The following is a 57223-nucleotide window of genomic DNA, read 5'->3' as shown; positions in this document are numbered from 1 at the left end:
TTAATAATTGATTTAAATCTTTTTTCGTTTTTGTCGTTAATGACTTCATTTTATTAATATCAATCTTTTCTTTCTCCGCTCCTACAATTAACGGATACATACTTTGGCCAATTGTTTTATATTCAGTCGGATGTGATGCTTCTAACTCTTTTTCAATGACATCCCACTTCTCATTAATTTGTTTTCCGAGTTTATTAACTGTTTCTAATTTAGGATTTGCAGCTAATTGCTTGTCCAAGCTTTCAATTAATGTAACGACTTCTTTTACATTTGTTTTCACAGCGACGCTTTTCTTCGGATCTTTCGTTGTTTTTCCGTTATTGTTTGTACTTGTACTTTGATCTGTTGTTTTTCCGTTGTTGTTTGTACTTGTACTTTGATCTGTTGTTTTTCCGCTAGTAGTTTGATCATTCGTTTTTCCTGTCGTTTCTTTTTCTTTTGTTGTTTTGCCGTTACTTTCTGTTCCTGATGATTCCTTTGTATTTTTTGCATCCTTATCTGTTTTTTCATTCGAAGAAGTATTTGTGTCTTTTTCAGTATCTTTCGTTGTTTTTGACGCTTCATCTGCACTTGTCGTTTTCGATTGCTCTTCATTTTGTGCAGTTACCTGATCCTTCTTCGCTGCATCTTTATCTGTGGAGGTACTACAAGCTGCCATTGTAAGCATTGTACCAATTGCTACTGATGCGATAGCGACCTTTTTCATTTTCATAAAAATCCCCCTATGTTTACAATTTTATCCTTCTCTTTACGATTCTATTTCCCCTTAAAAAATCCCTTTTCATACGAATCACCATCTTTCCGACAGTAATCTTCATAATAATACGTACAAAAAACGATAAATTTATTTTAATATTCGAGTTTTTTCTACTACATTTTCCTCCTCTGTAGCAAAAGAAAAAGAGTATGTTGTCACATGAAGATTTACAATCTACAAATGACAACATACTCCCCTATCAATTTTTTATCTTTCTTGACATTTTATTTATACAAAAAACAAAATAATTACTAATTTTTTTATTTCTCAACACTTGTTAACATAATATTTTTATGAATAACCACCGTTTGAATGAATGACTTGCCCAGTAACCCACTTCGCTTCTTCACTTACTAAAAAAGCAATTAAGCGTGCCGCATCCACCGGTTCTCCAACTCTTCCTTGCGGGAATTTCCATACTAAATGATGCTGTAATTCCTCTGTAATCCATCCTGTATTCGTTGGTCCTGGATCAACAGCATTGACTGTAATCCCCTTCTCCATAGCAATTGGTGCAACTGACTTTGTAAATGCTTCTATTGCTCCTTTCGTTGCTACGTATGCTAGTTCATCTGGCATCGGGCCTAATGACTGCCCAGAAGTAAGATTTATAATACTTCCACTCGTTTTAAGTGAAAAATGTTTAATAAATAATGAACTTAATAGCATAGGAGCACGAACATTAACCGTATAATGTTTATCTAGCTGTTCTACATCTAACTCTTCAATTTTCGTAGGAGTAGAATACGCCGCATTATTAATAAGAATAGATGGATCCCCTAAACGTTCTGATACCATATACAATACACGATTAGGCGAATAAGACTGCGATAAGTTGATTTCTGCCATTTCACATCGAACGCCGTAACTTTCAATTTCCTTTTTCAACCAAAAGGGCTCTTGATCATTCATTCCCCATGGCATCGCTTTATCATACCGAGGCCAGTACGTGAAAAAAATGTCTATCCCATTTTGAGCAAGCACCTTGCATACAGCTGCACCAATTCCATTCAGACGAGTTGCCCCTGTTACAATTGCTATTTTCTTCACCTTTTCTCCTCCATCTATGGATAAATCCCCTGCACGAATACAGAGGATCTACCTTTTTAATTAATATTTGACAATATACGCTCAGCGCCTAATTTTAAAATTTTAATAAAGATATAATTTACAATCGTAAACATTACAAATAAAACGATAAACATAATCCAAAGTCCTACTTGAAGGAAGAAGTATAATACACTTACACCCGCTACAATAACTAAAGCTATTAAAATATTAGCTAAAAAATTCCACAAAGTTGTATATCGACTTTTAAATAATTTCTGTTCTGTATCCCAATGAATATCTGCAGTTTGTGCATCCCAGCGTGTACCGATTAAATTAATTAACAATAAACCGTTCGCACTTAGTAAGAACCAAAGTATCATGAAGACTGGCGAAATACCTGCTACAAATGCCATTGTAATACCGAATACTCCTAAAATGACTACATTAATTAACCAGGCCGTTATCGCTTTCGCAAAAAAGATATCCGAAGCCTTTACTGGTAAGTAACGATTCACAAACCAAGAGCTTCCATCTCGTGAGAATGACGTTGTTGCAATAACGTTACTCCCCATTAAAAATAAGGATGCACAAAGGCCAACACCAATTGCGAAACCTGCTGATTCTGGATTATCAATATACCCTGTAATCCATTTTAAATTTCCATCTTGTACAAACAAAACAAAGAACAGCATAATTGGCATAACGAAAGTTTGCACAATACAATTTAAGAAAAATTGTGGTGTACGGAATAACGTTTTAAATTCTTTTTTCACATATGCTTTTAAATGAGAACTTTGTACTGTTGATTTCTGTAAACCTTCTGCTGAAATTACCTCTTTCTTTGCTGTACTCGTTGAAAGTCCAATAACCCCTTTTAAATATGTACGCTCTGCAATGTAATAAAACAAACCGAAAAATGCGATAGAAATAAGAATGTATATTAGTACGTATAATATTCCCTTCCACGATGCATTTTCTACTAATCCCATTGCACCAAAATATGTAGTTGGAAAATAATTTGTCATTTGTATAAAAAGGGAGGATTGATTATTTGTAAGATAATTCGCAACTGAATCTCCAGCTCCAGATACTGCACTTTTATTTCTCCATTGCATAAATACATTGATTCCGACGATAAATAGTATACTTACGATTCCAATAAATATACTTCCTCGATCTTTATTTTTCGCTATATTCGTATACCTCATAATAATTGTCATAATTAACGAAGCTAAAACTAGCGGAATGATCGGGAAGAATAAGTAAATGACAATCATATAAATGTAATATGTAATGAAAGCACCACTCTTTAAACCGTAAGTAATAAAGATAGGCAATAAAATAAACGAGCTCATTACGTATTGTGTAATTAACACTGTAAAGAACTTTGCCGAAATAATTTGCGCTGGTTTTAACGGTAACGGTAGCAACATTTCAACATCATTACTATAGTAAAACACTGTTAAAATGTTCATAATACTCATCAAAAATACCCATATACTAGCAACTGCTAATCCCATCGCAATAACAATTCCTGGATCCTGTCCGAGGTGTATCATTCCTTCATATATTCCATGGGTCATCGAACCGAATATTAAAAAACCTACAAATAAAATGGCTGCAAATGAAAATAAATACGCCCATCTTTTCTTTTTATCTGTTATGAAATCTGCATAATTTAATTTCAATAATACTTTCGTTAACGTCCAAATTTTACTCATTGCCCGTCATCTCCAAGAACATTTTTTCAAGTGATTCATTGGATTCAAAATGATCTCTCATTTCATTTAAATTCCCTTTAAACTGAAGATTTCCCTTATTAATAATCGCGACGCGGTCACATATTTTTTCAGCTACTTCTAATACGTGTGTCGAGAAAAATACAATCTTCCCTTTATCAGCATGTTCTCTCATCATTTCTTTTAAAATATATGCAGATTTCGGATCAAGACCTGTTAACGGTTCATCTAAAATCCAAACATCTGGTTCATGTACGAGCACACCGATAATAACAATCTTTTGTCTCATACCGTGTGAATAACTTTGAATTTGATCAGATAAAGCATTGTACAGATCAAACTTCTTCGCTAATGACTCTATTCGTTCTTGTCTTACTTCCTTCGGTACTTCATACATATCAGCCATAAAGTTTAAATATTCAATCCCTTTTAATCGTAAAAACATATCCGGGCTATCTGGAACATAGCCAAATGTTTTCTTCGCTTCCATCGGATTTTTCATAATATCTTTACCGTTGATTGTAATGGTTCCTTTGTCCACCCCATGAATACCAGTAATCATCTTAATTGTCGTTGATTTACCCGCACCATTCGGTCCTAAAAACCCAAAAATTTCTCCGCTCGGTACAGATAAACTTAAATCTTTTACTGCATAGGTAGATCCATTATAACTTTTTGACACATTCAAAATTTCGATCATTACATCCAATCCTTTCCTTAATTACCAATTAACTATATTAACATTATAGCATACTTATATTTATAGATTTTTACATTTTTCAGTTTTTTTAACCTTTAAAATAAATATAAACTCCTAATCCAACAATTAAAACAACAGCTAGTATTATATAAATCATCGTAAGTCGTTTAATATTTCCTTTTGTCGCTTTACTATAATTCGCATCACCATTTCGCCCAATTAACACCGTTCCAATTACAGTAATAACTACAAGTAATATAACGATCATTATCCCAGTTAACATTTCGTCCTCCCCCTCCTTACATCCATTTTACGATATTTCCCTTTTTATTTTACAGAATATTTAACCTTTTTCATTATTATTATGAAATAAATCGCAAAACTATTATTACTATGAATTTCCATATGTGATATATTTATAACATATAGTGATTTATCCCGCATTAACTGGCAGTAAGACTCCCACCTCAAATTTCGGCTGGAGCAAAGAAGTTAGGTAGGAGTCGTGCTGCCCGTAAACGCCCGATTGGTGAAGGCTAATAATCAGTGGGGGATGAACACCCCCCACTGATTAAAGTTTCACTTTATTTCTAACATCGAAAGGAGAATCTATCATGAAAACGACTTGGATTAAATATTTAGGATTTCTCGGTTTCTTTGGGTTTTTCGGATTTTTTTATGAAAAAGGATTGTTTACTATGTTTTGTTTTTTCTCCTTTTTCACGACGTATAGAAAAGTTCATCACGATGAGCTTTTTGAACAAATCGTCAATAAATCTTGCCGCAACGCCTTTATCGTTACGTTATTAACTACCGCTATCATTATCTTTATTGAAATGTTATTTCCGAATCCTACACTACAAGAGATTGATATTGCTCTTATTTTCAGCACACTCATTCTTACATTCGGATTCTCTACCTTCTTTTACGATAAACCAGTTGATGAAATGGAAGATGCACCATGGCGTTCGTAACGAAGATAAAAGAATACCGTGCCAAAGTACATATGACGCAGGAAGATTTAGCGAAAAAGGTTGGTGTACGTCGTGAAACGATTAGCCATCTCGAAAAAGGAAAGTATAACCCTTCCTTACAGCTTGCTCACGATATAGCGAGGGCACTACATAGTACGATTGATGAGGTTTTTATTTTTGAGGATTAATAAAGGGCACCAAGTTTAATATATAATACTGAATCGTGAGCGGAAAACATATCAACAAAACCACAGCCTAGATGCATAGTGCTCTCCTTTCAAATTTGATAGGTTCTTCTCTTATCTAGTTTACTTTTTACACATTAAAAAAGAGCGAATCTACATTCGCTCTTTTCCACATATTTATGGCGTAAAGCTTATCATCCAACCTAACATAAATCCAAATACAGCAAACAGTAACATAAAAACAAATAAACTACATGCCCACAATGCATATTTTCGACTTTTGCTTTTTGTGAGCATGCCTACGACTGAACACATCAATCCAGCTCCAACTATTTCTCGAAAACCTTCGCCTATAAATATTTCTTGAATAAGCAATGTAATGTTCAAATACAATAACGCTAGAAAGGCAATAATTAATGAAATAATACCCATCCACGTTTCCTGTTTATAAATATGACTCTTTCTTTTTTTTAAGAATGCCAATTCCATAATCTCGCTTCACCTACTTTCAAGTTTCTAACTTTTTCATGGCTCATCAATTTTTCAACTTCTCCTTTAGGTCCAGTTACAACTGCCCCGTATGTTTTTATCCCATTTTTTTCAAGGAAAGAAATACGCTTTGACAACTCTAATACTTTCGCTCTAGATAGCTTCACTGCTAAATTTTCATGCTTCTGTAATGACTTTAAAACATCAATAAATTGTTCCTCATGAGGTGAGTCACTTAAAAAAGGACCACTTGGACTTGAAATCATATCTGCTGGAAAACCGATTGGGGCAACATACTGACCCTCATCATTCTTTTGCTTCTCCTCTAATCCTGTATTCACGGCATACCAAACAATATCAATAGTAGGAAACGTATCCGTTACCTCTTGTACACTTAATAATTCTCTAAAAGATACAAATGCTTCTACAACAGATTCTTGTGGAAGACCTTTTAATACCTGAGCTTCCTCGCTACTATTATAAGACACATTATAATTATTAGGATGAGATAATACCTCGTTATCTATATATGGGACTTCCGGAATTTTTTCATCTGTTGTATATTCACGGCTTACTTTCGTTGCTCTACTTAATAAATAATCTGTTTTCTCTTCTCCTATTCGAATATCTTTCTTTCCTACCCTTTTATACAAATCAAAATGCAATTGTAAACTAAGCGGTAACAATGTTTGCTCCATATCCCTTTCTTTCATAAATACATTAGGTTCTGTTACACTTAATGTTTGATTTACTACATTCCGTATCTCCATCGCGTTTGTAGGTGCCAATGTATAATATAAAAGTGTAGATATATATAAAATAGGTTGAATAAGTAATAAAAAAGTAAATACAATCAACACATTCGTAATTCGAGCTCTTTTTTTACCTATTTTCAACACTTGCTGCTGTTTTCCATCAGGAAGTGAATCTGGTCTTTGATGAAGAGCTTCTTGTAACAATTCTTTATAATCATCTTGTTCAGAATGAGGTTTATCATTTGTCATTTTGACTCTTTTCCTCCTTTAACAATTCTTTTAATCTCTTTCTCCCACGAAATATGTGACTTTTATAAGTATTTACCTTTAAATCTAATACAGTAGCACCCTCTTCGTACGTTAATTGATGTACGTCACATAATAAAATAGCTTGTGCCTCTACCACTGGTAAAGTATGAATAATCTGAATTAATTTTTCATAACTATTTTTTGCGACTACATACTCTTCTGTAGATTCCCCTGCTTGTATTGTCTCTAATTCCTCCGTTCCTACAAAAGATACTTTTTTCTCTTTCCTTACAAAATCAATAAACGTATGATATGCCACTTTAAAAAGCCATGATTTTACCTTTTGGTTTTCATAGTCTTCTAGGTAAAGATACGCCCGATAAAAAGTCTCCTGCATCAAGTCCTCCGCTACGTGATGGCTACGAGAAAGGGAAAATAAATACCGGTACACATCGTTTATATAAACCTTATATATTTCTTCAATTTCCATCCCCCTCCTCCTTTCATATATAACACGAATAAGCGTGTTATAAAGTTGCATTATTTTTCCTTTTTATATTTTTTATTTATTAAAAAAGAAATAACATTTATACATTTTAATAACTATTTACAATTATAAACAAAATATGAGATGTTATAACTGTAAATTCCTAAAAAAAGAAAAGCGACAAAATGCAATCTTCACACCAGAACCACATAAAAAATACCGGTATCCTTCCCATGAAGAATACCAGTACTTTTCATTTATCACCCATACAAAACCGCATGAAATACACCTAACAGTAAGTATTGATCCTCTATATAATCCTCATCATATACATCCATCTCGATATAATACATATCTTCCTCAAGACGAATATTCCAATCTGCGATTACATAGCCGTTTCGTAATAATTTTCCAAGCCCAATTGAAGTTTTGTGAACAACATATTCTTCTGTCTTATATGTAAAAGTAAATAAGAAATTTGCATCTAATAACTTTCCGTCACATACAAGTATTTCATGCTCTGCATCATTATTATCGATGTACGTTACTAAAATCCTTCTTTGACGCTGCCTACTTACATCCTTTGCAATGACGCGAATATTGTTCTTACTATCCTTTATTTCATAAATGATATTACTACCGACTTTCGGAATGAAGTCTAGCACTTTCATCAACGTATTTTTATAATAGCCCCGTACTGCGCCTACTCCTTCGCTTCCATTGTAAACCTCTATTGAAGTCGTATCCGCTTTACTATCACACAGTCGTTTATAAGAAAGCTGCATCATTCGCTCTCCTCTTAAGTACTGATCAAACGTCACAGGATATCCTATCGCGCGCAGTTCCTTATTTAGCTCATATAAATAGCGTTGAACGCTCTCTACTAATGTTGTAGTTGATATACGCTCTTGAAGTTCAAATTGCTGCCAACTGGAAAAAACTCTCCACTGATCTTCCTCTTCATATACGAATCCGAGAATTACTTCCTCACGGTCACTCGTTTCATAATTCAATTGTTCTTTCTGCCCATGTTGCACTTGTTCCATCCACTGTCCTAAATAAATGCCAAGCTCTGCAACCTTCATGCATGACTTCTGAAAAAATACGCTGTCACTCGCGCGAATTGTTAAATCCCCTTCAATAAAGCCATTTGCATAAGCGGCATACCGTGGCTCATCCTTCTGCGGGATAGCCTTGTCTAACTCAAATAAAAACATTAACATCCTTCACTCACCTCTAGTTGTTACACAGCTCATACATGACATCGCATCACTCTGAGAAACTATGTATATATGAATATTTAATTATCGAATTATAACACGTGAATGACCTTAGTATAGTAGCGCTATTTTTGCTTCGCGAACTCCCTCATAATAGAATAACTATCCTTTTATTTTTTTTCTTGACTTAGAGTTCACTCTAATTATTATAATCAACTCATAGTTCATTCACAATAAAATCAATTGGATAAAATTCAGGAGGGATCGGAAAAGCTAAAATCAAAAGTGGCTGACATTAACGCAGACCTGAATGTTGTCATTCGAACCTTTGATTTATCTGTTAATACAATTGTACATTAAGGTACTAATTAAATAAAAACCTACGATTTCCTGTACGTTAAGAAGTCAGTGATTCTTGCCTTATTTTACTTTCTTTTAATAGTCGTAAAGCTTCTATAATTTATTTAGTACATATAAAAAAGACGGAATCATAAAATCAGCAAATTAGAAAATAAAACAGGATGGGAGTCAGTTATTATGGAGCAATCAAATAAAGCGTTTAGCCAGGCATTAGTAAAATCGTTAAGAGGGGAACGAGGACATCTTCCCATCAAGAATGCTTTGTCGGATATAGACGTGGCGCTTGCGGGAAAACGCAGAGAGGAACTGCCTTATTCTATTTATCAATTAGTGAAACACATGACCTATTGGCAAGATTTTCTCTTATTATCCGCTCAGGGGAAGAAGCCTGCATTGCCTGCCCATGTAAAAGAGAGCTGGCCTGAAGAAGAATGCCCTGGCAGTGAGGAAGAGTGGCAACAGATTATTCAGTATTTTCTTCAAGGGATTGAACAGGCATGCACGATCGCCCAAACTGTTCAATTGGACAAAACATTGGAGGAATGGCCTGATGAAACCCCTGGCGGTGTTCTACGGAATATTGCATCTCATAACTCCTACCATTTAGGAGAAATTGTGCTGATTCGCAGATTATTTAGTGCTTGGCCACCGCCAACAGGCGGATATCCGGTCTAAACAAGGAAAGGGTCCCACCTCATGCCCATTAACTTAAGATTTTGAATTACACCCAAAACGAAATTTTTACCACTTTACAGTTATTTATGAGAATTAAATTCATTTTTTTCATTACTGGGGAACAAACATTTTTTAAACTTGATGGAGATAGGGTATAAAAATACAAATTTCATCTCCGAAAAAAATAAAAAAACGATTGCTTGGATCCTAAGAGGCAATCGTTTTTTTTAACTGTTTGTAATGACCAATTACAAACAACTAAATATATTATTTTGTGTTATTTCTGTTTTCTTTCAGTAAAATTATTTTGACTTGGTACCATCTTTTTTTGTTCCATATCATAGTATATGAACTTATATGAACGATTTTTCAAATATATCTACCGTAACTTAATATATATCAACTAATCGAAAAATCTTAATTCTATTAAAATGAAGCTACCTTTTCTTCCGCCACTTCCGCAATTTCTAAAATTTGTAGCAGGTTCTCCACTTCATAGGTCGGCTTAACGCCTGCCGTATTTTCTTTCAGACTCGGATTATACCAACACATATCAATACCGTAATCTTCTCCGCCTTTCATATCAGAAGTTAGCGAATCTCCAACCATTAGTACACTTGATTTATCCGTAATCCCAAACTTCTCAAAAGCATAATCAAAAATCTCACGCGCTGGTTTTTGATGGCCGACTTCTTCAGAAATAATAATATGATCAAAGAAGTTACATAAAGGGGAATTTCCAATTCTAGATTGTTGCACTTTTGTATATCCATTCGTAATGATACCTAACTTGCAATCTTGAAGGTTCTCACATAATTGCACTGCACCATCTATAAGATGGACTTCTTTTCCTAAGTTTTCAAGGTATACGTCACTAAAATGCTGCGCGTCTACTTCTATATTATGAAGAGCAAATAATTGTCTAAATCGATCTACCGCTAATTCACTTAGCGTAATCATTTTATTCTCTAAATCTCTCCATAATCCATTACTAATCTCTTTATAACTTGCAAGATAATCATTATATCCTGTAGGCATGCCAAATTGTACAAACGCGTTATGTAATGCGTTTCTTTCTGTTTCAGGGAAATCTAATAATGTATCGTCTACGTCGAATAGTATTACTTTGTATTTCATGATGTTCGCCTCAATTCCTATATTCTCATAGCTTAATTATAGCAACAATAATAAAAGGAGGCTAATCCAATCAGCCTCCCTCCTCATTATTTATCCCGCATTAACGGGCAGTCCGATTGGTGAAGGCTAATAATCAGTGGGGATGCCCCCCACTGATTAAAGTTTCACTTTATCTTCTAGCAATAACACTTTCATTTCCTCTAACGATTCTTTCGTAAAGCCGAGAGCTTTTTCAGCGTATACTTCAACTGATCCATATTGCTTTTTAACTTCATCAATCGCAGCTTGTAAATACTCAGCACGTGCTTCAAACATTGCACCTAATATTGCTCTACTTTCGTCGTTCTGTAATTTCGCACCTAAAAAGGCCATCATTTTTTCATTTAACTTTTCACGGAAACCGTTACTTAGTAAGTAGTCTTCCATTACTGTTTTTTCCGGTACACCTAGTAAAAGTAATAATAATGCAGAACCAAATCCTGTACGGTCTTTTCCAGCTGTACAGTGGTTTACTAACGGTAAGTTTTCCGGGTTTTGCGCCAGTTTTAAGAAGCTCACGAATGCTTCATTACCACTTACGAAATCTTGATTCATTTTCACAAGATACTCGCCTGGTTTCCCTAACATAGAAAGGTCACCAACTTGGAAAAATTCATTTATATTCAAGTCTTTCGCCAAGTCTTGCATAACTGGTAAGCACACTTGACGAGCACCTGTAACACTTGGGTTCGGCTTATGCTTCACTTCAAAATCTGTACGGTAATCACAAATTAACTTTAAACCCGACTTCTGTAAATACTCGATATCCCATTCTGTTAATCCTGCTAATTCTTCAGAACGATACAATTTACCCCATTTTACTTTACGGCCTTCAGTCGTTTCATATCCTCCCATATCACGGAAGTTAAACGCACCTTGTAATGGTAATCTACGCTCAGCTACTGTGACTGCTTGTCCATTACTTCCTACTAACCTAAAATATGGACGCTCATTTTCACTCGGGTTTTCAATTGTACATGCATCCCCACTTACTGTTACAAGTAATTCTCCATTTTCTTCAATATGATCTGGTGAAGTACTCCAATAAATACGAACTTCTTCTATATTATTTTCCCACTTTATATGTAACGTATTATCTTCATTTCGTTCTACAGTTGCTTGTAGCCAATTTCTTTGCTGCTTCATACTTTCACCAACGCTTTCTTCGTATAGTCTAATCCTTCTCTATTGTATTATAGGAAAGCTTACTTTGTCGTTTCGATTTTTCTTTTTATCTTACAAACATGCAAAAAGTTCTTTTACTTGTTCAAAATTTGTACATGGATTCCCGCTAAATGAGTTCGAGAGAGTAAGCCATCCATCCTTCTAAAACCTTCTCACATATCGCTCAGTAGAGCTCAGCTGCTGACATCCGTTCTTTTCAAAGACATCCTTCATCCACTCATTTTGTACATTTGTCTCACCAATATAATAAGATGCACCTATTTCTTTTAAGACAAACATTGCCCCTGTAAAGAACGCTGCTTCATACCCTTTATTTCGCATATTTGGAGCAACTGCGAAATACATAAGTTTTCCTTCTTCTAACGTACCTCTTTCAATATGCGGGATTACAATTCCTATTGGCTCTTCATCGATACTTGCTGTTAAACAATGTTCTTTCCATTGCCCACCTATTTCTTGTAGCATCGTATTTACAAATTGATCATAATCGATTTGTTCTCCCGTCACTTCATTCCACAGTGAATAAAAAGCGTCTTCGCCTATCTCTTCAATAAGCTTAAAATCAATATCACTTTCTATATCTTCCACTTCATATATATCCTTAAATACAATCATGTTTTCAGTAATATATTCAAATGAATACGTTTCGAAACATTTCTTATACACATCATAATTTGGGCTTTTTGAAGAAATCTCAAATTGCAATTCTTCTATTCCATCTTTTTCAGCTTCAGCAACGCAATATTGCATTATCTCTTCTAATTGCTCTTCTGTAAAAACCTCTGCATCATTTTCTTTTATCATTATAGAAGAAGCATTTTTTCTTATTTTAAAATGTTTTTCTAACTGTTCTATAGTCATCATATACTTCCCTCATCTATGTCATACTCGAATTTCTACTTGTTCTCCTTGCATGAGCAGGATTGTCCTTGAATATATAGAATACTAGAAAACATTGCATCTTTAAAGTGCGGAGGAGGTTCTCCATTGGATATTACAGCATTGCAACAACAGTTAGAGCTTATACAACAAAATGACTATACGCAACTGCAACATATAGATATTAATGAGTTAACGCTCAATATGCTTCAGTATATCGGAACAACTGATAGTTACGTTCGTTACCAACTTATATATAAATGTTTTGCACATTTCATTCATCATGAATTCCTTATGGACGATCAACTGAAATTACTTCTACAAACTTGTTTAAGTGATGAGTATTTATATTGTGACATTCACTCCCCACTTACAGATGGGGTTTTCACACGTTCTTATACTGTTTCATTACTTGCATTAATACTCCAATTTGCTAACTCGCACTACTTTTTTACAGAGGAGGATATCGAAGAAATAAAAAACAAACTCATTACATACACAAACTTAGAAATGGATTTTCGAGGCTATATTGAAAATAAAGGATGGGCTCATTGTCTTGCCCACGTATCTGATGCCTTTTCTGAAATTGTTCACAATTCCTATACGACCTTTGAATGGTACGAGGAATTAATTCATTGTTTATTAAATAAAATTTTCATCCCATCGGGTCTTTTTCATAATAATGAAGATGAACGAATTGTTACACCGTTACTATCTATGCTATATCATGACTTTCCGCAAGATGAGTTAATTTCAATTATTTATAAAAAAATAAAAAGGCTTCCTCAAATTAGAAAACGCCTTTCCCTTAATGAGTATTGTATTTTATGCGCAAACATTAAAATCTTTTTACGCACATTATTTTTTAGAACAAAAGATGATCATAACTTAGCATTTACAGCACGTAAAACAGAAAAAATGTTAAAAGAACTGCCTAATTATTATTAAATATAAGGAGAAGACATATGGGCTATATTGAAGACATGAGAAATCTAGTAGGAAATCATCCACTCATTTTAATCGGATCACACGCCATTATATTAAATGAGAAAAATGAAATATTACTGCAGCTCCGTACAGATTTTAATCGCTGGGGCATTATTGGTGGCGCCTTAGAATATAACGAAACGTTAGAAGACGCTTTACAACGAGAAGTATATGAAGAAACTGGACTTATCATTAAAAATCCAGAACTATTCCGTACATACTCAGGACCTGATTTCTTTCAAATCTATCCAAACGGCGATCAAGTACACGGTGTACTCGTTGTTTATATTTGCCGAGAATTCCACGGTCAGCTTATATGTGATCAAACTGAGTCAAAAGAATTACGCTTCTTTCCGCTTGATGAGTTACCTATTACTCTTCATCCAGTTATTTAACGTATTATTAGGGAGTTTCAGCACTCCAATTAAAAAACATTACATATTGTATATAGAAATAAAACAACCTCATTTCCCGTCATGATAACGCGAAATGAGGTTGTTATCGTTCAGCATAAATCCCTATTCCCCCAAAAATAACCAAATGATATTAACGTTCACTTTCTACAGCTGTATATCCCCTTACAAATAAGAGTGTTATATAAGAAGTAATGAATGAAAAAATAGTATACATGCCCACCCAAAAGAAAAATGATGGATCATACAATGTAACATTTAACATAAGAAAAATAAGAAATATTACCATTGGCATCACATAAAATGCACCTAATTTATATGTCCCAGCTATTGAAAAAATAAAAATAAGCAATGGATATATACAGAAAATAAAAATGAATTCACTCACTGTTATGTCCCCCTTTCTGAAGAAATAATAGGTTTCTCGTAAACATTTTGGGGAACAACAAAGTTTTATTTTTTATCAGTTATTAATAAATATAATGTTAGATTGTTATCTCAATCTGATTTCCTTCAGGATCACTTACTACACTTTCATAGTAACCATCCCCTGTAGTACGCGGGCCGTTTAACACAGGGTATCCTGCTTCTCTTAATGTATTAGTTAATTCGTTCACTTTTTCTTTACTACCTACAGAAAAAGCAATATGCGCATATCCTATTGTTTGTACTTGTGTTTTACCGTCTATCCCTACTTGTCTCATAAGTTCTAGACGCGCTCCACCTTCAAAAGTTATAAAATAAGATTCAAACTGCTTTTTCGAATTGTGATATAAGCTATTTTCTTCACCACCAAAGTACTGTTTATAGAAATCACGCATTCCTTCTAAATCATTTACCCAAATTGCTACATGTTCAATTTTCATAATCGACACCTTTTCTTTTACAGTATTCAACCAACAATTTGATATTTAATTTTCTTTGCTTGTTCTTGTTATCATCAGATCAAGTCCAAGACTTTTTAATCCATATAAATAATCTTCTTTCCAATCGCTCACTGTTATTTTCGGAATATGTTCTGCCGGAATGTACTTCGGACAAGTTTTTACAATTTGATCTATTACGAATTGATTCAATTCATCATCACAGAAGATAAAGGCATGAGGGTTAATAATAGCTATACATGTAGCTATTAAACGAGTAATAGCATCTATATTATATTTCTCTGGATTATTAGAATCTCTCACTTCATCTCCACTTCTCAAAGCTTGTAAGAAATTTTTATTATCATACTGCGGAACGAAAGATATCTCTCCTGAGAAAAAGGTACTTCCTCTTACCACATCTCCATTTATCATAATACCTGCACCTGGACCATTTTGACCTGAATACAAATATACTAGAGATGAATTATCATCATTTCCAGTGTTTTTATAATAGCCAAGGACTGCGGCATTCATATCGTTTTCTATTACTACAGGTATAGAAAACAGGTCCTCCAAGTGACTTTTCAAATTAAAATTCTGAAACTTTTCATAACCAGGTATATAAAAAATACGACCATTATCAACCGAACCGGGCACACCAATTGATATAGAGCTTATTTTCGGAAATGTAGCTATAAGACTTTCTATATGTTTAGATAATAGGTTTACGCCAGTATCAATTAATACACTTGAAGTACTTCCTTGTTCTTTTACTTCCCCTAAACAGTTAAAAATTGTATAGTTCGTCTCATTTTTTTCTAAAAATATCGCTAAACCTAACATATATTCCGGATTATACGCATATCGTTTTGCTCTTCTTCCACCACTTGAATCATCTAAACCGACTAGAGTGATTTCTCCGTCTTGTTTCATTTTTTCTATAAATTTACTCACAGTTGGAAAACTGATTTCTAATGTATTACTAAGTTCAACTTTCGTTGCACTACCTTGCTCTAGAAGAGCTGTACGAATGCCGCGAAGGATCGTCTCTTTAATCGATTTTTGAGTAACAAATTGTTCACTCAAATCGCTCACCACCTTAATCAACATACTTATTAAACACTTTTAATAAGTTGCGTTGACAATATATCATACATCATTTTCTAAAGCAATAGAGATGATACATTTCCGCTGGCATGCACCCCTTATTTAGCTCGATTTATTCTCTCTCGTAACAGACGATACAATTCCAGACAAGAGAACAAATAATAAAACAGCTAACAAGGCATTGCGTATCCCGAATGCTTCCCCCAGTATACCTAAGAATGGTGGTCCGACTAAAAATGCTGTATAACCGATTATAGAAACTGCAGCAACATTAGAAGTCGCATTTTCACGGTCATCTCCAGCAGCTGACAGACCAATTGGGAACCCTAGCGCTGCACCAATCCCCCACAGTACTACACCAAATGCTAGAAAATACGAATTACTCCCAAATATTACGATTGAAATTCCTAGAATCGCCATCATAATGGTGGCACGTACGACAGCGACACGACCGAATCGATCAAGGAAATAGCTGCTACACATACGAGTTAACGTCATTGCTAATACAAAAATTGTGTACATAATAGAACCTGCCACTATACTTTGCTCGTGTCCATCTACCATCACGATAGGTAGCCAATCATTTGCACTACCTTCTGCAAATGCCATTCCGAGTACAAAAAGACCAATTAAAAGCACCTTTTTTTCCATACGTAAGGTCGTATGCTTCTCTCTCCTTTTGTTCCACGATTTCTCCTTCTTTCCTGTTCCATGCGGAAGAAAACGATACACCATACATACAAGTAATCCAAACACGACCGAAATCGCAAGAAACTGATACAGAATCGGGATGTGAAGCGACGCTGCGACAGAACCACTGAGCGCGCCTACTAAAGTTCCTACACTAAAAAAGCCATGGAATTTCGGAAGAAGAGTTGTTCCTAATTTCTGCTCAATGGAAGAACCTTCTACATTCAATGCGACTTCCGCCAATCCGTAGCCTACTCCAAATACTAGTAAGCTACTAAAAGCCCCCATACTAGAAACAAAATAAATATTTATACCTAAACAAATCAATCCAACAATCATAAAAAACATACTGCCTATAATAACGTCTCTAGCTCCCTTACAGTCAATGAAGCGGCTTGCACTCAGTAAACCAATTATTGAACCGACAGATAGTCCGAATAAAATCCAGCCCATTTCTGCATTTGACACTGCTAACATATCTCGAGTAGCTGCTGTTCTTGAAATCCATGTAGCAAACGCGACACCTGGCAAAGCAAATAAGAGAAAAAGAGCATTTCGAGAGGCACGTAATGTCTTTGTATGATTGTCCGCACTATATTTCTCCATATGAAACACCTTTCACATTGTCTATACGATACGACACCAGTTTATTCATGCATCCGTGAAAAATGATTTCTATAAGTCTATCATTTTCATAACTTTGGCTGGATTACCACCAACTACTACATTATTAGGTACATCTTTTGTCACAACTGCCCCTGAAGCAATTACAGCGTTGTCTCCAATTGAAATACCAGGGTTAATAATAGCTCCCCCACCAACCCAAACATTGTTACCAATCTTTACAGGCTTTCCATATTCTTTTCCAGAATTCCGCTCTACCGGATGTAAAGGATGAGTGGCCGTATAAATATGGACACCAGGTGCAAACATACAATTATCACCGATTCGAACTTCACAAACGTCCAAAATAACACAATTGAAATTTGCGAAAAAGCTCTTTCCAATGTGGATATTGTAGCCGTAATCACAACGAAAATCAGGATTAATGTGGGTTTTTCCGTCAGCTGAAGAACCTAAAAGCTGCTCTAACAAGGTAAAGCGGCTTTCATCACCAGTCTCCATCGCCTCGTTATAAAGGCGTGTTAAACGTTTTGCCTCAATCCTATCAGCTACTAATTCTTCGTCATCCGCAATATACATTTCTCCCGCCAACATCTTTTCTTTCTCAGTTTTCATCTAATCATCTCCTTCGTTATCGAATGAATCAAACTTATTAAATTAGTTTAATAAGTGACTTTAATGTTACTTATTAAACATGTTTAATAAGTAACCCTATATTAACATATTTTTATTAATATGCAATTAATAAATTCAGTAAAAAATGCGAATCCCTCATTTTACATGCAGATAAAACGAATAAATAATTAAGATTCACATAGAAAAAAACAAGGGAGCGCTCAGCGTCCCCTCTCAAATCCAATCTGTTTTTTAATTTCCACCAAATTCACCTTCGCAATAGCCCGCGCCCTCTCAGCACCTTTTTCTAACGCTTCATATAGTAAATGTGGATCATTCATATAATTTCCGTATTTTCCCCTAGGTCCTGAGAGTTCACGATTTACAACGCGGAATAACTCTTTTTTCACATCGCCCCATCCGATTCCAGTCTCATACTTTTCGCGTAACGCCTGAATTTCGTCTTCCTTCGCAAATTCTTTATATATCATAAATAACGTTTCTAGTTCTTTCGGTTCATTCGGAAGTGAGGAATCTGTTTTTATTTTAAATATTAACTTTCTAAGTTTTTCTTGCTCTGCAAATAATGGGATAACATTTCCGTAACTTTTACTCATCTTTCTTCCATCAAGTCCCGGTAAAATTGCCCCTTCTTCTTGTATGACATACTCTGGAAGCGTAAATGTTATACCAAATGTATGATTAAAGTACGTCGCAATGTCACGAGCAATTTCAATATGCTGAATTTGATCTTTTCCGACAGGTACATGAGTAGCTTGAAATAATAATATATCAGCCGCCATTAAAGTCGGGTACGTATATAATCCCATATTCACACCTGCATCAATTTCTAATCCCGCTTCTTTATTTTGCTCTACCTTCGCTTTATATGCATGGGCACGATTCATAAGTCCTTTCGGAGTTAGACAAGCTAATATCCAAGCTAATTCTAGAATCTCTGGCACTTCTGTTTGTCGATAGAAAATAACATCTTCTCCAAGTCCGAGTGATAACCATGTAGCTGCTACCTCTTTCGTGTAACTACTGAACTTTGCTGGATCATGCACAGCATTTAACGCATGATAGTCTGCTATGAAATATAACGCTTTTCCTTCTTTGTTTTTTGACATTTGTAATGCAGGTTTAATCGCACCAATATAATTGCCTAAATGCGGGTAACCTGTTGGTTTAATTCCTGTTAACATAATTTTCTCGCTCATCCTAACTCCTCCTTTCTCAAAATAAAAAGAGCCCCTCATCCTAAAAAAAGGACGAGAGACTCCCGCGGTACCACCTTAATTAGCTATATTATAGCTCACTTCAACTTCTTAACGTGAAGTAACCGTCTTCGCCTACTCATTTAAGCTAGAAGCTCCAGAGCCCATTCCATATTCATCACTTACTGATTCCCACCAAATATCAGCTCTCTGAAAAGTTTTGAATATGTACTCTTCTCTTTCATTGCTTTTTAGTTTTTTTTACAGTTTATCACATTTCCTTTCCAATTAAACCCTAATTTTCTGTTTTATATAGCAGGAATTTCCACCTTAATTGTCTAATAATATATAGGTTTGCAGAAATACTCGAAACAACTTTGGAGGTTTTTTCATGGTAAAATATATATCCATTTTAGGTTCAACAGGATCCATTGGCACATCTGCATTAGATGTCGTTTCCGCTCATCCTGAACATTTTAAAATCGTCGGTTTAACCGCAAATTATAATATCGATCTTCTCGAAAAACAAATCGAATCTTTTCAGCCTCGTATTGTAAGCGTAGCGACAAAAGAATTAGCGGACACATTACGTTCTCGTATTTCAACAAATACAAAAATTACATATGGAACTGATGGTTTACTTGAAGTATCTACCCATCCTGATACAAATCTTGTATTAAGTTCAGTTGTCGGTGTTTCAGGTTTACTCCCAACAATTGAAGCATTAAAGGCGAAGAAAGATATCGCTATCGCTAACAAAGAAACTTTAGTTGCAGCTGGACATATCGTCACCGAACTAGCGAAACAAAACGGATGCCGCCTAATTCCAGTTGATAGTGAACATTCAGCCATTTTCCAATGTTTAAATGGGGAAAATAATAAGGAAATCGAAAAATTAATTGTTACAGCTTCTGGCGGCGCTTTTCGTGATAAAACACGTGAAGAAATGAAAATATTACAAGCGAAGGATGCTTTAAAACACCCAAACTGGTTAATGGGCGCAAAACTAACGATAGATTCTGCCACGTTAATGAATAAAGGGTTTGAAGTGATGGAAGCTAAGTGGCTATTCGATATTCCTTATGAAAAAATTGATGTTATGATTCATAAAGAAAGTATCATTCACTCTTTAGTGGAATTTATTGATGGATCAGTCATGGCACAGCTCGGTGCTCCTGATATGAGAATGCCGATTCAATATGCGTTTCACTACCCTACTCGACTACCTTCATCCTATGAAAAATTAAATTTATTAGAAATTGGTAGTTTGCATTTTGAAAAACCAAATTTAGAGAAGTTCCCCTGTCTACAATATGCATTTGAATGTGGAAAAATTGGCGGTACAACTCCAGCCGTATTAAATGCAGCGAACGAAATTGCAAATGCACTATTTCTTAAAAATGAAATTGCATTTTTCGATATCGAAAAAACAATTTACAATACAGTTAAAGCTCATCATAACGTAAAAGATCCTTCACTCGATGATATATTAGAAGCTGATCAATGGGCACGCCAATACACAAATCAATTGTTAATGAAAAAGAGCTAAAACAGGTTTCTCTGTTTTAGCTCTTTTTTCACGTATTCAACTTCACAAATCTATAACCGTGCGTAACTAAAACTTTTAATATCGCATACCCTGGAATTGCTAAAATAATCCCCATAATTCCAAATAAATTCCCCGCAGTTAAAATGATAAATATAATAGTAATCGGGTGAATATCTAACTTTTTCCCCATGACTTGCGGAGAAATAAATTTACCTTCTGCTAATTGTACAATCATCATAACGATAATTACTTTTAACACCATTGATGGCGAGTCGATAAATGCGATAATTAAAGCTGGTGTAATTGCAATGATTGGTCCTACGTACGGAACGATATTTACAATCATCGCTAAAATAGCAAGTAGTACCGCATATTTAATACCAATAATAAGATAACCGATTAATAGCATAATACCGATAAATAAACTAACAATAATTTGTCCTCTAATATACGAACTAATCGCATAATGCATATCATCTAGTATTCTCTTCGCAGCTGGTTGTCTTTGCTCAGATATAAACTTTAAAAAATGATTCGGTAATTGCTCACCATCTTTTAAAAGATAGAACAAAATAAATGGAACCATTACAAATGTTAAAACAACTTCAGTAATTGTACTTAAAAATCCAGTTACATTTCCTGTTACTGATGATAATGATTTTGTAAAGTTCATTGTAGAATCTTTTACAATATTAGCAAAATCAACATTTAAACTTTCCTGCATTCTACCAATTACATTACTTTCTCCAAATTTACGTGCTGCCCTTTCGATTTCATGCCCGAAATATGGCAAGTTATCTATTAAAGCATTTACTTGATCTTTAATAATTGGAATAACCGTGACCGCAAGAAAAACAAATAATCCAAGAACAATTATATATATCGAGGCAATTGACACAATTCTCGACACACCTTTTCTTTCTAAAAGAGAAACGAATGGATGCAATATATAAAATAGTACTCCCGCTAATAATACTGGGAAAAAGATTGTTTTTAAAAATACGACGAACGGTGTAAAGACGAATGATATTTTTGTAAGTAATAATATATTTACAAACAGCAACGCGAATCCAAGTAGTACAGCTAAATAATTTTGTTCTTTAAAAAACTTTTTCAACTTATCTCTTTTTCTTATATTTACTTTCTCCAAATGTACCACCTCTCTAATTAGGAAAAGCCCTAAAAGGGCTTTATAAAACAATCAGTAATAGCCTTTATTTTCTTGCAACTTTTACTACAAATGATACAATAAGAATTAACACAATTGCACCTAATAATGCTGGCACGACATGAATCCCACCAAATGATGGCCCAAAAGATCCAAATAATCTACTACCTAACCAAGCTCCTAGTAAACCAGCAATTATATTTCCAAACATACCAGCTGGAAAATTTTTACCCGTTATAGAACTAGCAATTATACCTATAATAGCACCAACTATTAATGTAATAATCCATCCCATTTTTAGTCCCTCATTTCTATTATAGTTTGTATTATCAAATACAAGAGTAGCTAAACTCTTATATAAGATTACGTATTTATCTACGCTAACCATATCCTACTATAGAAATATACCTACGAACATTTTATGTATGGAGATACATATATTATATGCAAAAAAGAAAAAAATTGTCAAACTTACCCACAAATCAATTATATTAATATATCATATTTAAAGGAGGCGTTATTATCTATGATTCATAAATTACTTCCCACTTCTTATGAAGTAGCAACATCCATTTTAAATGTTCAACTTCCAGCTTATAAAATTGAAGCAGACTTTTTAAACAGTACTGCAATACCTCGTTTATATGATACTGTAAACGATATTCAAAATTGTGATGAAACATTCTATGGATATTTCTCTGAAAATAAACTCGTCGGCTTTATTTCTTTTATACAAGAAGAAGAACTAATCGATATCCACAGATTAGTTGTATCGCCCAATTTTTTTCAAAAAGGAATCGCAACGAAACTGCTACTTTATATATTTAACATGTTCTCGTCTTCAATGACATACATTGTACAAACAGGTAAAGCCAATACTCCAGCTCTCGCATTATATAAAAAACACAGCTTCATTGAAGTAACAGATACAACACTACCTGATGGCATGATCCTTACGCAACTAAAAAGACAGAAAACACAAAATAGTTTGACTTAATTATTTATTTATGTTATTTTTTACTTTATACAACCTTTTGCTGAATCCAAATTTTGGAGCGGGGGAACCATTTTTGTAGCTATGCTACTTGGGGCGAATCTTTTTTAAGTAGGGAAACTCTCACTTCCCGAGTCCGACAGCTAACCTCGTAAGCGTAATGGGAGAGGAAGGTGCTTTTTGCCTATGTTACACACTTTGCCTCCTTAGTTATAAATATGGAATCGATATCAATCAGAAAACTATATTTATAGAAAAGGAGACTGGTACAATGTTACGTTTATCAGATCACGCAATAAAAATGATGGAGCAAAGACTTCGACTCGAACAACACCGCACATATCAAGCAAATAAAGTTGTAGATAACTTACATCACAAATACTTTTTTCAGCATATTTTTCAACCGAAGAGATAAATAAACCATGCATACAATATTTAATACAAAAAGATTTGCAATTATGAACTGCAAATCTTTTTGTATTAGCATTAAAAATAATCTTGCATCAATTTATTCATCCAATCTGGAACACTAACATTTTCCCTTGCATCAAAAGCAGAAATATATGGTTTTATATCTAAAATAGCCGTTTGATCATTAGCGTCTAATCCTTGCACAGTCATAACATTATTTTCAATGGACAATATTTCAACAGTAGTAATTCCAATGGGGTTTGGACGATACTTTGTCCGTTGCGCAAAACATCCCTTTTCATCTAAATCACTTAGTCCCCTTGGCTTTCTAGCCCACGACTCGTTATTTTCTTCCTGGAAATCATTCATATAAAAAATAACAATTGCATGAGAGTAATCCTCAAGGCCAGCTAATCCTCCAATATACTCTGGATATATATTAATGTTAGAAATAACACTTCCCCAATTACTGTACACTTTTTCATCTATAGAGTTTTGCACTTCACCAATTTTCACCATATTAATATGACTCATTTTTTCCCCTTCTTTATGCAGCATTATTTACTTCCTTACCTTAATAATGAACGTCGTCGGCACCATCCTAGCTTTATATAAAGAATAATACTTCGTAGAAGGCTCTGCTATTTCTCCATCAAATACGCTAGATGGTTCAGGTTCTTCTATTCTCTCAATTGTAAAACCAACTCTATTTAACTCATTTATGTATGTACTCATTTTTCGCTTATATAATGTCGCTTGTACATCTTCCCCTTTAAATGTTTCAAACGTAATAGGAGTTTCTTCATGATAAGAGGAATTTAAAACAATCTCCTCTGTTCCGTACAGTAAATTTGAATATATCGGATGCTCCCAGCTAAAAATAAAGCTTCCACCTGGCTTTAAATATGAGTAAATAAGTTCTAATGTTTTTCCTAAATTTGAAGTCCAACCTAATGCATAGATGGAATATACAATGTCAAAATACTCTTTCGGAATTTCCACTTCTTCTTCCATTGCTCCACATATTAACTTTGGATCCCAGCCTTTTAACGTTTCATGTGCCGTTTCAATTTGTGTACTTGAAAGATCAAGACCCCATAATTCCTCTGCCCCATGTTCCACCATATATTGCAATGAGTGCCCACTCCCACATCCAATATCAAGAACCTTTTTATTTCTGATTGAATCAAATAGATGAATTTCATCTTCAGACGCTGTATACGGGCCGTATTTTGGTAAACAATCAACTTGAAAGAAATATGGTGCAACTGTATCCCAACACTTTTTATTTAAAGCTAACATTTGTGTGCCTTCCATATCCTACATTCCCCCAACCGATTTTTTCTTCACATAAATAAATTACACATTATAACCCGATCTTCCTTTTCTCTTCGCTCGGTAATTTTTCACTTTTGCAATCGTACCGCACGCTCTTCCGCCTTCTTCCCCAGCATACATACCGCACCATCTTTTACTTCCATTACGCGAATGATCATAAAATACCCAGCGACAATCTGGGCATGCTTTTAACCTTCCCCACAAATTTTCTTGAATCGCCGTTAACACAATACTCAATACTTTTGTATACACATTCTCTTCTTGCACCGGTTCATATGTAACACTTTTCATATCTCCCTTTATATGTACATGAAATGGGTATTTTTCTAACCATTTTTGCAACGATCCTTCGCCTTCAATTGTTAACCGAATGTCTTCTCGAAAACTTTTTAATTCATCTATTGTATGAAATGAAAACTCTTCATGAAAATATTTTTTCATAAATTGCTTTATATCACCTTCTGTTTGTAGCAAATCAATTGGCTCTCTCGTATCATTTGGTATTCTCCATGTATTTAAAAATCCCCGAATATATTCTAATTCATTTGGTGCGTTTTGATTCAATTCCATCCACCTTTTTCTTAAAATTTACTTTTTTCTAACTTTATGTATAATTATAATATAAAATCGTTAACCACCAATTAATTTTACTGGTTACAAAATTAGGAGGAGTTCTATGAAAATTTTCTCAATACCGATACGTTTCATGCTTATTGCTTCATTTTTCATGTCTTTTGGTTATTTTGCGGTATATGCCTTTTTAGCTATTTATCTATTAAATTTTCTCCACTTTTCAGCGATGCAAGTAGGAACAGTTTTAACAGTTATGACAATCACATCTCGAATTATCCCTTTATTCTCAGGGCTAATCGCGGATAAAACAGGTTATATCATTATGATGATAGCCGGATTATTTTTAAGAGGAATCGGATTTATAGCCTTAGGAATATGCTCTGATTTCTATACAATTTCTATTTCTTCCGCACTTATCGGTTTTGGGACTGCATTTTATGAACCTGCTGCTCGCGCCATATTCGGCTCACAACCAGCTCATATGAGAAAAAATTTATTTACATATTTAAACCTTAGTTTTAATTGCGGTGCAATAATCGGACCAATTGCAGGAGGGTTCTTACTCTTACTCGATCCAATCTATGCTTTTTCTCTAACAGGATCTCTTATGCTGTTATTCTCTCTTATCTTTTACTTGCTTAAAAATCACTTCCAAGTCTCTACTGAAAACACGTCTATTACATTAGGAATACAGGCAATCTTACAAAATAAAACCTTTCTTTTATTTTCATTTATTATGATTTTCTTCTACATTATGTTTACTCAGCTTACTGTCGCACTTCCACTTCATATGAAAAACATTAGTCATAGCAACCAGCTCGCTACACTAGTTATTACGATAAATGCAATAACAGGCGTCATATTTATGGTATTATTCCGGAAACTCTTTCATAAATACAACACACTTTCTATTATTAAATACGGTGTTTTATTAATGGGTATTTCCTTTTTACTCATTCCTTTATTCCAACATCCATATTGGCTATTTATTTGTGTAATTTTATTTACAATCGGTGAAACGCTCGTATTACCTAACGCTGATATCGCTATTGCAAATTACAGTAACGAATCGTATACAGCTACTTATTTCGGATTTTATCAACTATCACTCGCATTTGGTTTTATCGTTGGTAATTATACCGGTACATCGTTTACATCGAACTTAAACGGAATGTATGCACCTTGGCTTATTTTCGGTACATTTGGACTTATCAGCTTTATTGCATTACATATTTTATATACTAAAAAACTTATTTCTAAAGAACATGAATCCCTATGTAAAGATACAAAACACCTTTAAAAAATTACAATTTTCAAGAATTAGGAAATGCGAATTTACAATAATAAACGTATCTTTCAATACGATAAAAAACATAAAATCCTGAAGCTATCCCTTAAAGTAAATATACACCTGTTACATTTTACATATTATGGTATAATATTGTCAGATTAATAGCTATTTATCTATGTTCCACACTAACGGTCTAGGAATGACAAATCAAAAGGTTTTTAAATTAGGGGGGATCTTGTGAAAAAGATAAAAGGATTTAGCCTTTTTCTATTCATCCTAATCACATTATGCGGATGTTCAACTATAGTAGAACAGTCTTTAGAAACTGGAAACGGCAGTATTGAATTATTAACACCCACGATTACAACAAAAGATAATGAATTAGAAATTAAGACCGAGGGCATTGATGAAAATAAAGTGACTTTTATTTATGTAGCCAATAAAAAAGTATTGGAACAAAAAATAAATAATGGTGAATCCTACAGACTTAACATTAAAGATATCGAACACGCTCATAGGACGGACTACAAGCCAAGAGTTCAACTTTTGCAAACGAAAGATGATAACGAAGATGGAGACATGGCAACCTTTAAACAAGTTAGATATACAGTTGAAAAAAATTAATTTTATAATTATTTCATTTAAATGTAACGAACGTAAATATACTTTTAACAGAGGGTAAATATAAGAGGTGCTAATATGAAAAGACGATGGATTTTTTGGTGGATTGGTAACATATTTTGGATTACCATTTTTGGGATATTGGCAGCTATCATTTGGCTAAGAGAGGTTGATGGTACTGGTGTTACTCAAACACCCGAGCTGAAATTAGTAGCATTTATCGTTTTATTAATTGCATTTATATTACCGATAATTATTCAAGCTATATGGCTAATTGTTAATTTGAGAAAGAGCAATAAAAAATAATCATACATAACTTTAAATTTTTTTAGAATTATACGATAAATTATTTTTTTAAAAAAGAGAGGAATCTTTTTTAAAATAGATTCCTCTCTTTTACATTTTCGTATTCATATAGGATTATGGTTATAAACTTATTTTAAGCCATACTACTCCCTTTTTCTTACGATGCATGTTCATCTTTCTTCTTCTTCAACAACGCTCTCTTCTTCATCGCCTTCGTTAAGTATCCACCTTTAAACGAACGAATTTCATAAGAAGACATAAACGCTTTCGGTGCGATTTCATTAATAATTTCCAAAAGTTCTTTCTCTCTAGAGCGCTTTGCAACGATATCTAAGCGATAACGTATAGAATTAATTCCTTCACCTTCAAATACCGTAACACCGAATCCAGAGTGACGTAATTCATCTACTAATTCATTACAACGGTCTAGTAAACTAACTTGATACGTAATATAACCAATTGCTAATTTATTCTCTATATAACCGCCTAATAAAAGTCCCGTACTAAAGCCAATGACATAGGCAACGATGTTCATCCAATTTGATAAATCTTGAAACACAATACCTAAACTGACAATGTAAATAGCTCCTTCTAACAATCCAACACCAGCAGCGGATCTTGTTTGATTCTTTACAAGCAAAATCGTACGGATTGTTAAAATTGGAACATAAATAATTTGAAGCACAAAAATAAGTAACGCTTGTAACATTGGTATCCACCTCTTTCAAAAAGTCTTTTGTCATGATAACATACATAAGCTTTAGAAATCGATGGGTTTTTAAATTTTTTTAAATTTTTTTTCATACTATTGAAATGCCTCAAAAATAAGCGTATTATGTTTGGCGTAAATTCGATAAGTACCAGTAATTCACTCGTATTATATCATTTATTTTTAAACCCAAAAAAGGAACCTGATTAGGTCCCTTTCCTCATAACCCTATGTTTTTCGAAGCTTGTTCTCTTTGCTTCTCTTCTTCTTTTACTAACTGCATATTTGCATAGGCTAAATTCGCAATCATTAAAAAGTGTCCACCTAATATTCCAGTACCAAATGCCCACATTTCCATTTCATGCTCAATTTCATACATAATGATAGCCCCTAATATTGCGGCTGCAAATCGGTTTAAAACTCCTAATCCAGGAGCCTTTTCTTTCATCACGATACTTCTTCCTAATTTCTCCACTCTGCGAGCTAATAGCCAAAGACAATATGCGCTAACTGCTAAACCAATACCGAATCCTGTCACTTGTTTCCCAAACGGAGTAACCGCCCACATTAGTAGTAAACCACTAAAGATCGTATACAATTGTAATCGATATACACGTAAGGCTACTTGAATCAAAATATCCGCTCCTAATTTCACATTTTATTATGTGTCAGAAGAAAAGCAGCAACTTACACAGTTGCTGCTTTCTCTTGTTCTTGTTCTTGTTCCATTTTTTGAATTTCAACACGTTTAATTTGATAAGCATCTTTTTCTAACACTTTAAATTCATAGCCTTCTGCTTCAACGTATTGTCCTTCTTCTATTTCATGATTTTGCATCATAATCCATCCACCGATTGTATCCACATCGTCTTCTTCAATGTGTAATCCAAACAAATCTTTTACTTCTGATATAAGCACTTTTCCATCAACAATTTTATGATACTCGTTCACATGTTGAATTGGTGGTGCTTCATCTTCATCATATTCATCACGAATTTCGCCGACGATTTCCTCCAATATATCTTCCAGCGTTACAATTCCAGCTGTTCCTCCGTACTCATCATATAAAACAGCCATTGGAATTCGCTTCTTCTGCATTTGCAGTAATAAATCATGAATTGGAGTCGTTTCCATAACTTCAATAATCGGACGCATATACGTGCGAATCGATGATAAATCTTCTTGATCGTTGTTCATATATCGAATAAAGAAATCTTTTACGTTGACCATACCGATAATATCATCTTTATCTTCTCCAAAAATCGGATAACGTGTGTATCGTTCATTTTGGATTACTTTCATGTGTTCTTCTACTGAATCTTCAAGATAGAAACCAACGATTTCTGTACGCGGTACCATGATTTCTTTCGCAATGCGATTATCAAATTCAAAGATATTATTTACATACTTGTATTCAGCTTGATTAATTTCGCCACTTTCATAGCTATCCGAAAGAATAAGACGTAATTCTTCTTCTGTATGAGCTACTTCATGTTCAGAAGCTGGTTTCAAACCGAATAAACCAGTTATAACACGAGCTGAACCGTTCAATACCCAAATAAATGGATACATGATTTTATAGAACATCATTAACGGAGTTGCCAATAACAACGTTACTTTTTCAGCCTTTTGAATTGCCAGCGTTTTCGGAGCTAATTCCCCTACTACAACGTGTAAATATGTCATTAGCATAAAAGCAAGACCAAAAGTTAATACTGATGAAATAGAAGGATTTATGTTCCATTTCTCAAATAACGGGTGTAATAACTTTTCGATTGTCGGTTCACCTAACCAACCTAATCCCATAGCTGTAACTGTAATACCTAATTGACAAGCAGATAAATATTCATCTAAATTTGTTGTTACCTTTTTCGCTGCTAAAGCACCGCGTTTCCCTTCCGCAACAAGCTGATCAATGCGACTTGAACGTACCTTAACAATCGCAAACTCTGCTGCTACGAAAAATCCAGTAAATGCGATTAAAATCGCAACCATGACTAAATTAAATATTTCCAATGAATCCCCTTAGTTAAAAAACTAAGGTGTCCACCTCCTGTATACTATAATGTTTTCTTATTTGTTCGTTAGAAAACATAGCCCGATACAAAAATTAAAGAGGTCGGATTTCACTTATTCTATAATAATAGAGCAAGTGTCTGTATTAAAGCTGTCGTTTGACCAGATAAAGATTTCGATATTTTTTCACGTTGTGAATCAGTCAATTCATCTAAAAGCGGCTTTAACTCCGTTAACTCTGCTTCTAATCGATGAATATGGTCTGTCACTTCATTCACTTGTTTCGAAACGTGTTCATTGATACCGAGCAGCTTCTTCTTCTCCTCGATTTTCTCTTTAATCTCACAAAGCGGCATATGCATTTCTTTGCACTTCTCAATAAATTGTAATGTCTCAAATGCTGTTTCGTCGTAATAGCGATAATTAGATTGAGATCGCTCCGCTTTTAAGATACCTAGATTCGTATAATAATCAATCGTTCGTTTCGACACGTGAGCCATGAGAGCCAACTGTCCGATTCGATACACCTTCCCAACGATCTTCCCCCCCCTTGTTTATATTACTATTATCATACAATACATAAACTGTACAGTCAAACGTGATGGTTATCATTCACAAATTTCTAAATTTCATCCTTTATTAATAAAAACAATTAATCTATAACTATACAGCTTTTTCCTTTCAACCTTTCTTATTTAACAGCATACCTTACTAATAACGATTGCTTGTATAGGAGGAGATTAATATTAAAAAAACTATCATTTCTCATTTTTATAATGAAGAATACCTACTTCCATGGTGGCTTATGCATCATACAAAAATATTTGATCACGGCATATTAATTAATAGAGGTTCTACTGATCGTTCCGTAGAGATTTGTAAATTATTCGCACCCCACTGGGAAGTGCGAGATTCCAGATTTCTTGAGTTTGATCCAACAAATACTGATATTGAAGTGATGGGAATTGAAAGAGAAATTTCAGGTTGGAAAATCGTTTTAAATACTACTGAATTCTTTTGTTGTAATAATACAGAAGAGTTTTTCTCATCTCTTCATGCACTAGGACAAAATATGTATGCGATTAGAATGATTTTAATGATAGATAGCCATAAGTACAATTATTCAAAGCCAAGATACTCTATCCCATTAGTAGAACAACGATACCACGGCGTCTTCCCTTATAACCCAAAACTCGGATGTGCCTGGAGATTTATTCACAATCATCTAGATGGTGCATATTTACCTGGTAGACATTATTCGCGGCACGGGAATATAGTTTATGACTATCCTTCATTTATTTTAAAATTTTATTTTAGCCCTTGGAATGAACAGTCAAAGGCAAGAAAATTACAAATTACACCTACCCTTTCAAAAATAGGTGTTCAAATGGGACTCCAAACACATTACGGTCAATCTCCTGAAGAACTGGAAACACGTTTTTTAGAGCTTAGTAACGTAACTCAAGACCTCCGTAATAATCCTGAATATCAAGAATTATTTCCAAAGTTTAAACCATAATGTTTTTTGCATGGTCATCACCTCACACCATTTCATCCGCTTAATCAAAAACAATCTCATTTGCATAAAATATGAATACTGTATATATTATAAATTTTTATTTTAGGAGGAAAAAATGAAAGCTGTTATTCTTGCTGGTGGATACGGTACAAGAATTGGGGAAGAAACACATTTAAAACCAAAACCTATGATTGAGATTGGAACAAAACCTATTCTATGGCACATTATGAGTTTGTTTAGCCATTATGGGATCACTGAGTTTATTATTTGCTTAGGCTATAAAGGATATGCAATTAAAGAGTTTTTTCTAAATTACAACTTACACATGTCAGATTTCACAATACATTTAAGCGATAACACAATTACTAGCCATTCTCATCCTATAGAACCATGGAAAGTTACATTAATTGATACTGGTCTAAATACCGAAACAGGTGGACGAGTTAAAAAGATAAAAAATTATGTTGGAGACGAACCTTTCTGTCTCACTTATGGTGATGGATTAAGTAATGTAAATATAAAAGAACTTATTGCATTTCATAAAAAACACGGAAAAATGGCTACTGTTACAGCCGTACAACCTCCTGGTAGATTTGGTTCTCTCGTTTTAGATAAACAATCTGTCACATCCTTTCAAGAAAAACCACTAGGTGATGGTGGATGGGTTAACGGTGGATTTTTTGTTTTAAATCATGATATTTTCAATTACATTAGTGGAGATAAGTCTGTTTTGGAAACCGAAACTTTAGTTCAGTTAGTAAACAAAAATGAACTGGCAGCATTTCAGCATACTGGTTTTTGGCATCCCATGGATACATTGCGCGATAAAAATAAATTAGTCGAGCTATGGGAAAATAATGACGCTCCATGGAAGGTCTGGTAATATGACTTCATCATCTTTTTGGAATAAGAAAAAAGTATTTATTACAGGACATACTGGCTTTAAAGGCTCATGGCTCACCCTTTTTTTAACTTCTTTAGGTGTAGAAGTAATCGGCTACTCTTCTCACCCTCCCTCAACTCCTAACCTTTTTGAACAATGTAACGCAGCAAAAGAGTGCATTACAATTGAAGGAGACATTACAGATTACGATTCTTTATTCCATGCCATAAAACAGCACAAACCTGATATGATATTTCATTTAGCAGCTCAACCAATCGTCACCACTTCATACAAAGATCCTATTGATACATTTAAAACAAACGTCTTAGGCACTGTTCACGTATTAGAAGCAGCAAAGTACGTCGAAAGCGTACGTCTCATTATTAATGTTACGAGTGATAAATGTTATGCGAATGATGGGAGCGGTAATCGAGCATTTGTAGAATCCGACCGTTTAGGGGGCTATGATCCATACAGTGCTAGTAAGGCTTGCGCTGAATTAGTTGCAACATCATATCAAAAATCTTTTTTTCACACGAACACCCTTTCACTCGCCTCAGTAAGAGCAGGCAATGTCATCGGTGGTGGTGATTGGGCAGAAAATCGCTTATTCCCAGATATCATTCGTGCATATTTACAAGACCGTCCTTTAAGTATTCGAAACAAAAATGCTATCCGACCGTGGCAACATGTTTTGGATCCTTTACATGGATATATCCTTTTAGCTGAGAAACTTTGGAAGCATAAAGAGTATGCAGAAGCATGGAATTTCGGACCAATTAACGAGGCTAACAGAACCGTCCATGATGTCATTCAATCTGTAATAAAATTATGGAATAAACCATTAACAATACTTTCTCCCACTATAAATACTCCTTATGAATCACCTATTTTAACACTCGATAGTACAAAAGCAGTAAATAAACTGGACTGGACTCCTAAGCTATCCACAGAAAATGCTATCGCTTGGACCGTTGAATGGTACGAAAAATATGCATCCGGTGAAAATATAGAATCATTCACGCGACAACAAATCGATGCATTCAAAAATTTATAAGGGGGCTATAAAATGGAACAGAAAAAATGCCGTTTTTGCCACTCATTACTAACAAATACTTTTTTAGATTTAGGCGTTTCTCCTCTCGCTAACTCATTTGTAGCTCCAGAACACTCCTATAAAATGGAGCCATTTTATCCGCTACACACGTTTGTTTGTAACTCTTGTTTACTTGTACAATTAGATGAATTTGAATCTCCCCACAATATTTTTCATGATTATTTATACTTTAGCTCTTATTCCTCCAGTTGGCTACTACACGCTAAGCAATATGTAGAAATGGCGATTAAGCGTTTCAACTTAACAAACCATTCGAAAGTGATTGAAATCGCAAGTAACGACGGGTACTTATTACAATACTTTCAAAAAGAAAATATCAAAACGTTAGGAATTGAACCAGCAAAAAATGTAGCAGAAATCGCTATCCAAAAAGGAATTCCTACTGAAGTGAATTTTTTCAGCAATGACTTAGCAAAAAAATTACCACAAGCTGATTTAATCGTCGCAAATAACGTATTAGCACACGTTCCAAACTTGCATGATTTTGTTGCCGGTTTAAAAACATTATTAAAACAAGATGGCACGATAACAATTGAATTCCCGCACTTATTAAACCTCATATCCTTTAAACAGTTTGACACAATCTATCATGAGCACTTCTCTTACTTCTCTCTTATAAGTCTTCAAAAAGTTTTAGCTCATCATCATTTACAAATTGTCGAGGTAGAAGAACTTGCAACGCACGGTGGTTCATTGCGTATTTTTGTAAACCATCACAGTGACTCATCCACTATCCATTCCAGTGTTACAAATATAATCCAAAAAGAAATAGATTACGGGCTAGATACTTTAGATTGCTATCTCCTTTTTTCTAAACGCATAGCACAATTGAAAATAAGTATTTTAAAGTTTTTTATCGAAGCAAAAGCTTTAAACAAACAAATTATCGGTTACGGCGCTCCAGCTAAAGGAAACACCCTTTTAAATTATTGCGGGATAGGAAAAGAATTTCTAAATTATACTGTAGATAAAAACCCTCACAAACAAAGTCTCCTTCTACCAGGAACCCGCATTCCAATACAATCTCCTGAAGAAATAAAACGTACAAAACCTGATTACATTCTCATACTTCCTTGGAATTTGAAAGACGAAATTATGAAAGAATGCTCTTTCATTCGTGAATGGGGCGGCAAATTTTTAGTAACGATTCCAGAAGTTGAGGTAATTGAGCCATGAAAAAAATCCTTGTAACAGGCGGTAGTGGATGGATTGGTAAATATGTTGTAAATTCTCTTATACAAAAGGGCTATGAAGTGCACGCCACTTTCCATACAAATAAGCCTTCTCACCTTTCTTGCGATTGGCATAAAGTAAACTTACATTGCGATGAAGAAGTAAAAAAACTCATTTACGACATTAAGCCTAGTCATCTCATTCATTTAGCTTGGGAAGCAGTGCCGCCAGCGTGTTATGTATCTATTAATAATTATTATTGGCTTACATCCAGTATCTCATTGATTCAACACTTTACAACATGCGGTGGAAAGCGAGTCATTGTTGCAGGTACTGGCGCAGAGTATGAATGGTTTAACGGCGTATTATTTGAAGATTCACCGCTTCTTTCCTATAAAACCCCGTATTCATTATGTAAAAACACACTACATTCCTGGCTACAATCATACGCTGGGCAAACCAGCCTCAGCGTATGTTGGGGACGCATTTTTCATATGTATGGCCCTCACGAACAAGGAAATCGGCTCGTTTCTAACATTATCACTTCTTTATTAAAAAATGAGGAAGCACTATGTACACATGGAAAACAATCAAGAGATTTCCTCCATGTGGGTGACGTCGCTGATGCTCTCGTAACAGTATTAGAACGCAATGTTACAGGCACAATCAATATCGCTTCTGGTCAATCTGTACAAATTAAAGAATTAGCTTCTATCATTGCTAAAAAGATAGGAAAAGAACATTTAATTAAATTAGGTGCGATCCCTTTCTCTAAAGATGAACCTTTATTTGTCGGCGTTAATGTAGAACGTTTAAAAACTGAAGTAAACTGGAAACCAACATACGATCTAAATACAGGAATTGAAGAAACAATTTTATGGTGGGAATCATTTATACAAAAACATACTGATATGCATCACTAAAACGTAAATCCTTCGTTCCTCTCGCTAAATCCCTATACCATTCTTCTAATTTTTCAGGTGTAATAATATGATGCGTTCCCATTCCCCCATGCTTACTAGCTTCAGAAAGAGTCGGACCAATTTGTAATTTTCTCTTTCTCATCGCATCGTTCCACGGACTAAATCCAAACCATAATATGCAAGCAAGAGGCGGATAAATCATAGATTCATGCGCGGATAAATGTCTTCCAACCGTATAACTTCCGTGTTCATGATTATGAATAAATCTACCTCTTCTCCATAACGCCCAATCTTCTGGTAAATAACCGTGAAATCGCTGTTTCATTAAAGATATTCCAAAGTTAAGGTCCGGATAATTATAGTTAAGATCATCGACCATAATAAGCCCTTCCAGCCAATACATCCTCCCTCCCAATTCATTTAGTGATTTCCAAAACTGATTTTTATCTTGCACACAAAGAAACTCAGTCGTATTTAAAATCATTTTCCATCCTTCTACTTCTTGTTCTATCCTCATCACTTCATGATCTGTCGCTAGTGCATCAAATTCTGGATTTGCAGAATCTCGTACTTCCCAGTGTGGTGCAAATTTTTTACAAATTTCAACCGAACGATCTGTTGAACCCTTATTAATTAAAATGCCATGATCAAACAGTTTCGTATGATGCACAAGCCACCACGGCAATAAATACTCTTCGTTATAAAAATGAGAAATAACAGTTGTAGTAATGTAAATCTCCTCCTCTTTCTCTATTAATCTACTTTTTCATCCTACTCTTAATATACTTATCAGTTATGTAATTGGTTTCTTTTATTTTAAAAATATGTTTTTCTACCATATACTATGCTTTCTTAGACAACCACCATTTTCTAAAGAATCAACTCCGTACAATAACCATCCTAATAAACTGAAAATTGAGTTATAATATCATTATAAAATTATGAAGGAGGAATGCGCTCATGTACTACAACACTTCATTCGAAAACGATCAACCTGTAGGCCGTCTATAATCTAAGACGGGCATCCATATAACAAGTGCACCATGCCTCGTCTTAGGGAATAAATCATAACCCTAAAAATAGACGGAGGTCATTCAAATGAAACAAACCATTTTAGGAGCTATATGTTTATCACTAGCAGCAAGTATTTGGGGCGGTATGTACGTCGTTAGTAAATACGTACTCGACTTTATTCCGCCACTTACACTCGTTTGGCTACGCTTTATTATCGCTTTTGTTGTTTTATATGCGATTTTGAAAACAACTGAAAAAAAGCAAAAGAAAAAAGTAACCATACACAAAAAAGATTGGCTATTATTCGCTTGGATTGGATTCATCGGGTATTTCATTTCGATCACATGTCAATTTATCGGAACGAAATTATCCGATGCTCATACAGGCTCCTTAGTGACATCAGCTACACCTGCATTTATGGTTATATTTGCAGCGCTCCTTTTAAAAGAGAAACTAACTGCTCGTAGACTTTTATCAACTATAATAGCGACAATCGGTGTCATTATCGTTATCGGATGGGATATTGAAATCGGCTCCTATTTTATCGGTACAATCATTTTAGTTGGAGCCGCTATTACGTGGGCTTTACTATCCATTTATGTAAAAATCGCTTCCGCTCGATTTTCATCTTTAATTATTACAACGTACGCAATATTTTTTTCACTCTTTTTCATTACACCGTGCATGGTATGGGAATTCCAAACAAATCCTATTGAACATATGAACATGTATGTAGTATTAGGCGTACTCTATTTAGGAATCGTCTCAACCGCAGGTGCATTTTTTCTTTGGAATAAAGGGTTAGAATTAATGGATGCTAGCATCGGTTCATTATTTTTCTTCTTTCAGCCTATCGTTGGTTCGCTACTTGGCTGGCTCCTGTTAAATGAGACGTTAAACAGTAACTTTTTCATTGGTGGTATCCTTATTATATGCAGTGTTATAATTACTACTTTTGAAAAGCAAAAATAGTATAAAAAAAAACAGGTAGAGACTTAGTCTCTGCCTGTTCGCATAATTGGGTCTTGATCATGGAATCCTATACAAATTGGTATACTGCTTTGTACTCCACTACATACAATTTACGCACTCCAATGCGCTGGACGAGACAACATTTCCGGTAATTTCGTATGCTTGTCTCCTCTCGCCGCGTTAATTTGAACTTGCGTAAGAAAAATACTATTTGTAAAATCTGCCCCGCGAATATCTGCATCACGCAAGTCTGCTCCGATGAGATCCGTTCCCCTTAAATTTGCATCTCGTAAATTAGCCGCAATAAGGTACGCCCCTCTTAAATTTGCTCCTTGTAAATCTTTCTTTTTCAGATTCGCTCCCATAAGGTCTGCTCCGCGGTGACTGATTCGTTTTTTACGTGCAACATTCATTTCCTTCCATACTAATTCACTCGTCTCTAAAAGGAGAATGTTCACTTCTGCACGGTGTAATGGCACATTTACTTCCATTAACTCATCTGGACTTAAATTAGAAAGACGCTCAGTCTCTTCAATTGCTTCCTTCAGCTCTTTATGAATTGTCTGCGTCGCCTTTAATAGAATAGCCTCATTCAAATACCAAAGCATTTCATGAAGTTGATGCATTACTGGAAAAGCATCATACATTTTTCTCGCATGCTGAGCATCTTTCCGCCAATCAATTCCTTTAAACGTAACTTGAGAAATCTTTTGTCCAGCGCCGAAACATTCAAACACTGTACAACCTTTATACCCTTTTCCTCTAAGATCTCTATGTATACTACATTTATAATCTGATTGTAAATTTGTACAAGGTTTACCACCATCTTTATTCACCGCAAAATCTATTGACGCTGCGAACGGTAATGCTACACAACATAAACCAAAACACTTTTCACAATCTGCTTTTAAACTATTGTGATTTGTATCCTCTTCTACATGAAAATAATCGTTATTATTAGTCAAAATATATACCCCCTGTTGTCTTTTGACTATTTCATAATATTCCAACTACAATAAATAATCAATTTTAAAATAAATAGACCTATTTCATTTCAAACAACAACATAATCCTTTTATTTCTTTTCATTTAAAAAGGACATCCACTACAATGTTAATTATAATTAAATTATGAACTTTCGAATAACAAGGAGGATTACTATGGCATTAGAAATGAAAACAAACTGTCAAATTTGCGACCATTCCCTTCAGCCTGATTCTGAAGCATACATATGCGTGTATGAATGTACATTTTGTGCACCATGTACAGAGGAAAGGCAAAATGTTTGCCCAAATTGTGGCGGCGAGTTAGTACGTAGGCCGAAAAAGAAATAATAAAAAGGCAAAAACGAACAGGAATATGTTCATTTTTGCCTTTTTATTTAACTATTAAAATTACTTCTATTATTGATTCAAATGATTTTTAACTGCTCTTATAACCAATTCATGATCTACTTCTGGTGGTAATCCTGAGACTGTTATCATTCCAATAACCCCTACATTTTTTATTTGGATAGGAAAGCATCCACCAAACGCAGCATATTCCGAGCCATCTAAACGGTATTTTTCATGATATGGAACTCCGCTTATTTCACTTTCTATCTGCATATAATACGAGCTATGATTATGCAGGGAAACGACCCGTTTTTTACGCTCAATCCATTTCGTATTTTCCTCAGTTGTCCCCGTCATCTTGAAATGAAATAATTGCACACCATTTTTGGCTATATCAACAGCAATCAATTTCCCCTCTCGCTTTGCTGTTTCAACGATATATAAACCTAATTGCAAGGCATCTTCATTTGTAAAAGAGGAAAATTGCAGTGTTTCCTCCTCTATTAATATTTGTTTACTTATTTCACTCAAATTTGAAGTACTCATATCTTTAACCTCCCTAATTGTCTTATACCACATTGGCATTTTTTAGAATTACCAGATTCTATAGTACCGTAACGCTTGTTTTCTTCTTACTGGTGCTATTATGAATTATATTTAACACATTAAAAATGTATGTACTTTAAAGTGCTATAGGTACTAAACATTTAGTACAGGAATTGTCTATTTCTGTGATTAATTAGAATATATTAAGGTGTTTGCATTTTTGCCTTGCTACAATGCCCTTGCGAAAAGATACTATATTTTACTTATGTGAATACAAAAAAAGCAAAGCGCCCAAGCTTTGCTTCTTACAGAATCCCTTTTAATTTTTCACAAATTAACTTCGCTAAATACTCATAACCTTGTGGTCCAAAGTGTAAACCGTCTTTTTCATCATCTTCTACAAATTTTTTATAATGCTGTTCTTGAATCATTTCAGCATACAAATTTAAAAAATGACTTCTTGTTTCTTTCGCCACTTCCTCAACCACGTCTGCATATTGGCCGAGTACTTCATTCGTTCTATTATGCTGTCTTTCTTCATCAACTGGTGCAGGACTAATAAGTAATACTTTTTCTGGTGAAATCATGCTTACAATCTTCTCTAAGTTTTCTTTGTATACTTGTAATGACACTTGAGAAAAAGAGACCGCATCATTTGTACCAAGAAAAACCGTTACAAAGTCTGGTTTATGCGATAGTACATCATCTTCTATCCTATTTAACGCATCGAAAGTATTATCACCTGGAACACCCGCATTAACCACTTTCCAATTTGGAAACATCTCTTGCAAACGTGGTGTTAATCTCGGTGTTCCATCAAAAAATATTTCATCAGCTGTAATACTATCGCCAAAGCATACTAACGTTTTCATTAATCTAGCACTCCTTTTACGTATGAAACAGCTTTCCTTCTATCGCTTTCATATATCTTTCAGCAGAACGTTCCACTGCCTCATTTGCATTTTCTTTTACTACTCGGTGAAAAGCATTATATAAACGATTAAATTGTAACAGTTTCACTCGATTCGCCATTTCCTCAACTTTTCTCGCCGGTAATGGAATTAAGTTTGGATAGCTATACATGAAGCTTACCCACTGCTGATCCGCTACAACTTGAATGATATCACCTGTTAATAATATACCTTTCCCATCATTTCCTTCTTCCCAATGTAATACAGAACCGCCGCTAAAATGCCCTCCGAGACGATGTACAGTAATCCCATCTGCTAATTGTAAAGACTCACCAGACCAATAAATAATACGACTACTTGGACGCATCACCCACTCTTTATCGTCTTCATGTATATAAATTGGTACATCGAATGTTTCTGCCCATTCTACTTGCGTTGAATAATAATGCGGATGGGATAGTGCAATTGCATCTAATCCGCCCCACTCTTTTACCTTCTCAATTGTCGTGTCATCTAAATAAGTAATACAATCCCATAACAAACGATATGACTCTGTTTTTACTACAAATGCCGTTTGACCGATCGCAAATTCTGGTTTTGTCGTAATACTATAAAGCCCATTTTCTTCTTCTATAATTTCATTTTTATATGTATCACTCGTTTGCAAGTTTTCTAAACTCGTCCAAGACTGCCCTTTCGGATTAACATATTGTCTCTCCTCATCACAAATAACACAACTTACCGGTTCTTCCACACTCGCTGCATACTGCACGCCACACGTTGTACAAACGAAATTATTCATAGTTATTCCCCTATCCCTTTAATTTTTTGCTAAGCTGATATTTGTTGATCGTTTTCTGCTTTTTTATTTTCAATTGATAAGCTTATAAGAGTAATAAAGTAGATAACTGTAACCGCCATAGGAATTACGATAAATCCTTTTTCCGCAAAAAGAATCCCACATACTGACGTTACTAATACAGTTCCTACTGATAATAACCCATAACTTTTACTTTCATAAATCCATACGTACGGTACAAAATGAACACCTATTAACATCGCTACTACAAAAGGTAACCACTCTGGAAATTGAAAATATGCAAGTAATACAAACGGAATATTTAATACATTTATCCCACCAATTACTCCCGCTAAAGTCCCTAGCGGATTTCCTTTCGCAAACATATCAATTTTTAATACGGCAGCTAACATTAGGCCGAAAGGAAACACACAGCCCATACCAATTAAATACACCCACACAACTTGCTTTTCTGAAAGAAAAACACCAGTTATGCTCGCTATACTCCAAAATAAAAGACCAGCTAGTATAACAGGAAATCCCTTCTTCGTTTTTTGTGCTAAATCTCTTCTTGCTTCTGAAATATTCATTTCACTATCTCCCCCTCCCAATATTTGTGCCATCAAGTCGTCTCAATTTCGCCCATCCAATAACGCCAAGCTTCTAAGTAATCTTCTAAATCTTTCGGGTGGTGTCTCAAACATGTATCTATACGCAAATATAAACCTATGACTATTTCCTCATATAAATCTCGTTCTTTTTTATGAAATATACATGGTTTTATCGCATAACCAATCACTTCTTTTGTTACATCTTCCGGAGTTGAACAGAACGCATAAATTAAATCATATAAAGGATCTCCTAAAATAGGTAACGGATCAATTACCCCATGTAACCTATTCTCTCGAAATATAAAATTATGAAATCCGAAATCACCATGTAATAAAAATGGCTGATTTACTCCGGCGTCCCTATTTGCTAGTTTAAGGACAATCCTATAATCTTCCTCACTTATGTAACGTCTTACATTTTCATAAGCTTCCATCACATTTGCCGTTAAAAATTCATTCCAAGATTGAACCGGACTTTCTTTCCATCCCCAGCCTTCTGCCCCTGGAACCATTTTATACTTATTGATAACTTCTTTTACAAGTGTACGAAGCGTACTTCGTTTATATCCTTGTTTACACGAAGTATTACCTTCAAGGAAAGAATACACGAAATATGTATGTAAAGGTTCCTTATACAAAAGCTTTGAAAATAAACTATTCTCCTCATAAAATGAGAGAAAATTAGCTTCTTCACGTATTACTTCCGCTTCATTCAGCTTTACTACATATTTTTCGTCCAACAAATATACAGTACTTGTCGTTCCTCCGTTCAACGCTTTTACGCTATTTGGATCATGTGAAATAACTTTCTCCTTAACTAGTTGTGCAGCAATTATTGAGATGTCCATTCTCTCACCCTTTAATTCCGAAGATTCCCTCAATTCAAAAGACAACTTTACTATTATTTGACAATCGCAAGAGAATCCCTTCTAACATCTTAATATTGCAGAAATTAATTTTCATTTTATCAAAACGGCTTCCTTCAAGATTTCATCATATAATTCATTCCATTTATAATGATACGCTGCACTCTCTTCTACTCTAACAAACATCCTTTTATCGGATTCATACTCACCGTCAAACTTATGCACTTCATTAATCTCCATCCGGTAGAACGGCTGACACCCTACTTTTGGATACGGACTATTTTCATTCCAATTTGGATTATCACTATGGTCAACGATAATATATCCAAATAAAGTACATTCTCCTTTTACATAACCTTCTTCCCACGCTTCTCTTTTAAAACATTCTTCTGGTAGTTCCCCTTCTTCTATATGCCCACCAGGAAAGTCCCAACCACGCTGCTCATGGTCTATCAGTAAAACCTTATTATTATGAAAACAAAAACCGTGAACACTCGTGATTCTTTCGTATTCTGGCAATATACAATCTTTTTTCCACGTTAACCTCACTTTTGATTCCCCATAATTTGCGCATATAGTTACCATCTCCCTCACTCCAAATGCTCTTCATTTAATCTAATAATCTCTATTGCACGATCTCTTTCTTTTAACTTACGAGCCAAACTTTCTACACCAAATACTTCTGTAAATGTGTGGCTTCCTACAATCAAATTGATGCCTTTAAATTTCGCATGTTGCACTGTATATAATGTTTTTTCTCCCGTTATGTACGTATCACAACCTTTTTCTAGCGCACGCTCAATAAGGTTTGTATTGTTTCCTGCACCTGTTAATATCGCAATCCGGTTTACTGGCCTGTCATGATTTTTCCAGTTCTTCACTTTCTCTTCCATTCTCTCTTCAAGTTTTTCAACTAAATTTGAAAACGGAATCGCTTCTTTATATTCTCCTATTCCCGGTAGCTCTTCTTCCTCATACGTGGAATATTCCAGTATTGTATCTATCCTAATTTCATTAAATAACGACGTACACGTGCCAAACTTTACAAAATCTAACGGCAAATGAATCCAAAAATGATTCATTTCATATTCTTTTAATTTCTCAATACAAGCCTCTTCCATACCGAATAGAAAACTCCACGGTGCATGATGTGTAACTATCATATCGACACCATTTCTATACGCTTCTTCAATTGTTTCTAGCGTCAAATTTGTCGTGTAACCTATTTTGTGAAATTCCTCTTTACTAATGTGAGTAAAGCCCTACTCGTCATCACCGTATTTATTAAGATGCTCTTCAAAAAGTGATGTAATATGTTCTTTGAACTGCGTTATATTCATTTTCATTTCTCCTTTCATTTACTTTTATATTTCAAAAATAAGGAAATACTATTTAACGACGTTACATACATATAGGAGGACAATATGAAACCTGAATTTTTAAAAGCTATACATGAAGCGATTGGAAATGTTGAGCATATTCATATAGAAGAAAGTGGTGCAGATAGTTTAATTATTCATCACGATGATGCACAGCAATTAAAACAAGTTGCTGAAACGTTAGAAAACAATAATTTCCGCTCTACTATTAGAACAGCTGGGGATGCTTCGTATATTGAAGTGTTGAACAGGTAAGAAGAAGTCCAGGTTATATACTGGGCTTCATTCTTTTATATTGAAATTTCAAACTCTTTTACATACACCGCTGTTCCAGCAATATCAATTTGTAAGTTATCATTTTCTACATCTTTCGTTACATAAACCGTTACACGACCATCTTTATTTATTTCCTGCCCTTGCTCAACGATTAACTCCAGTTCATGGTCAACATCTTTCTCCAAATACGTCGCATAATACGCTCCCATTACACCTGAAGCTGTTCCTGTCACAGGATCTTCAATCGTTCCAGAATAAGGTGATGAAAAATGACGACCGTGCATTTGCACCTGTTCATCATAAGTTTCTAGACAAACTGGATGGATAGAAGCCTTAGGTATTTCTTTTAATACCGATGGAAACGCCTCATTTTTAGGTTTCATTCTTTCACATGCATCTAGATTTTTAATCGGTACAATTACAGTCCAGTTCCCCGTACTTCCATATACAATTGGTACACTTGCATCTAAATCAGTTACTTCTAACCCGATACTATGAGCTAATTCTTCTTTTGAACCTGCAAAATCTTTAAACTGAGGTGCTGCCTGCCTCATTTTAATAAAGGTTTCTCCATTTTCATTTGCACCTATTTGTATCGGTAAAATACCTGCCTTCGTTTCAATCGTAAGATTTGTTTTTTCTTCTAATAAACCTCTTTCACGCAAGGCATATATAGTTCCAACTGTCCCATGACCACATAAATCCATTTCAAACCCTGGTGTAAAATAGCGCATTCTTATATCTGCTACTTCTGAAGAAAGAACGAAAGATGTTTCGTTAAATCCAACTTTTTCAGAAATACGCTGCATGTCCTCTTCCGTTAATCCATCCGCCTCTAATACAATACCTGCTGGATTTCCCATATTTGGTTTATTCGTAAATGCGTCGTAATGAAATACGTTTATAGTCTTCATTTTTTATCCCCTTATTTGTTCGTTTCATTATTTTTATAATAAATAAGAAAATCTGCCCACTTACCATTCCCCATAGAAAATGCCTCTCTCGTACATTCAAATGAAAAACCAGCTCTTTCTGCAAGACGAATAGATGGCTCATTATCGATATGTATATGTAATTCGATTCTATGAAATTGAAGGCCATTAAAAAATAACGGCAGCGCAGCTATTACACTTTCTGCTCCGTATCCATTTTTCCAATGTTGATTATGAATAGAGTAACCCATCATCGCCCATTGATAGTCCATACGTAAAATTTTTATAAGTTCTAGCTTTCCAATATTGGCGCCATCTTCTTTCTGAAAAATACCTAGCACATACATTTCATCCCGTCGTGCCGCCTCATCAAATCCTCTTATCCATTCCGTAAACCATTCTTTCGTTGAAGACGACATGTCATGATAGCCATCATCGTATTTATATTGAGATGGTAACCTCTTATTGAATCCATCTAACCAACTTTCATAATCCTCTTTTTGAAATGGACGGATAATCAGTCTCTCTGTCTCCACTTGTAATAGTGGCAGCTTCATTTATATCTCTTCCTTTAATTATTAATTGAATATTCTTTATCATCTTACACAAAATACAAAATCTAGTAAATTATTATGTTTTTTATAAACAAAAATCCAGTTATGGTTTATACATAACTGGATTCTTCATTATTTAATAACCTTTTATTTTACAAGAAAAACATCCCTTAATTCCCTCTTCAACACTTTCCCTAAAGCGTTTTTCGGTAATTCGTCCATAAATACAACTTCTGGTATTTTATAGCTTGCTAGTTTTTCTTTACAATGCTGAATAATCTCTTCTTCTGTTAAAGACGTTTGAATGTCCTTTACAATGTAAGCTGTTGGAACCTCCCCCCAAAAGTCATTTGGAATCCCAACTACTGCAACTTCTAAAACACCATTTATTTCATGAATTACATCTTCTACTTGATCTGGATATACGTTGTCACCACCGCGTACGATAACGTCTTTATATCTTCCCATAATATGTAGAAATCCATCATCATCTATCATACCGGCATCACCCATGTTAAACCAATTATCTTTTACTACCTTCTTTGTTGCCTCTTCATTATTCCAATATCCTTTAAACATGTACGGGCTTTTCACGTGAATCTCTCCAACTTCATTTGTTGTTAGCTCATCACCTGTTTCTGGATGAACAATTTTCAGCTCTACATGTTTCAAATTTTTCCCTACAGAAGACATTTTTTCTTTTCCCATATTTGGATGCCAAGAAGTTACTACCCAACCTTCTGTACTCCCATAACCTTGCACCATATAAATGCCTTTTTCCATATATTTTTGAATGAGTGTTTCTGGCACCTTTGTACCACCACTTTGCGCTACTTTAAAGGCCGAAATGTTGCGCTCTTTTTTATCTAATTCATCAAGCATGTAACTATAAACAGCTGGAAACGCAAGCATCGTAGTAATTTTCTCTTCTTCAATCTTATCCCAAATAAGAGTAGGATTCGAATCAGCTAAAAAGACCATCGTAACGCCATGATAAATACAATTTAAAATAGAAAGCACGCCACTCATATGAAACAATGGGTGCACTGATAAAAAGCGTTCACCTGCTGGAATTTCTCTTTGCCCCGCAATTTCAGTAAAATAATGGTGTAAGCTTTTATGACCAATTACACATGCTTTTGCCTGTCCAGTCGTTCCTGAAGTAAATAAGTAAATGGCATCATCATCTTCATGAACTTCCACATTCGGCTCTGTTATTGGCTGTTCCTTTAATTTTAATTCAAATGAGCCAAATCCTTCTTTTGTCGTCTCAATTACATAAGGAATTTCTTTAACTCCATTAATCTTTAATGCAACTTCACTAAATTCATCATCAATAACTAATACTTTTAATCTCGCTTCTTTTACAATCGATTCTAATTCATAAGCAGTAAGCTGATGATTAAGCGGAATAAATACCGCTCCAATTTTTAAGCTTGCCATCATAACGCTTGGAAACGGATGATTATTTTTGCATAGAATTCCTATACGATCCCCTCTTTCCACACCGGTATGTAACAAATAATGTGCAAGCTGATTTACTCGTTCATTATACTGCTGAAACGAATACCTTTTCTCTCCACAGATAAGCGCTTCCAAATTTGGTGACTGCATTGCTCTTTTTTGTAATAATTGTCGCATTGTTCTCAAGTAAAACTCCCCTTTATATATGTTAGGGTTTTTATTTTACCAGATTAATTATTAATTTACTAAATATTAAACTTAGTGAATTTAAATGAAGTGAATCTTTAGTCGATGTGAGGTGTTCATCCCCACTGATTATTAGTCCACACCTTACGGGCGGTTAATGCGGGATAAACAAAAATAGCCATCTACTTAACAAGTAAATGGCTATTTCTCCTTATATATTAGAAAACTCCTTATTCATCACATATTTCACATACTCAGGTGCACTTTTGTCAATCTCTTCATCACTGATTTCATATTCCGCACCATATAAATAAAATGATGGTATAAATTCCATTCCTGTATATAAGCTCGTAGCGTGGAATGGTTTCGTTAATTCATCCATTGTAATTCCGCTATTTTTATAGTCTTTTTCTAACCCACCTATAGAAATAGCTACACCAAATTCTTTCCCCTTCACTTTATCCCCTTTTGATCCGTAGGCAAATCCATATGTTAATACATCATCGAACCATTTTTTTAATAATGGTGGTGAACTGTACCAATAAAGCGGAAATTGAAATATATATCTGTCATGTTCTACTAATAGCTTTTGCTCTTCTTCAATATTAAACTCCCAATTTGGTGCCGCTTTATATAATTCATGCACCGTTATTTCATCCGAATGTTTCTCAAGTTCTTCGATCCATCTTTTATTAATTTTTGATTTTTCAATATCAGGGTGTGCTACAATTACAAGTGTTCTCATCATCTTCCATCCCCTTTTTAAATTATTCAATCCTTTACGTATTAGTATGAGTGAGTCACATATAATTGAAAAGTACGTACTTTAAAGTGCTATAGGAACCTTAAAGTACCTTTGGAGGTGTTATATGAATCAAAATGATAATTGCCCAATCGCAACGACACTCGACGTGATCGGTGGAAAATGGAAAATTCATATTTTATGTGTTTTGGCGGATGGAAAAATGCGAACAAATGAAATAAAACGAGAAATTCCAAACATTACACAAAAAGTTCTCACACAGCAACTTCGGCAACTTGAGGCTGATGGGATTATCCATCGTACTGTATATCAAGAAGTACCACCAAAGGTTGAGTACACAATAAGCGAACATGGAAAATCTTTAATGCAAATTATGGATGAACTATTTGAATGGGGAAAAGACCATCAGATCAAAAGATTACATGACTAAAAAAACTACCAAATTCTTTACATACTAGTGGGAATGGCACATCACTATCAAGCTAACAAAAAGACCCTAATAAGAAAACTTTCATTTTTATAATCCATTTAAACTTTAGCTTGATAGTGATACGGCAAGACCCTAATAAAGAAATGTATTAAACAAATTAAAAACAACAACACATACGACTAATGTTAATAAGAAAATTATAGTCGCTGAATTGCTTACTTAATTTTGAAATCTAAACAGTTACCCTTTAAGCCAAGCTTAATAATATCGCTTTTGTACGATTATCTGTTACTTCATAATAAATTTCTAATCCTTTCCGAGTACCTGTAACGACTTTAGTAGCTTTTAGTTTAGATAAATGTTGACTAATTGTACTTTGAGGCATTTGTAATGTTTCATACATTGTCGTTACGTTAATAGGACCTTTTGCAAGCATTATCTTTACTAATGATAAACGGACAGGATGCGCCAACACCTTTAATACTTCAGTGATTTCTTCATACATTTCTTTCATATTTTTTCTCCCCTTTTATATAAATATTAATGATATCCATATATATAATTCGAAAGGATATACGATTTTATGTCCGTCATTTTAAAAAATATTAAGAAATTCCTTCAGATAGAAGAAATCCCTCTGTTCAATATTCTATAGATTTTTCTTTCACTCGATATTATGTGGTAGGAGCTTTCCTTACTGAGACCCTCTACCATTGTTCCCTTGCTGGTGCCCATTATTCCCTTGCGATTCTCTTCCGTTGTTCCCTTGCCCATTCCCATTATTCCCTTGCGATTCTCTTCCGTTATTCTCTTGCTGATTCCCATTTTTCCCTTGCGATTCTCTTCCGTTGTTCCCTTGCCCATTCCCATTATTCCCTTGCGATTCTCTTCCGTTATTCCCTTGCTGATTCCCATTATTCCCTTGTGATCCTCTACCGTTGTTTTCTTGCTGGTGTCCATTATTTTCTTTTTGTGGACCTCTACCGTTGTTTTCTTGCTGATGTCCATTATTTTCTTTTTGAGGTCCTCTACCGTTGTTTTCTTGCTGGTGTCCATTATTTTCTTTTTGAGGTCCTCTACCGTTGTTTTCTTGCTGATGTCCATTATTTTCTTGCTGAGACCCTCTACCGTTATTTTCTTGCTGATTTCCATTATTTTCTTTTATTTGCTTCGGTTGCTGTTCCTTTGGTTGCTTTTGTTCTATATGCTCTTGCTTCTCGTATCTTTCTTCTTTTACAGGAGATGAATCCGATGATACATCAGGAGATGACTTTGGTTGTGAATGTATCTCCTCATCGCGCTCCTCTTGATTAGACGGCGATGCAGGTGGCGTAAGCGATTTTTTCTTCTCATTCTCTTGTTTTATATAAACGCCCGTTCCAACCCCTGCTTTCTTGGCATCCTCCCGCATTTGCACCGTACTGCTTTGATATTCAACTGTAATATGTTTTATCTCATACTCTTTCTTTAATTCTTGCATAGCCTTTTCCAACTGAGGTTCTAACGACTTGTCCTTTGTAACAGCTGTTAGCATAACTTGCTTATCATTCGTTAAGTACTTATCCTTTTGACTCTGCTTTATAATAGTACGTATTACGTCTTGCAGATGCTTATTTTCCCACCCTTTCATTTCTTTTAAAATACGCCTTCCATCATCATTACAAGCCCGCAAATCTATAACACGAAGATCTTCCGTTACGCTCGCCTCTAAACTTGGATTTATATCAACTGAGACATAAGCAAACACTTTTTCTTCCGGTTGATTGTAGAAAAACAGCAATACGCATAGAAAACCAGCAACAATTACTGTTGTAGGCTTTAAGAAAGGTGGCATTGAAAAACGCGGTGCTCTTTGCTCTTGTTCGTTAAACGAGATTTCCTCTCCAATCATGTAAGAGTGTACTTTTCTTTTAAACGTAATAAACTCTCCATTTGGAGTTAAAACAACTACGTTATGTTTCTTTATATCCATCACAATTCCTTTATTCATCATGCTTCTCCCCTCTTATATAATCCAGAATATATGTATAGTTGTTTGCAAAGATAATACACATCGCAATAATGTATTTTCGATGTCGCTCCAACGTTTTACGACTTACCCTAACACGTGGTTCAATATGTTTCAGCGGTAATTTTTTCTTTCTGAACAGCTCTTCCATCATTTTCTCGTCTTTTATAATAATCTTTACAATTTCTATTAAGTGCTCACGCGTATCACGATGCTTAGGAGATTCCTTAGCAAGCTCTGAAAATGTGATTTTAAAATCAGCTAGCACACTTTGAAAATGAAGAATTTCCTCCTTACGGTTACTATTTTCCATCTCTTTCATATACTCCGTAAGCGATACTTGTATTTCTAATATTTCCTCTTGCTTATCTTCTTTTAAAAAGACAAGATTATGCTTAGACTCCTTGCGTATATAGTCAATTACATCTCTTTTTATAAGAAGATCAGCAAACGCTAGAAAAGATTTTCCTTTTTTATATGAATACTGTTCAATTGCTTCGTTAAACGCAAACAATCCAATACTATATTCATCATCCTGTTCTGTAATGTACCTGCGGCAGACAGACGAGATTGATTTTCTAATAAACGGCTGATACTGTACGATAAAAGCTTCCTTATCTCCTCCGTTGTTTTGTATGTTAAATACGATATCTTCTATTTTCGTTTTTTTTAAGATTTTCATTACTAAACTCAACACTAGTAATCTCCCTGCCTCCTTCTGCTTCAAATAGCAAAATGGCCACTAAACAAGTGACCATTTAACCACATTTTCTTAGTACTTTTCTTTGGGCTTGTCTTCTTGCTGGTGCTCATATTTTTCGAGGCCGACTTTTTATATGACTATTTTTTCCACTTGTACTAAAGTGAAGTCTGTATTTTGTATTACTTTCTTGTTTTCTTTTGCAATACCACTTGTTCTTCTTGCTCTTTTCTATTTTAGCTGTAATCTTTGAATAACTCTTCGCTATATTTTTGGTAATTTTAGCTTTTTCTTCTACTGTTTTCTTCTACTTATATATATTCGAAGGAACAAATAATTTTATGGGGGTCAAAAAAATATTTTTTATAAAATAGTTATTTTTTCAAAAATAAAAACCATCAATTGGAAGAAACTCGTTATAACTCCTCCTTATGGTAATTCCTTTGTAAACCTTTTTATTTAAATGTACAATTGTATTAAAAGTCTAAAATTTCAGAATCGGAGGGTGGCGTCATGAAAAGTTTTGGTACGTTAGTAATCTCTACCGTCATTTCAGCAGGCTTAGTGTATTATAATATCGATTCCTTTTATAATAAATTTACATCCGGGAATACATATTACTGGGTAAACGGTATCCTAGCTGCTGGATTCCTTATATCCTTAATTATCAACATAAAAGATATCATCAAGAAAAACTACACAACTTCTGAATCAAATTAAGGAGCCTATTATGGTTCCTTTTTCTATGCAAAATAAAAAAGCAGCTGTTAAGCTACTTTGAATTCTTCTTATCCCCAAATGAAATGATATATATTCTCCCGTTACACGTTCATTAATTCCAGCGATCCTAGCGAATCTCATTAAGTCCGCCCCTTGAAGAAAATACACCGAGATCGTAACTGGTACTTGTGACCACATGAATTGATAAAGCTCATTCACTCTCTGATTCGTCGAAACGATTAAATCATTTACAGGTCCATGATTCCATGCAGAGGTTTGAACTGAAGTGAACGGAAGGTCTTTCCCATTAACCACTATTCTTACCACACTTTGAGTTATGTCCACAACAATCCCCTCCACCATTACAAAATTTAAACCTGTTTCTATACTCATATTCTTGATTAATAATAAATGTTTAAGGCAAACCCCTATTTTCATTTCTACTCAAAAACAATTTATTTGATAAAATAAAAAAGCAGCGGATTCGCTGCTTTAAAATCTACATAACTCCCTTTTCTTTTGCTCTCTCATAAAGAACCGTGCGGCTTACACCTGTAACTTCACATATCTTCTTTACTGTAAGCTTGTTTTCCTTTCGGTTTGCAAGCAGATCTAAAGCATGTTCCATATTAGGATTATCATCATCGTACTTCTTAGGGCGCCCTTTATAAACACCACGCTCTTTAGCTAGTTCAATACCTTCTCGTTGCCGCATTCGAATTAGGTCACGTTCTAACTGATTAACACCAGCCATTACAGTGAGTAGGAAAGTGCTGTATGGATTATCGCTTGTAGTATCAAACCAATTGTCTTTTAACGACTTAATAGAAGCGCCTTTTTCTTTAATTGTTTCTATGATACATTTCATTCGCTAGATTGATAAGCATTTCAAATGCCATCCCACGGTTTCCGAGTCCCATTGTTATTCCTCGCTTTCTATTAAAAGGATTATTTTGTTAAAAAATTGATTCTAATTTATAACCTCTATCTTTTTCCTTCATTTCCCATTAAAATTGAGTAAAACTATTTTGAAGACATAGGAGAAAGCTATGAAGCATAACCTCAATCTATGGTCCTTTATATGCTCTTTGATTTGCGTTGGACTATTCCGTTTATATTTTGAAATTCCACTTGAATTATTCAAATTTTTCACGGATTCATTACACATTCACCCTTTATTTATATTACTAGTTTTAACAATAGGAACTTTTTTTGCTGGCATTATAGGATTTTCTAAGATGAATAATTGGATTGCGATGCTTAGGAGTGTAGCAACAGTCTTACTAACATTGTTATTATCAGTGTTTTTAACACTAACTTTGATTGTGGGTTATGCATTAAGTTAAACGTAGTTTTTTATGAGTAAAACTCAATATTCCGTCAATAATATAGATGACATTAGATTTTTCTCCTTGTTCCCCCTTGGAGATGAGCAGTTAGTTTTTGCTAACTGCTCTTATATTTATAACAAAGATAAGATTCTTTAGAATGATTTTTCTTTATTTCTCAATATAAGGAGCCTTGGATTTCCATTAAAACTCCTGTAGTATATGAACAAAGAGTAAGGTAAGAGTTACTCTTTGCCATTTTAGGAAAGGTTCTGTTGGAAACAACAGGACCTTTTTTCGTAAAGAGATGGTTTTGTTTAATTTCTCACCACTAACCACAAAAAATATCTTATAATCGTTATATACTAAATTGAAATAATGGATTAGGAGTAGATCAAATGCCAGTTACACTAGAACTTATTCTTTTCATTCTTCTAGCAATTAGCGCTATTGGCTATTTAGTAAAAGAATTTCAAAAAACTAGGAAAAGAACACTTGGAATTTCACTAGAATTCTTGGTTCTTTTCTGGTCAATATGGAGAATATCGACTATCATAATCTGATTTGTAAAACATGAATTCCTTCGAATAAAAATCAATATTATGTCCATAATGTTGATAGGCTGTATGCCAAAATCCATTTAGTTTTCTCTGTATTTCCTTGTATTGAGCAGTTAGTTTTTGCTAGCTGCTCTTTTATTTATGAAAAAAGATAAAATTTTTTATAATGATTCTTCTTTATTTCTCAATATAAGGAGCCTTGGATTTTCATTAAAACTCCTGTAGTATATGAACAAAGAGTAAGGTAAGAGTTACTCTTTGCCATTTTAGGAAAGGTTCTGTTGGAAACAGCAGAACCTTTTTTCGTGATTTAAAGGTACTAAGACAAAATGAAATATTTACCATGAAGGTAATTGTTAAATATTTTACGCTCATACAGTATAATGGGATAGTTATTGTGTATTGGCATTAAGAGGAGCGTCCTGATTAAGCGCTTCTCTTTTTTTATAAAATAGCTCCAAATTACTTGGACACATTTACCAGTTTATTCAACACAAATATCATGTTAAAATCCCTTGTGAATACGACATAACTCAACTTGGTGAAGCCCTGTAATATTTCCTGTAGGGCTTCTTTTTTTACAAGCAGTTATTTCATTAAGCTGACTACCTTGTTGTGCAAAATAACGATTTTGTTCACTTTTTTGATACATTTATAAAACATTCATATGTTATCTTCAGTAAGTTCTATTTCTTTTATAATATTGTGTGAAGTATACAAACGAACGAAGCCTAAAAAACTCTAATGAAGTGATGAAAAAAACCTAATTTCTCTACAAAACATTGAGATATTAGGCTTTTTAATAGAAAAAGTAGCATTCATAAACAATGAATACAGTTTAACTCTTCAATTCTATTTTCACAGATTCATATATTCTTCTAAAGTCAGTTTTTCCTTATATATATTTTCAGCAATATCTCCTACATAGCGAATATGCCAAGGTTCATATGCATAACCCGTAATACTTTCCTTCCCCTTAGGATAACGAATGATAAACCCTGCACGATGCGCGTTTTCTTTCAGCCATTTTCCTTCCTTCGTATTCGCAAAGGATAGCTCTAGTTCATTGTTCGCACTTTTAGAAGAAACATCCATCGTTAACCCTGTTTGATGTTCGCTATGCCCTGGCTTTGCAGAGAAGCGATCCGTATGCTCTTGCCCTTTCTTTTTAACATTGTTGGCATACAGACCTTTTTGATACTCATAGGAACGAAATCCTGAAACAGCATTCAACTGGATCCCATCTTGCTTAGCTAAAAGGAATAGTTTTTCTAACGCTTCCGCTGCTTCTTTACGAAGATGACTCTTTTCTACCGTTCCACTAAATGAGAACGGTACATTTGGTACAACTAAATCCTCTGGCATATAGTCTTCGGGTAAACCATATTCCTTATTTACTACAGCCTGTATACTAGCAAAGGAACTTGCTATCTTATTTGAGGTCCGATTTTGCTTACTATTTTTTTCTTTATTTATGGAGTTTTCACTAGTTTCATGGTTTGTCTTATATGGTTCTTTACCAATAGATATATTGGTGTAAATGATAAAGATACCTAACATTACTACTATACAAGTTAAGGTTCCTACTAATTTAAGTCTCATCATTCATTTCCTTCCTGCAACTCCTACTGTTACTCATTCATCATACTTCAACCATATCAAATCCATATTAATTCCCTGTGAACTTTTCTTCATAACGCATTCCTTAATAGATTGATAGTATATCTTCCCTTTCTTTTGGCACCCTTAAAATATCAGCTCTATTTATACATGTAGAAAAATAATCTAAAAATTTGTATAATAAGATAAGAAGTGTAGCATTCTATTATAGAAAGGTCTTGGTATAATGCTAGGTATTGATGTCAAAAAAACAAAAGATGAGTTAATTATTTCATGGCAATTTGCGGAGGTCACGATTCCATTACGTGATGTGATTGAGGTTACCGAAGATGCTACCTATGCCGGTGTTGAAGAACCAAGTGCAATCCGTATCGGAACAGCATATGGGACAACTGATCGTATATTAATTAGAACTGTAAAACAAAATTATGTATTATTTACTACGAATAAAGTGTCGATTTTAAACGCAATTCACGCGTAACAATGAGTAGATAAACGCGCTTAAACAAAGTTCAAGTGAAATAAAAAGGTGCAAAGTCATAGAATTGACTTCGCACCTTTTTTAAAACAATCTATATGAATGAAAATTCCCTTTAACATTTCAGTAAGGCCAAAGCCACTTCTGTCACACCATACTACTTTGTGTCCCATTTATCTAAATTGAAGAGATAACGCTCTCTTTTTTTGATAAAATTATCTCTATAATGATAGCAGGAAAGGATTTGTTGCTTTATCACGGCAGAAAAAACACAGTTTGTAAAAAAAGAGCATTATATCCCCCAGTTCTCTATGAGACCTTTTGAAATAGCTAAGGGATTTTGTCTCACAGTGAATTTAGAAGCAGACACTTTGGAAGCTAAGGAAAAGAAAACAGGGAATTATTACAACAACTCAAAAATAATCAAATAGATTAAAATACTGTAAATAGGACTAAATTATTAACATAAAAATAAGCACATCTTGTAAAAAAACAGATGTGCTTATTTTTTAATTTTTATGCATTTTTACGTTTTAGGAAAATCACTCCACCAACAATTAACAATAATGCACCTGCAGCCATAGAGATCCAACTTGTAAGGTCAGCGCCTGTTTGCGGTAACCATCCAATTTTAGATTGAATTTCTTTCTTAGGTTGTGGTTGCTCTTTAGGTTGCTCTGATGTTTGAGTATTTTTATCTTGATTCGGCTGTTCTGGTTTAGGTTGTTCCGGTTTTACTTCTTTAAATTTCACCGTTTGACCCTTATCTTCGATGTCAACGT

Annotated in this window: 67 protein-coding genes, 4 pseudogenes, 1 riboswitch and 1 other annotated feature (1 of these 73 cut by a window edge); of the genes and pseudogenes, 23 read left to right on the top strand and 48 right to left on the bottom strand. The window is 34.5% G+C overall.

What is annotated here, in order from left to right:
- From CQ058_RS23675 to CQ058_RS23655, 5 genes are all read right to left on the bottom strand, one after another.
- Nucleotides 1-712, bottom strand: partial view of a hypothetical protein gene (locus tag CQ058_RS23675; RefSeq protein WP_002190184.1) — the 5' portion only. 14 nt of this gene lie to the left of the window's left edge; 712 of the gene's 726 nt are visible here — the first part of the coding sequence; its start codon is at nt 710-712; its stop codon lies beyond the left edge, outside the window.
- Nucleotides 713-1048: 336 nt separating this feature from the next.
- Nucleotides 1049-1807 (bottom strand): SDR family oxidoreductase, encoded by a 759-nt coding sequence (locus CQ058_RS23670; RefSeq protein WP_002190185.1) that lies wholly within the window; start codon nt 1805-1807, stop codon nt 1049-1051.
- Nucleotides 1808-1863: 56 nt separating this feature from the next.
- The gene (locus CQ058_RS23665; protein ID WP_002167957.1) at nt 1864-3528 is read right to left on the bottom strand and encodes a putative ABC transporter permease subunit; all 1665 of its coding nucleotides are present in this window, start codon (nt 3526-3528) and stop codon (nt 1864-1866) included.
- Entirely contained in the window at nt 3521-4246 is a 726-nt protein-coding gene (locus CQ058_RS23660) for an ABC transporter ATP-binding protein (protein WP_002033261.1), read from the bottom strand. The genes CQ058_RS23665 and CQ058_RS23660 overlap by 8 nt, the downstream gene beginning before the upstream one ends.
- An 88-nt stretch (nt 4247-4334) precedes the next feature.
- Nucleotides 4335-4529, bottom strand: coding sequence for a hypothetical protein (locus tag CQ058_RS23655; RefSeq protein WP_002142517.1), 195 nt, complete (start codon nt 4527-4529; stop codon nt 4335-4337).
- A gap of 331 nt (nt 4530-4860) precedes the next feature.
- Here CQ058_RS23655 and CQ058_RS23650 point away from each other — a divergent pair, with 331 nt between their 5' ends.
- Nucleotides 4861-5220 (top strand): DUF3796 domain-containing protein, encoded by a 360-nt coding sequence (locus tag CQ058_RS23650; RefSeq protein ID WP_002190187.1) that lies wholly within the window; start codon nt 4861-4863, stop codon nt 5218-5220.
- Entirely contained in the window at nt 5208-5408 is a 201-nt protein-coding gene (locus CQ058_RS23645) for a helix-turn-helix transcriptional regulator (RefSeq protein ID WP_002084410.1), read from the top strand. The genes CQ058_RS23650 and CQ058_RS23645 overlap by 13 nt, the downstream gene beginning before the upstream one ends.
- 174 nt (nt 5409-5582) lie before the next feature.
- Here CQ058_RS23645 and CQ058_RS23640 read toward each other — a convergent pair whose 3' ends face one another.
- From CQ058_RS23640 to CQ058_RS23625, 4 genes are all read right to left on the bottom strand, one after another.
- Nucleotides 5583-5894, bottom strand: coding sequence for a hypothetical protein (locus tag CQ058_RS23640; protein WP_002128289.1), 312 nt, complete (start codon nt 5892-5894; stop codon nt 5583-5585).
- Nucleotides 5876-6898 carry an anti-sigma factor gene (locus tag CQ058_RS23635; protein ID WP_002190188.1) on the bottom strand — a complete coding sequence of 341 codons (1023 nt, stop codon included), beginning with the start codon at nt 6896-6898 and terminating at the stop codon, nt 5876-5878. Before CQ058_RS23635 ends, CQ058_RS23640 begins: the two co-directional genes overlap by 19 nt.
- On the bottom strand, nt 6888-7388 hold the full coding sequence (locus tag CQ058_RS23630; RefSeq protein WP_002013989.1) for a sigma-70 family RNA polymerase sigma factor: 501 nt from the start codon (nt 7386-7388) through the stop codon (nt 6888-6890). The genes CQ058_RS23635 and CQ058_RS23630 overlap by 11 nt, the downstream gene beginning before the upstream one ends.
- Before the next feature lie 257 nt (nt 7389-7645).
- A complete protein-coding gene (locus CQ058_RS23625; protein WP_002190189.1) occupies nt 7646-8608 on the bottom strand; it encodes a tubby C-terminal domain-like protein in 963 nt (320 codons plus the stop codon).
- A 534-nt stretch (nt 8609-9142) separates the two neighbouring features.
- On the opposite strand from CQ058_RS23625, the gene CQ058_RS23620 reads away from it, so the two are divergent.
- Nucleotides 9143-9640, top strand: a complete 498-nt coding sequence (locus tag CQ058_RS23620; protein ID WP_002142520.1) for a DinB family protein — start codon at nt 9143-9145, stop codon at nt 9638-9640.
- 426 nt (nt 9641-10066) lie between these two features.
- Here CQ058_RS23620 and CQ058_RS23615 read toward each other — a convergent pair whose 3' ends face one another.
- The 3 genes from CQ058_RS23615 to CQ058_RS23605 all read right to left on the bottom strand — a co-directional run bounded on the left by CQ058_RS23615 (nt 10067) and on the right by CQ058_RS23605 (nt 12865).
- Nucleotides 10067-10777, bottom strand: coding sequence for a YjjG family noncanonical pyrimidine nucleotidase (locus tag CQ058_RS23615; RefSeq protein ID WP_105590008.1), 711 nt, complete (start codon nt 10775-10777; stop codon nt 10067-10069).
- Nucleotides 10778-10933: 156 nt separating this feature from the next.
- Nucleotides 10934-11962: a tyrosine-protein phosphatase gene (locus CQ058_RS23610; protein WP_002190191.1), complete on the bottom strand. Its 1029-nt coding sequence runs from the start codon at nt 11960-11962 to the stop codon at nt 10934-10936.
- A 180-nt stretch (nt 11963-12142) separates the two neighbouring features.
- On the bottom strand, nt 12143-12865 hold the full coding sequence (locus CQ058_RS23605; RefSeq protein WP_002190192.1) for a GNAT family N-acetyltransferase: 723 nt from the start codon (nt 12863-12865) through the stop codon (nt 12143-12145).
- A 123-nt stretch (nt 12866-12988) separates the two neighbouring features.
- On the opposite strand from CQ058_RS23605, the gene CQ058_RS23600 reads away from it, so the two are divergent.
- Nucleotides 12989-13828 (top strand): DUF2785 domain-containing protein, encoded by an 840-nt coding sequence (locus CQ058_RS23600; protein WP_002190193.1) that lies wholly within the window; start codon nt 12989-12991, stop codon nt 13826-13828.
- 17 nt (nt 13829-13845) lie between these two features.
- Entirely contained in the window at nt 13846-14262 is a 417-nt protein-coding gene (locus tag CQ058_RS23595; RefSeq protein ID WP_002190194.1) for an NUDIX hydrolase, read from the top strand.
- Nucleotides 14263-14413: 151 nt separating this feature from the next.
- On the opposite strand, the gene CQ058_RS23590 is transcribed toward CQ058_RS23595, so the two are convergent.
- The 6 genes from CQ058_RS23590 to CQ058_RS23565 all read right to left on the bottom strand — a co-directional run bounded on the left by CQ058_RS23590 (nt 14414) and on the right by CQ058_RS23565 (nt 19441).
- A complete protein-coding gene (locus CQ058_RS23590; protein WP_002167951.1) occupies nt 14414-14668 on the bottom strand; it encodes a YbeF family protein in 255 nt (84 codons plus the stop codon).
- 97 nt (nt 14669-14765) lie between these two features.
- The gene (locus CQ058_RS23585) at nt 14766-15146 is read right to left on the bottom strand and encodes a VOC family protein (protein ID WP_002128301.1); all 381 of its coding nucleotides are present in this window, start codon (nt 15144-15146) and stop codon (nt 14766-14768) included.
- 45 nt (nt 15147-15191) lie between these two features.
- On the bottom strand, nt 15192-16232 hold the full coding sequence (locus CQ058_RS23580; RefSeq protein ID WP_002167950.1) for an ROK family transcriptional regulator: 1041 nt from the start codon (nt 16230-16232) through the stop codon (nt 15192-15194).
- A 123-nt stretch (nt 16233-16355) separates the two neighbouring features.
- Nucleotides 16356-17549: an MFS transporter gene (locus tag CQ058_RS23575; protein ID WP_002190196.1), complete on the bottom strand. Its 1194-nt coding sequence runs from the start codon at nt 17547-17549 to the stop codon at nt 16356-16358.
- Nucleotides 17550-17618: 69 nt separating this feature from the next.
- Entirely contained in the window at nt 17619-18182 is a 564-nt protein-coding gene (locus CQ058_RS23570; RefSeq protein ID WP_002033363.1) for a maltose acetyltransferase domain-containing protein, read from the bottom strand.
- 221 nt (nt 18183-18403) lie between these two features.
- Nucleotides 18404-19441 carry a tryptophan--tRNA ligase gene (locus CQ058_RS23565; RefSeq protein WP_105590007.1) on the bottom strand — a complete coding sequence of 346 codons (1038 nt, stop codon included), beginning with the start codon at nt 19439-19441 and terminating at the stop codon, nt 18404-18406.
- Between the two features lie 5 nt (nt 19442-19446).
- Nucleotides 19447-19653 (bottom strand) — a binding site (T-box leader).
- A 137-nt stretch (nt 19654-19790) separates the two neighbouring features.
- On the opposite strand from CQ058_RS23565, the gene CQ058_RS23560 reads away from it, so the two are divergent.
- On the top strand, nt 19791-20948 hold the full coding sequence (locus tag CQ058_RS23560; protein WP_002167948.1) for a 1-deoxy-D-xylulose-5-phosphate reductoisomerase: 1158 nt from the start codon (nt 19791-19793) through the stop codon (nt 20946-20948).
- Between the two features lie 28 nt (nt 20949-20976).
- Here the strand turns inward: CQ058_RS23560 and CQ058_RS23555 are convergent, their stop codons facing one another.
- Together CQ058_RS23555 and CQ058_RS23550 are read right to left on the bottom strand one after the other, a co-directional pair.
- A complete protein-coding gene (locus tag CQ058_RS23555) occupies nt 20977-22098 on the bottom strand; it encodes an AI-2E family transporter (RefSeq protein ID WP_002128308.1) in 1122 nt (373 codons plus the stop codon).
- A gap of 64 nt (nt 22099-22162) precedes the next feature.
- Nucleotides 22163-22411 (bottom strand): GlsB/YeaQ/YmgE family stress response membrane protein, encoded by a 249-nt coding sequence (locus CQ058_RS23550; RefSeq protein ID WP_002014007.1) that lies wholly within the window; start codon nt 22409-22411, stop codon nt 22163-22165.
- A gap of 231 nt (nt 22412-22642) precedes the next feature.
- On the opposite strand from CQ058_RS23550, the gene CQ058_RS23545 reads away from it, so the two are divergent.
- Both CQ058_RS23545 and CQ058_RS31890 read left to right on the top strand, forming a co-directional pair.
- On the top strand, nt 22643-23113 hold the full coding sequence (locus CQ058_RS23545; RefSeq protein WP_002128309.1) for a GNAT family N-acetyltransferase: 471 nt from the start codon (nt 22643-22645) through the stop codon (nt 23111-23113).
- 28 nt (nt 23114-23141) lie between these two features.
- A riboswitch (cyclic di-AMP (ydaO/yuaA leader) is annotated at nt 23142-23284 on the top strand.
- A gap of 97 nt (nt 23285-23381) precedes the next feature.
- Nucleotides 23382-23525, top strand: coding sequence for a hypothetical protein (locus CQ058_RS31890; RefSeq protein WP_000945246.1), 144 nt, complete (start codon nt 23382-23384; stop codon nt 23523-23525).
- Between the two features lie 71 nt (nt 23526-23596).
- On the opposite strand, the gene tsaA is transcribed toward CQ058_RS31890, so the two are convergent.
- The 3 genes from tsaA to CQ058_RS23525 are packed head-to-tail and all read right to left on the bottom strand — an operon-like array spanning nt 23597 to nt 25423.
- Nucleotides 23597-24055 carry a tRNA (N6-threonylcarbamoyladenosine(37)-N6)-methyltransferase TrmO gene (gene tsaA, locus CQ058_RS23535; protein WP_002167946.1) on the bottom strand — a complete coding sequence of 153 codons (459 nt, stop codon included), beginning with the start codon at nt 24053-24055 and terminating at the stop codon, nt 23597-23599.
- A 27-nt stretch (nt 24056-24082) separates the two neighbouring features.
- Nucleotides 24083-24838: a class I SAM-dependent methyltransferase gene (locus CQ058_RS23530; protein WP_002185342.1), complete on the bottom strand. Its 756-nt coding sequence runs from the start codon at nt 24836-24838 to the stop codon at nt 24083-24085.
- 42 nt (nt 24839-24880) lie between these two features.
- Nucleotides 24881-25423, bottom strand: coding sequence for a CGNR zinc finger domain-containing protein (locus CQ058_RS23525; RefSeq protein ID WP_002142532.1), 543 nt, complete (start codon nt 25421-25423; stop codon nt 24881-24883).
- A gap of 112 nt (nt 25424-25535) precedes the next feature.
- Between CQ058_RS23525 and CQ058_RS23520 the strand changes: the two genes are divergently transcribed.
- The 3 genes from CQ058_RS23520 (at nt 25536) to CQ058_RS23510 (ending at nt 27650) form a co-directional block, all read left to right on the top strand.
- Nucleotides 25536-26732 carry an MDR family MFS transporter gene (locus CQ058_RS23520; RefSeq protein ID WP_105590006.1) on the top strand — a complete coding sequence of 399 codons (1197 nt, stop codon included), beginning with the start codon at nt 25536-25538 and terminating at the stop codon, nt 26730-26732.
- 228 nt (nt 26733-26960) lie between these two features.
- A complete protein-coding gene (locus tag CQ058_RS23515) occupies nt 26961-27347 on the top strand; it encodes a hypothetical protein (RefSeq protein ID WP_105590005.1) in 387 nt (128 codons plus the stop codon).
- Between the two features lie 75 nt (nt 27348-27422).
- On the top strand, nt 27423-27650 hold the full coding sequence (locus CQ058_RS23510) for a DUF3923 family protein (protein WP_002190201.1): 228 nt from the start codon (nt 27423-27425) through the stop codon (nt 27648-27650).
- 157 nt (nt 27651-27807) lie between these two features.
- On the opposite strand, the gene CQ058_RS23505 is transcribed toward CQ058_RS23510, so the two are convergent.
- From CQ058_RS23505 to CQ058_RS23490, 4 genes are all read right to left on the bottom strand, one after another.
- Nucleotides 27808-28359, bottom strand: coding sequence for a DUF2179 domain-containing protein (locus tag CQ058_RS23505; RefSeq protein ID WP_002190204.1), 552 nt, complete (start codon nt 28357-28359; stop codon nt 27808-27810).
- A 220-nt stretch (nt 28360-28579) separates the two neighbouring features.
- A complete protein-coding gene (locus CQ058_RS23500) occupies nt 28580-28993 on the bottom strand; it encodes an ATP synthase subunit I (RefSeq protein WP_002190205.1) in 414 nt (137 codons plus the stop codon).
- 53 nt (nt 28994-29046) lie between these two features.
- Nucleotides 29047-30375: a hemolysin family protein gene (locus tag CQ058_RS23495; RefSeq protein WP_105590004.1), complete on the bottom strand. Its 1329-nt coding sequence runs from the start codon at nt 30373-30375 to the stop codon at nt 29047-29049.
- A 119-nt stretch (nt 30376-30494) separates the two neighbouring features.
- Nucleotides 30495-30902, bottom strand: a complete 408-nt coding sequence (locus CQ058_RS23490) for a MerR family transcriptional regulator (RefSeq protein ID WP_025149265.1) — start codon at nt 30900-30902, stop codon at nt 30495-30497.
- Nucleotides 30903-31120: 218 nt separating this feature from the next.
- Here CQ058_RS23490 and CQ058_RS23485 point away from each other — a divergent pair, with 218 nt between their 5' ends.
- The 5 genes from CQ058_RS23485 (at nt 31121) to CQ058_RS23465 (ending at nt 35990) form a co-directional block, all read left to right on the top strand.
- Complete coding sequence (locus CQ058_RS23485; RefSeq protein WP_078176817.1) at nt 31121-31894, top strand: glycosyltransferase family 2 protein; 774 nt, start codon at nt 31121-31123, stop codon at nt 31892-31894.
- 115 nt (nt 31895-32009) lie between these two features.
- A complete protein-coding gene (gene rfbF, locus CQ058_RS23480) occupies nt 32010-32777 on the top strand; it encodes a glucose-1-phosphate cytidylyltransferase (protein WP_002014025.1) in 768 nt (255 codons plus the stop codon).
- A gap of 1 nt (nt 32778) precedes the next feature.
- Nucleotides 32779-33834, top strand: a complete 1056-nt coding sequence (rfbG, locus tag CQ058_RS23475; RefSeq protein WP_033708046.1) for a CDP-glucose 4,6-dehydratase — start codon at nt 32779-32781, stop codon at nt 33832-33834.
- A gap of 12 nt (nt 33835-33846) precedes the next feature.
- A complete protein-coding gene (locus CQ058_RS23470; RefSeq protein WP_002190206.1) occupies nt 33847-35070 on the top strand; it encodes a class I SAM-dependent methyltransferase in 1224 nt (407 codons plus the stop codon).
- A complete protein-coding gene (locus CQ058_RS23465; RefSeq protein ID WP_002190207.1) occupies nt 35067-35990 on the top strand; it encodes an NAD-dependent epimerase/dehydratase family protein in 924 nt (307 codons plus the stop codon). Before CQ058_RS23470 ends, CQ058_RS23465 begins: the two co-directional genes overlap by 4 nt.
- Here the strand turns inward: CQ058_RS23465 and CQ058_RS23460 are convergent.
- Entirely contained in the window at nt 35959-36744 is a 786-nt protein-coding gene (locus tag CQ058_RS23460; protein ID WP_080019314.1) for a glycosyltransferase family 2 protein, read from the bottom strand. The two genes, CQ058_RS23465 and CQ058_RS23460, sit on opposite strands and share 32 nt — an antisense overlap.
- A gap of 344 nt (nt 36745-37088) precedes the next feature.
- On the opposite strand from CQ058_RS23460, the gene CQ058_RS23455 reads away from it, so the two are divergent.
- Nucleotides 37089-37976, top strand: a complete 888-nt coding sequence (locus CQ058_RS23455) for a DMT family transporter (RefSeq protein WP_002190209.1) — start codon at nt 37089-37091, stop codon at nt 37974-37976.
- A 110-nt stretch (nt 37977-38086) separates the two neighbouring features.
- On the opposite strand, the gene CQ058_RS23450 is transcribed toward CQ058_RS23455, so the two are convergent.
- A complete protein-coding gene (locus tag CQ058_RS23450; protein WP_002190211.1) occupies nt 38087-38941 on the bottom strand; it encodes a pentapeptide repeat-containing protein in 855 nt (284 codons plus the stop codon).
- A gap of 195 nt (nt 38942-39136) precedes the next feature.
- On the opposite strand from CQ058_RS23450, the gene CQ058_RS23445 reads away from it, so the two are divergent.
- Entirely contained in the window at nt 39137-39310 is a 174-nt protein-coding gene (locus CQ058_RS23445; RefSeq protein ID WP_001162783.1) for a DUF1272 domain-containing protein, read from the top strand.
- Nucleotides 39311-39379: 69 nt separating this feature from the next.
- Here the strand turns inward: CQ058_RS23445 and CQ058_RS23440 are convergent, their stop codons facing one another.
- From CQ058_RS23440 to CQ058_RS23410, 7 genes and pseudogenes are all read right to left on the bottom strand, one after another.
- Nucleotides 39380-39856 (bottom strand): heme-degrading domain-containing protein, encoded by a 477-nt coding sequence (locus tag CQ058_RS23440; protein ID WP_002033314.1) that lies wholly within the window; start codon nt 39854-39856, stop codon nt 39380-39382.
- A 305-nt stretch (nt 39857-40161) separates the two neighbouring features.
- The gene (locus CQ058_RS23435) at nt 40162-40728 is read right to left on the bottom strand and encodes an SGNH/GDSL hydrolase family protein (RefSeq protein ID WP_105590003.1); all 567 of its coding nucleotides are present in this window, start codon (nt 40726-40728) and stop codon (nt 40162-40164) included.
- Nucleotides 40729-40744: 16 nt separating this feature from the next.
- Nucleotides 40745-41569 carry an MBL fold metallo-hydrolase gene (locus CQ058_RS23430; protein WP_002190213.1) on the bottom strand — a complete coding sequence of 275 codons (825 nt, stop codon included), beginning with the start codon at nt 41567-41569 and terminating at the stop codon, nt 40745-40747.
- Nucleotides 41570-41598: 29 nt separating this feature from the next.
- On the bottom strand, nt 41599-42156 hold the full coding sequence (locus CQ058_RS23425; protein ID WP_033733137.1) for a DUF7010 family protein: 558 nt from the start codon (nt 42154-42156) through the stop codon (nt 41599-41601).
- A 32-nt stretch (nt 42157-42188) separates the two neighbouring features.
- On the bottom strand, nt 42189-43025 hold the full coding sequence (locus tag CQ058_RS23420; RefSeq protein WP_002190217.1) for a phosphotransferase family protein: 837 nt from the start codon (nt 43023-43025) through the stop codon (nt 42189-42191).
- Nucleotides 43026-43136: 111 nt separating this feature from the next.
- Nucleotides 43137-43628 carry an NUDIX hydrolase gene (locus CQ058_RS23415; protein ID WP_105590002.1) on the bottom strand — a complete coding sequence of 164 codons (492 nt, stop codon included), beginning with the start codon at nt 43626-43628 and terminating at the stop codon, nt 43137-43139.
- Between the two features lie 5 nt (nt 43629-43633).
- A pseudogene (locus CQ058_RS23410) lies at nt 43634-44383 on the bottom strand (Nif3-like dinuclear metal center hexameric protein).
- 84 nt (nt 44384-44467) lie between these two features.
- Here CQ058_RS23410 and CQ058_RS23405 point away from each other — a divergent pair.
- The gene (locus CQ058_RS23405) at nt 44468-44677 is read left to right on the top strand and encodes a hypothetical protein (protein ID WP_002014052.1); all 210 of its coding nucleotides are present in this window, start codon (nt 44468-44470) and stop codon (nt 44675-44677) included.
- A 35-nt stretch (nt 44678-44712) separates the two neighbouring features.
- Here the strand turns inward: CQ058_RS23405 and CQ058_RS23400 are convergent, their stop codons facing one another.
- From CQ058_RS23400 to CQ058_RS23385, 4 genes are all read right to left on the bottom strand, one after another.
- Complete coding sequence (locus CQ058_RS23400) at nt 44713-45612, bottom strand: PhzF family phenazine biosynthesis protein (RefSeq protein ID WP_002190219.1); 900 nt, start codon at nt 45610-45612, stop codon at nt 44713-44715.
- A gap of 11 nt (nt 45613-45623) precedes the next feature.
- The gene (locus tag CQ058_RS23395; RefSeq protein ID WP_002190220.1) at nt 45624-46187 is read right to left on the bottom strand and encodes a GNAT family N-acetyltransferase; all 564 of its coding nucleotides are present in this window, start codon (nt 46185-46187) and stop codon (nt 45624-45626) included.
- Between the two features lie 144 nt (nt 46188-46331).
- Nucleotides 46332-47834, bottom strand: coding sequence for a class I adenylate-forming enzyme family protein (locus tag CQ058_RS23390; RefSeq protein WP_105590001.1), 1503 nt, complete (start codon nt 47832-47834; stop codon nt 46332-46334).
- 211 nt (nt 47835-48045) lie between these two features.
- Nucleotides 48046-48579 carry an NAD(P)H-dependent oxidoreductase gene (locus CQ058_RS23385; RefSeq protein ID WP_002128335.1) on the bottom strand — a complete coding sequence of 178 codons (534 nt, stop codon included), beginning with the start codon at nt 48577-48579 and terminating at the stop codon, nt 48046-48048.
- A 124-nt stretch (nt 48580-48703) separates the two neighbouring features.
- Between CQ058_RS23385 and CQ058_RS23380 the strand changes: the two genes are divergently transcribed.
- A complete protein-coding gene (locus CQ058_RS23380) occupies nt 48704-49027 on the top strand; it encodes a winged helix-turn-helix transcriptional regulator (protein WP_002033301.1) in 324 nt (107 codons plus the stop codon).
- Between the two features lie 247 nt (nt 49028-49274).
- On the opposite strand, the gene CQ058_RS23375 is transcribed toward CQ058_RS23380, so the two are convergent.
- From CQ058_RS23375 to sigI, 3 genes are all read right to left on the bottom strand, one after another.
- Nucleotides 49275-49541 carry an ArsR/SmtB family transcription factor gene (locus CQ058_RS23375; protein WP_000661861.1) on the bottom strand — a complete coding sequence of 89 codons (267 nt, stop codon included), beginning with the start codon at nt 49539-49541 and terminating at the stop codon, nt 49275-49277.
- Nucleotides 49542-49721: 180 nt separating this feature from the next.
- Nucleotides 49722-51017, bottom strand: a complete 1296-nt coding sequence (locus CQ058_RS23370) for an anti-sigma-I factor RsgI family protein (protein WP_105590011.1) — start codon at nt 51015-51017, stop codon at nt 49722-49724.
- Nucleotides 51010-51732 carry an RNA polymerase sigma factor SigI gene (gene sigI, locus CQ058_RS23365; protein ID WP_002190225.1) on the bottom strand — a complete coding sequence of 241 codons (723 nt, stop codon included), beginning with the start codon at nt 51730-51732 and terminating at the stop codon, nt 51010-51012. Before sigI ends, CQ058_RS23370 begins: the two co-directional genes overlap by 8 nt.
- Before the next feature lie 516 nt (nt 51733-52248).
- On the opposite strand from sigI, the gene CQ058_RS23360 reads away from it, so the two are divergent.
- The gene (locus CQ058_RS23360; RefSeq protein ID WP_000834521.1) at nt 52249-52455 is read left to right on the top strand and encodes a hypothetical protein; all 207 of its coding nucleotides are present in this window, start codon (nt 52249-52251) and stop codon (nt 52453-52455) included.
- Nucleotides 52456-52523: 68 nt separating this feature from the next.
- Here the strand turns inward: CQ058_RS23360 and CQ058_RS23355 are convergent.
- The 3 pseudogenes from CQ058_RS23355 to CQ058_RS32390 form a co-directional block, all read right to left on the bottom strand.
- Nucleotides 52524-52893, bottom strand: a pseudogene (locus CQ058_RS23355) (hypothetical protein).
- Between the two features lie 61 nt (nt 52894-52954).
- Nucleotides 52955-53314, bottom strand: a pseudogene (locus CQ058_RS23350) (recombinase family protein); the annotation flags it as partial.
- Nucleotides 53307-53375 (bottom strand): annotated as a pseudogene (locus CQ058_RS32390) (Holliday junction resolvase RecU); the annotation flags it as partial. The pseudogenes CQ058_RS23350 and CQ058_RS32390, both read right to left, overlap by 8 nt.
- Before the next feature lie 129 nt (nt 53376-53504).
- Between CQ058_RS32390 and CQ058_RS32385 the strand changes: the two are divergent.
- On the top strand, nt 53505-53801 hold the full coding sequence (locus CQ058_RS32385) for a hypothetical protein (RefSeq protein ID WP_002142559.1): 297 nt from the start codon (nt 53505-53507) through the stop codon (nt 53799-53801).
- 1400 nt (nt 53802-55201) lie between these two features.
- Here CQ058_RS32385 and CQ058_RS23335 read toward each other — a convergent pair.
- A complete protein-coding gene (locus tag CQ058_RS23335; protein WP_033728243.1) occupies nt 55202-55945 on the bottom strand; it encodes a M15 family metallopeptidase in 744 nt (247 codons plus the stop codon).
- A gap of 244 nt (nt 55946-56189) precedes the next feature.
- Between CQ058_RS23335 and CQ058_RS23330 the strand changes: the two genes are divergently transcribed.
- A complete protein-coding gene (locus CQ058_RS23330) occupies nt 56190-56444 on the top strand; it encodes a SunI/YnzG family protein (protein ID WP_002190232.1) in 255 nt (84 codons plus the stop codon).
- 513 nt (nt 56445-56957) lie between these two features.
- Here CQ058_RS23330 and CQ058_RS23325 read toward each other — a convergent pair.
- Nucleotides 56958-57223: LPXTG cell wall anchor domain-containing protein (locus tag CQ058_RS23325; protein WP_142396395.1), on the bottom strand; the 266-nt coding region annotated here is incomplete at its 5' end.

Origin of the sequence: Bacillus sp. MYb56, assembly GCF_002976445.1 — a bacterium.
GTDB classification, from domain to species: Bacteria; Bacillota; Bacilli; order Bacillales; family Bacillaceae_G; genus Bacillus_A; species Bacillus_A mycoides.
The sequence above is the reverse complement of the archived record's forward strand: the minus strand, read 5'-3'. Positions and strand labels throughout refer to the sequence as shown.

Coding starts and splice junctions, on each gene's coding strand:
- CQ058_RS23615 (WP_105590008.1), bottom strand. CDS start 10,777: ATGAAATACAAAGTAATACTATTCGACGTAGACGATACATTATTAGAT.
- CQ058_RS23630 (WP_002013989.1), bottom strand. CDS start 7,388: ATGGAAATTGAAGAAATATATAAGGTTTATATAAACGATGTGTACCGG.
- CQ058_RS23650 (WP_002190187.1), top strand. CDS start 4,861: ATGAAAACGACTTGGATTAAATATTTAGGATTTCTCGGTTTCTTTGGG.
- CQ058_RS23605 (WP_002190192.1), bottom strand. CDS start 12,865: ATGATGACTATAGAACAGTTAGAAAAACATTTTAAAATAAGAAAAAAT.
- CQ058_RS23585 (WP_002128301.1), bottom strand. CDS start 15,146: ATGAAAATTGAACATGTAGCAATTTGGGTAAATGATTTAGAAGGAATG.
- CQ058_RS23415 (WP_105590002.1), bottom strand. CDS start 43,628: ATGGTAACTATATGCGCAAATTATGGGGAATCAAAAGTGAGGTTAACG.
- CQ058_RS23510 (WP_002190201.1), top strand. CDS start 27,423: ATGAAAAGACGATGGATTTTTTGGTGGATTGGTAACATATTTTGGATT.
- CQ058_RS23575 (WP_002190196.1), bottom strand. CDS start 17,549: ATGGAGAAATATAGTGCGGACAATCATACAAAGACATTACGTGCCTCT.
- CQ058_RS23395 (WP_002190220.1), bottom strand. CDS start 46,187: ATGAAGCTGCCACTATTACAAGTGGAGACAGAGAGACTGATTATCCGT.
- CQ058_RS23445 (WP_001162783.1), top strand. CDS start 39,137: ATGGCATTAGAAATGAAAACAAACTGTCAAATTTGCGACCATTCCCTT.
- CQ058_RS23400 (WP_002190219.1), bottom strand. CDS start 45,612: ATGAAGACTATAAACGTATTTCATTACGACGCATTTACGAATAAACCA.
- CQ058_RS23335 (WP_033728243.1), bottom strand. CDS start 55,945: ATGAGACTTAAATTAGTAGGAACCTTAACTTGTATAGTAGTAATGTTA.
- CQ058_RS23505 (WP_002190204.1), bottom strand. CDS start 28,359: ATGTTACAAGCGTTACTTATTTTTGTGCTTCAAATTATTTATGTTCCA.
- CQ058_RS23455 (WP_002190209.1), top strand. CDS start 37,089: ATGAAACAAACCATTTTAGGAGCTATATGTTTATCACTAGCAGCAAGT.
- CQ058_RS23655 (WP_002142517.1), bottom strand. CDS start 4,529: ATGTTAACTGGGATAATGATCGTTATATTACTTGTAGTTATTACTGTA.
- CQ058_RS23440 (WP_002033314.1), bottom strand. CDS start 39,856: ATGAGTACTTCAAATTTGAGTGAAATAAGTAAACAAATATTAATAGAG.
- CQ058_RS23595 (WP_002190194.1), top strand. CDS start 13,846: ATGGGCTATATTGAAGACATGAGAAATCTAGTAGGAAATCATCCACTC.
- CQ058_RS23550 (WP_002014007.1), bottom strand. CDS start 22,411: ATGGGATGGATTATTACATTAATAGTTGGTGCTATTATAGGTATAATT.
- CQ058_RS23635 (WP_002190188.1), bottom strand. CDS start 6,898: ATGACAAATGATAAACCTCATTCTGAACAAGATGATTATAAAGAATTG.
- CQ058_RS23665 (WP_002167957.1), bottom strand. CDS start 3,528: ATGAGTAAAATTTGGACGTTAACGAAAGTATTATTGAAATTAAATTAT.
- CQ058_RS32385 (WP_002142559.1), top strand. CDS start 53,505: ATGAAGCATAACCTCAATCTATGGTCCTTTATATGCTCTTTGATTTGC.
- CQ058_RS23625 (WP_002190189.1), bottom strand. CDS start 8,608: ATGTTAATGTTTTTATTTGAGTTAGACAAGGCTATCCCGCAGAAGGAT.
- CQ058_RS23610 (WP_002190191.1), bottom strand. CDS start 11,962: ATGAAGCAGCAAAGAAATTGGCTACAAGCAACTGTAGAACGAAATGAA.
- CQ058_RS23660 (WP_002033261.1), bottom strand. CDS start 4,246: ATGATCGAAATTTTGAATGTGTCAAAAAGTTATAATGGATCTACCTAT.
- CQ058_RS23435 (WP_105590003.1), bottom strand. CDS start 40,728: ATGAAAACGTTAGTATGCTTTGGCGATAGTATTACAGCTGATGAAATA.
- CQ058_RS23375 (WP_000661861.1), bottom strand. CDS start 49,541: ATGAAAGAAATGTATGAAGAAATCACTGAAGTATTAAAGGTGTTGGCG.
- CQ058_RS23370 (WP_105590011.1), bottom strand. CDS start 51,017: ATGAATAAAGGAATTGTGATGGATATAAAGAAACATAACGTAGTTGTT.
- CQ058_RS23405 (WP_002014052.1), top strand. CDS start 44,468: ATGAAACCTGAATTTTTAAAAGCTATACATGAAGCGATTGGAAATGTT.
- CQ058_RS23420 (WP_002190217.1), bottom strand. CDS start 43,025: ATGGACATCTCAATAATTGCTGCACAACTAGTTAAGGAGAAAGTTATT.
- CQ058_RS31890 (WP_000945246.1), top strand. CDS start 23,382: ATGTTACGTTTATCAGATCACGCAATAAAAATGATGGAGCAAAGACTT.
- CQ058_RS23470 (WP_002190206.1), top strand. CDS start 33,847: ATGGAACAGAAAAAATGCCGTTTTTGCCACTCATTACTAACAAATACT.
- rfbF (WP_002014025.1), top strand. CDS start 32,010: ATGAAAGCTGTTATTCTTGCTGGTGGATACGGTACAAGAATTGGGGAA.
- CQ058_RS23560 (WP_002167948.1), top strand. CDS start 19,791: ATGGTAAAATATATATCCATTTTAGGTTCAACAGGATCCATTGGCACA.
- CQ058_RS23385 (WP_002128335.1), bottom strand. CDS start 48,579: ATGAGAACACTTGTAATTGTAGCACACCCTGATATTGAAAAATCAAAA.
- CQ058_RS23380 (WP_002033301.1), top strand. CDS start 48,704: ATGAATCAAAATGATAATTGCCCAATCGCAACGACACTCGACGTGATC.
- CQ058_RS23330 (WP_002190232.1), top strand. CDS start 56,190: ATGCTAGGTATTGATGTCAAAAAAACAAAAGATGAGTTAATTATTTCA.
- CQ058_RS23645 (WP_002084410.1), top strand. CDS start 5,208: ATGGCGTTCGTAACGAAGATAAAAGAATACCGTGCCAAAGTACATATG.
- CQ058_RS23640 (WP_002128289.1), bottom strand. CDS start 5,894: ATGGAATTGGCATTCTTAAAAAAAAGAAAGAGTCATATTTATAAACAG.
- CQ058_RS23545 (WP_002128309.1), top strand. CDS start 22,643: ATGATTCATAAATTACTTCCCACTTCTTATGAAGTAGCAACATCCATT.
- CQ058_RS23565 (WP_105590007.1), bottom strand. CDS start 19,441: ATGAGGGGCTCTTTTTATTTTGAGAAAGGAGGAGTTAGGATGAGCGAG.
- CQ058_RS23360 (WP_000834521.1), top strand. CDS start 52,249: ATGAAAAGTTTTGGTACGTTAGTAATCTCTACCGTCATTTCAGCAGGC.
- CQ058_RS23465 (WP_002190207.1), top strand. CDS start 35,067: ATGAAAAAAATCCTTGTAACAGGCGGTAGTGGATGGATTGGTAAATAT.
- CQ058_RS23530 (WP_002185342.1), bottom strand. CDS start 24,838: ATGGAAGGCACACAAATGTTAGCTTTAAATAAAAAGTGTTGGGATACA.
- tsaA (WP_002167946.1), bottom strand. CDS start 24,055: ATGAGTCATATTAATATGGTGAAAATTGGTGAAGTGCAAAACTCTATA.
- CQ058_RS23570 (WP_002033363.1), bottom strand. CDS start 18,182: ATGAAAACTGAGAAAGAAAAGATGTTGGCGGGAGAAATGTATATTGCG.
- rfbG (WP_033708046.1), top strand. CDS start 32,779: ATGACTTCATCATCTTTTTGGAATAAGAAAAAAGTATTTATTACAGGA.
- CQ058_RS23520 (WP_105590006.1), top strand. CDS start 25,536: ATGAAAATTTTCTCAATACCGATACGTTTCATGCTTATTGCTTCATTT.
- CQ058_RS23425 (WP_033733137.1), bottom strand. CDS start 42,156: ATGAATATTTCAGAAGCAAGAAGAGATTTAGCACAAAAAACGAAGAAG.
- CQ058_RS23430 (WP_002190213.1), bottom strand. CDS start 41,569: ATGAATAATTTCGTTTGTACAACGTGTGGCGTGCAGTATGCAGCGAGT.
- CQ058_RS23620 (WP_002142520.1), top strand. CDS start 9,143: ATGGAGCAATCAAATAAAGCGTTTAGCCAGGCATTAGTAAAATCGTTA.